This is a genomic window from Candidatus Paceibacterota bacterium (assembly GCA_041661265.1).
GTDB lineage: Bacteria > Patescibacteriota > Minisyncoccia > JAHIHE01 > JAGLIN01 > JBAZUT01.
The window spans coordinates 1-57671 of record JBAZUT010000003.1; the positions used below are offsets into that span (position 1 = coordinate 1).

The following is a 57671-nucleotide window of genomic DNA, read 5'->3' on the forward strand; positions in this document are numbered from 1 at the left end:
CATACGCATATATCTTATTATATGCAGTCATTATACAACAGTATTGGCGAGAATGGCATGGGCGGCAATTCATCCCTGTGTGTCTTGAAGGACAACACAGGGAGTTCTTGCCGGACTTTTAAATATAGAGACATCGGCCTGATTATCAGGAAATATGAAAAAAAGATCCAAAGTGAAAAGAACTTTCATATAATAAAGTAAAACACGTGCTGGAAACTGATCATCCGTTTCGGAATAGGATGGTTTTTTGTTGCGAAAAAAATACCATTTTGGATCTCATCGACCGGCAAGTTTGTGAAAGAACAATTCACATTGACCGGAATTGCCCGTGCAGGACTCAAGGTGGTATGGGACATGCATCTGTAATTGGTATTATGTTGTGTTGATATCTTTGTTCCCGAGATAGGCGATGCGGTGTATAATATATATGTAATCAATAAAATAACTCTATGAAAATAACAAACGCTTTTATCGGATTAACTGCAGTTGTAATTGTTCTGGGTGGTGCGTATTATTTCAGCCGGCAGTATTATGCGGCACCGGTTCCGCAGAATTACAATAATGTTCCGGTGGACGGCACTAATTCCGTTCCGGCAGGAACAAATGCTGTCAGTATGCAGAATTATTCATTTGCCCCAGCCACTCTCACGGTTAAAGCCGGAACGGCCGTGGTTTGGACGAATAATGATTCCGTTCCTCACACGATCAAGTCTGCCGGATTCAATTCGGGGACTATGTCGAAGGGGCAAACGTTCGAGTTCAAATTCGAGAATGCCGGATCGTATGACTATTTGTGCGGATTACATCCCTCGATGACAGGTAAAATAATAGTTGAATAAAATTATGTCAAAAGTTGAAAAAAACAGCGACAATTTGAAGGGATGCCTTTGCGCTAATTGTCCGACATATAATGACTGCGCAAGGGAGAAGAAAGAAATACTGTTCTGCTCGCAAGCGAACGGCAAGGGAACTTGTGCATATAAGATGCAAGGTTGCATCTGTCCCGTTTGTGTGGTTTACAAAAAAAATGGCCTGGATGCGAGCTTTTATTGCATCTATGGTTCTGCCGATGAAATTGAGAATAAGAAACCGTAAATAGGAGAAACAATTATGAAAGTTTGCGAGAATTGCAAGCTGATCTATGAGCTTCCGGCAAAGCATTGCGCGAATTGCGGAAATGAGCTTTTGATTCCTCAAAAAACGGATGAATATCTGATGAGTTTTTTGGAAATTGACGGCGCGATGCTGAACAGGTTCAGGGATATACAAAAAACGGCCATTGAGGAGACCGGAATGATCGGCAATGAAAGCGGAGAAATGATAGCTATCGGGATTTCAGGAAGCGGGCGGGACAAGTTCGATATGGCTGCAGAAGAAAGCAATTCGGAGTTTTTGCTGAAAGAATGCCTGAAAGAGCTGGAACATCTTGGAGCGCAAACCGAACTAATCCCGCTTAGGAAGTATAATATCAAACCGTGCAAGGCCTGTTATTCGACGGTGAATACCCAGTGCCATTTCTATTGCTCATGCTACCCCAGAGGCACTGATGCATCGGACGATATGACGAATATCCTTTATGACAAAGTGCTTGGTGCGGATATTATCATATTCGCGACGCCTGTGAATAATTTCAAAATATCATCACATATGGCGCTTTTCGTTGATCGCTGCATCAGTCTTGATGGAAGCCTTGAGCCGGCGGATCCGGGCAATCCGAAGAATAAGGATCTGAATGTCAAGCATATGAAATTCATATTGCTTACAGCGGATGACAATATCTCCGGCAGCGGTTTTGTGCGGCGCTTTATCGGAAAAACGGCAGGGATCATCGCGACCGGCCATGAAGAGGGAACGTCAATGGCGATCTCGTCGCTTTTTATGACGCTGAATCATTTCGGGATGATCTTCCCGCCATGGTCGAATATGTACGCCATGTCGTCGATCGCATATCCCACATTCAAAGACAAGGGAATTGTAACCGACGAAGCTTTTCTGGAAGATGCGAGAAAGATTGCGCGCAACACGATGACTTGCGCGAAGAATCTCAAAAATTTCAACGAATTCGGCTGGAAATACGATAATTCATCAAATTAAGCATATGTTCAATGAAATTTCTTATTACATGATATTCGGGCGGCCGCTTCTGGCGTATATGGGAATTGTCACGCTTTCGTCATTCCTATTCACGGCGTATATCGGATATTCAAATCTTCACGGAAATGTAAAGATACCTCTGAAATATCATTTTATGATGGCGAAAATATCGCTGTCGCTCGCGATCATCCACGGAACTTTTGCGGCTTTGGCATATTTCTAGAGATCGTTTAAAAAAGCCGCTCCATATTTGAGGCACGCGGGAGTATTCATCGTTTATCGTGCTTTATAATGCAAGAGGCGTAAAACCTCTTTTTAAATTGAATCTTGGTTAACTCGTGCATATTTGATATAATTACGTCAAGATAAGCTATATCATAAATAAATGAACAAAAAAATATCGGAAGATTATGCGAAAACGGATATTGAAAAGCTTGCAAAGACGCTGAAAGCCGATCTTAAAAAAGGCCTTACGACCGATGAGGCGATCCGAAGGACGAATATATACGGGAAAAACGAAATAAGCAAAAAGAAGAAAGTTTCGCCGGTCATCAAATTCTTGAGCTATTTCAATAATCCGATGGTGATAATCCTGATCATTGCGGCGCTCCTGTCGGGACTCACGGGAGAGATCGAAAATCTCATTATTATATTTTTGATGGTGTTTCTCAGTGTTATTATGAATTTTTATCAGGAATATAAATCAAACAAGGCCGCTGATGAGATCGCAAAGAAGCTTGCGGTCAGGGCGACCGTGATGAGAAACGGAGTTAAGGTCGATGTTCTTACGAAACATATCGTACCGGGGGATGTCGTGCTTCTTTCGGCCGGAGACATAGTTCCTGCTGATGGCAGGATCGTTCAGTCTGACGATTTTTTCATCAATGAATCGGTATTGACCGGAGAGAGTTTCCCGCAGGAAAAAACGGCGAACGATGCCGGAGAAAATAATATTGTGTTTTCGGGAACGAATGTGGTGTCGGGATATTCTCAGGTCTTGATCGTGAATACGGGTGCGAATACTGAGTATGGAAAGATCGCGGATAAGCTCGCGGACACGAATGAAGTGAATGCATTCGAATTGGGAATAAGGGATTTCGGTTATTTTATCATAAAGATAATAGTCGTAATCGTACTTATCATTTTTTTGATAAATGCCATTGAGAAAAAAGATCTTCTCGATTCATTCATATTTTCCATTGCTGTCGCGGTCGGCATAACGCCGGAGCTGTTGCCGATGATAATGAGCGTGAACATGGCCAAGGGTTCGATCAATATGGCCAAAAAGGGCGTTATTGTGAAAAGGCTCAGCGCCATTCCCGATTTCGGAAGCATGGACATCCTGTGTACGGATAAGACCGGAACGCTCACCGAGGACAAGATAACTCTCGTAAAATATATTGATCTTTCGGGAGGGGAGGACAAAAGCGTGCTGAGGCTCGCTTATATCAATGGATATTATGAAACCGGAATAAAAAGCCTTCTGGACAAGGCCATACTTGATTTTAAGAGTGTTGCCATGGATGACTTGAACAAGGTTGATGAGATCCCCTATGATTTCATGAGAAAAAGATCTTCGATCATTTATGCGGAAGCCGGCAACAGGCAGATGGTGACAAAGGGCGCTCCGGAAGAAGTTTTCAAGATCTGTTCAACATGTCTTGATGGAGGGAAGGCTGTTGAGCTTTCGCAGGCTGAGTTTGTAAAAATAAACAAGGTGTATGAAGATCTGAGCAAGCAGGGATTCAGGGTTCTTGCGATCGCCACGAAGGATGTGCAGGATGACAAGAAGATCTATCCGAAGAGCGAAGAGAGCGGAATGACGCTCGTCGGATTTACGGTTTTTTATGATCCTCCGAAGAAGGGCGTTGCCGAAACGCTGGATTTCATGAAGAAGCACGGAATTGAGATCAAGATCCTGACAGGAGACGGACTGCTTATTACAAAAAAAATATGTGAAGATATCGGATTTCAGATCAAGGGATCCATTTCGGGGGAAAATCTTGATCTCAATAAAATGAGCGTTTCGAGCATTTCTGCGATCGCTGAAAAAACAAATGTCTTTGCAAGACTCTCTCCGATCCAGAAAGAAAGGATAATATCCGTACTGAGAAAAAAGGGCTATGTTGTCGGCTATCTCGGTGACGGCATAAATGACGCGCCATCGCTTCGAAGCGCGGATGTCGGAATATCCGTCGATAATGCCGTTGATGTTGCGAAAGAAACGGCAGATATAATACTTCTGAAAAAGGGGCTTAAGGAGCTTATGGATGGAGTGCTCGAAGGGAGAAAAACCTTTGGAAATACGATGAAATATCTGATGATGGGATTAAGCTCCAATTTCGGAAATATGTTCAGCATGATCGGCGCGGCACTGTATCTTCCGTTCTTTCCGATGATGCCCGGACAGATCCTTCTGAACAATTTCATATATGATACGTCGCAGCTTTCTATACCTCTCGACAATGTCGATGATGAATATTTGAAGAAGCCGAAGCATTGGGATATGAATTTCATTAAACTTTTCATGTATGTGTTTGGTCCCATAAGCTCGCTCTTCGATTTCATAACCTTCTATGTTCTGTTCCATGTGTTCGGACTTGCGGATGGCGCTTTCCAGACAGGATGGTTCATTGAATCGCTTGCGACCCAAACTTTTGTGATCTACGTGATTCGAACAAGAAAAATCCCGTTTTTGGAATCAACGCCAAGCAAATATCTGCTGGCTTCCACCATAGGTGCGATGTGCCTGGGCATCATTCTGACAATGCCGTTTATCGGGAAAGTCTTCGGATTTATTTTTCCCTCATCCGGCGTTTTTATTTCGTTATTCGCAATCGTGTCTGCTTATCTCGTTGTTGTGGAAATAGTGAAGCAGATCTTTTACAGAAAATTATACAGGGCAAGCAGGAATTAAATAAAATAAAAAAGATGCGGATTCGGACATTCAGTATGTGAAAATGACGATTTTCATGGGAAGTTCGAACATGATCCATTTGAGGCTGAGGCGAACATGATCCAAGAAGCGATAATAAGGGTTCACGAAGAAGCCGAGCTCGGATTTCAAGGATCATCTTGCGATAATTGCGCGTTATACAATATCAGGAAGCTGACCAATGAGAGGGGAATGAAACATCTGCAGTCGCAATAATCAGGCATATATGCCAGGTTTTTTGGTTTTGTAAATATTTTATAGAATCGAATATTGATTTATTTGATATGCCGTGCTATTCTGAATCTCGAGAATAAATATTCTCACAAAGAGGAGATGAATATATGAGCATATTCGACAGGTTCTTTAAAAAAGAAGAGGAACATTGCGATATATTGGAGCAAGCCAGAAAAGATATCGCATCAAAGGCATTATGGGATCTGCACGTCCTAAGATCAACCGCATATGAAGAGGCTGTGAAAATAATCGAGTGGTGCACAGTTGCGCAAAAGAAAAACGATCCGTCGGATCACGTCGATGCTGCGGTCATGCTTATGAGTTATTGTGCCGCATCTTCATCAGCTATTTTGAAGGAGATAAAAAAACTATCAGGATCGCAAGCCGGCAATTTCGAGCAGAATCTTTATGGGGCACTCGGAAAGATCGATATTCTTTATGATGAAAATGATCACATAAAAAGACTTAAAGCAAAAAGAGCGGAAGTTTATTACTTATTCGGGAATAAGCCATCATATAGAATAAAGAAATCAGCGCAATTGCTTGCAGCTTGCATTGTATCCAGCGAAAATTTGGATGCAGCCAGGGCGCTCTACCGAAACGAAAATTTCACCGAAGAAGTGAAAAAACAGCTGAAGGAGGAAATGAGCGTTTACGATGAAAACATCGTAAAAGAAATAATTGAAGAGAAATAGAGGCCTATGAGAGGTCTTTTTTATTTGGATCTGTGCTATAATCAATTTATGAAATATGATATCGCGATAATCGGCGGAGGGCCTGCGGGGATGATGGCTGCAGGGCGTGCAGGCGAGCTTGGCGCTCGCGTTGTTTTGGTCGAAAAAAACGTAAACTTGGGTACAAAGCTTCTTATGACCGGGAACGGAAGGTGCAATATAACCAATCTTTCCGACGATCCGAAGGGAATAGCCGCCAAATTCGGAAAGAACGGAAGATTCCTTTTTTCAGCGCTGAACTTGTTTTCTGCCGGTGATGCTGTGGCTTTTTTCAGATCAAGAGGACTTGAAATAAAAGTTGAAGAACAAAATAAGGCATATCCTGCGAGCGACAAGGCCCATGACGTTCTGGATGCACTTCAGGGATATATGGAAGATGGCGGTGTTGAGATCAGATCGGGTTCTAATGTGGCAGACCTCGAGGCAAGCTCGAATGCGGTTGAATATATAAAGCTTGAAAACGGTGAAAAGATAGAAGCCGATAAATTCATAATTGCAACGGGTGGGCTTTCATATCCGCAAAGCGGCTCAACCGGCGACGGATTCAATTGGGCGAAGAAACTCGGCCATAGCGTGAGCGGACTCTACCCTGCGCTGACGCCTATTATTATTGAGGAAGGTGCTGTTGCGGACCTTGAAGGATTGAGCCTGAGAAATGCCGATATCTCTATTTATAAAAACAGCAAAAAAATAGATTCAAGGCGCGGCGAAGCTATTTTTACAAAAAATGGGATGAGCGGACCGGCAATAATAGATCTTTCAAAGAGGATCGGAAAGGAATTGCCGGGAGTTATTTTGAAGATCGACCTTAAGCCTGAGCTTGATTTTGATAAGTTGGATAAATTAATGCAGCAGGATTTTTATGTGAAGAAGAACAAGCTTTTCAGGAACAGTTTTGACAGGATGCTTCCGAAAAAAATGATCCCCGTGGTGATCAGGCTTTCGGGCATAGATCCGGTGAAAAAAGTCAACAGCATAAGTAAAGATGAACGCAAGAAGATCCTCCATCTTATAAAAGAATTTACTCTCACAGTTAAGAGTCTCGCGGGATTTGAAAAAGCTGTTGTTACTTCCGGAGGCGTTAAGCTGAGGGAGATCGATCCCAGAACCATGAGGTCGAAGATCATGAGCAATCTATTTTTTGCGGGGGAGATCCTTGATCTGGACGGTCCGACCGGAGGATTCAATTTGCAGATGTGCTGGAGCACGGGCAGGGTTGCGGGCGAGAACGCCGCAAAGAAACGGGTTGACCTGACAGATCGACCTGAAAGGTAACATAATCATGGTAACATAATCATCGCCTTGACGTTATATATAATATATACTATAATAAGTTTTTTAAGTAAAATTTCGTTCAAAATCTCAGGCGTATTGCCGGGGGATTGATTTATTGGTATTAAAATGGAAAATAATACGAAAAAAACGCTGGGTATATTCTTGAAATATTCGCTCAGATATAAACTGCTGATGTTCCTGATCCCGCTTTCAATAACGGGAGCGGTCGTAACAAATGTCATAATACCTCTTTATTACAAGGCTTTTTTTGATGTGCTTGCGAGCGGGCAAAGCAAGGAAGTTATTTACGAAAGCTTGAGGCAGAATTTGTATTTGATTTTGATAACAGTTTTGGTCGGCTGGGTTTTCTGGAGAATTACGACATTTTCAAGCATATATTTCCAGACGAAGGTGATCGCGGATCTGTCGAACATGTGTTTTGCATATCTGCATAAGCATTCATTTTCCTATTTCAACAACAACTTTACCGGATCATTGGTGAAAAGGGTGGGATATTTTTCTAGAGCATATGAAGATATTGTGGACAGGATCACATGGGACATTGTTCCGATCTTCATTGAAATGACGGTTATAGCGATAGTTCTTTATTCAAGAAGCCCGATCTTGGGCATAGCTTTGACCATATGGGTGGTTGTATTTCTGATCATAAACTGGTTTTTGACGAAATATAAACTGAAATATGATATTCTGAGAAGCGCAGCGCAGACGGAAGCCACGGGGTTTTTGGCCGATACGATCACAAATAACGGCAACGTGAAGCTTTTTTGCGGTTACGACAGAGAGGTTAAAAGATATTTCGATCTAAATGAGAGAGTGAAGAAGCTGAAGCAGTTTGCCTGGAATTTGGACAGTGCATTTGAAGCTTTTCAGGGTCTTCTTATGATCTCTCTCGAAATCGGAATATTATATCTGGCCATAGATCTTTGGAAGGACGGCAAGCTGACGGCCGGAGATTTTGTTCTCCTGCAGACATATGTCTTCATTATATTCCATAAGCTTTGGAATATTGGAAAAATTATCAGGAATATATATCAGAATCTTGCCGATGCGGAAGAGATGACCGTTGTCCTGAATACGCCTCATGAAATAGTCAATGTTCCCGGGGCGAAAGATCTTGCAATGAAGGGCGGAGAAATTGAATTCAGGAATGTCCGCTTCTATTATCACAAAACTCGAAAGATCCTGGACAAGTTCAATCTTAGGATAAAGGCTAGAGAGAGGATCGCGCTGATAGGCCCGTCAGGCGCGGGAAAAACCACGGTTGTGAAGCTGCTCCTCAGGAATCATGATGTGGACGGCGGAAATATCCTTATCGACGGCCAGGACATATCAAAAGCGAAATTGGAAAGCCTCTGGACGAATATAAGCCTTGTTCCGCAGGACCCAATTCTGTTCCATAGGACTTTGATGGAGAACATAAGATACGGAAAGCCCGATGCGACGGACGAAGAGGTTTTCGAAGCTTCGAAGATCGCACACTGCAGCGAATTCATCGACATTCTTCCGAATAAGTATGATACGCATGTCGGAGAAAGGGGCGTAAAGCTTTCCGGAGGGGAGAGGCAAAGAGTCGCGATCGCAAGGGCAATACTCCGGAATGCGCCGATCCTTATTTTGGACGAAGCAACCTCGAGCCTTGATTCCGGTTCAGAACGGTTGATCCAGGACGCATTGAACAAGCTCATGGAAAATAAGACCGTGATCGTGATCGCACACAGACTCTCGACGATCGTGAAAATGGACAGGATAATTTTCATCGGATGCGGAGAGATCATCGAGGAAGGCACGCACAAGGAGCTTCTGGAAAAAGAGAACGGGAACTATAAGAAGCTGTGGGAATTGCAGGCCGGAGGATTCATCACGGAAGAATAAAACAACCCTTTCACGGGGGTTGTTTTAATAAAAAAAGACCTTTTATTTTAAGATCTCTTATTTTATATTCCACCAGCAGTCAAAAGTTTTCAGAACATTTTCGTAGTCTTCTTTTTTTACATTTCTTTCTTCGATGACCGTTATATCATAATGCTGATATTCATCAAATTCTCTTTTTTGGACCGTAAATTTAACATTTGGAAGATGGATAACGTCTCCGACTGTTGGGGCCACTTTTCGTTTGATATTCGCTTCTAGTTTAACGACGGGAAGGCCGTCGACGATTATTATTGTTCTGCATAATATCGATATTGTATCAGAACATTGCCGAAGCAAGTTCTTTTCAAGCTCATTTATTTTTCTGCAAAGTTCGCACAAATTATATCACCTGTTCCAAGCGGAACAATTCAGTATATGAATAAAATCATCGATTGTCAATATATATCAATTTGATATTACGGAGCGGTGATGTAAAAATTTGACATTTCCGAAGAATCTGCTAATATTCAAACATACAGTTCACTTTGAAAATTCTATCCTATGTGCGGGGTTAATCGCACCATTCATAGCTTCCGCCTTGGGCGGATAGGCGACCGGGGAGATCTGTCGGGAGCCAAATGCAATGATTGACTGATCGCTTGAGCGGTTGGAAGGTCTCACTTAACAAGAAGTATAATTCTTGTCTATCGTGAGATGTTCTGACCGCTTTTTTTATTCTTCATTTCTGAATAATTCAAGAAATATTTTGAAACAGAAAAAATGAAGAATAATCATGCGTAGCTTCAGTGAAGCAAGGTAAACGCAGGAAGAATTACTTCCGGAAAAGCGGGAAAAAACAAAAGGAGGAAAAAAAATGTTTTACTGCGAGAAATGCAGAGAAGAGAATAAATGGCCCAAAAGCTTGTTCAAGAGCTATGGTCCATGTGAAATGTGCGGAAAGGTACGGGAATGCAATGATGTGCCATCAAGGTGCCTGCCGCCATAATAGAAAAGGAGGAATAAAAATGACCTTTACCAAAAGAATACAGAAAGCGATAGAAATATCGGCAACGATACATGAAGGACAATACAGGAAGGGAACCAGTGTTCCGTATGCGACGCATCCGTTTGCGGCGTTTCTCATCGGAAGCAAATATACCGATGACGAAGATACGCTTATTTCGATCCTCATGCATGACGGTCCCGAAGATACCGATATGACTTTCGACCGGATCAAAAATGAATTCGGTCCGGATGTCAGCGAGATCGTGCGGGGAGTCACCAAGGAAAAGAGGTTCGCAAGGCTTCCCTGGAAAGAAAAGGAGGAAAAATATCTGGCGAATCTGCGAAGCGCCAGGATCGAATCAATGATCGTGTGCGCGTCCGATAAGATCCACAATATGATGTCGACCATCAATGAGTATGACGGGGAAGGATTCTGGAAGCGGTTCGCTGCGACAAAAGAACAGAAAATAAAATACTATGAAAATGTGCTCGAGGTCCTGAAAGAAAGGATCTCCGGCGGGATCATAGACGAATATGAAGAGACCCTTTCAAGAATGAAAGAAGTCGTGAGCTAAGGCCAAAGTGGACTATAAAACCCACTTTTTTTATGTAAATTTTTGTTGATTATGCCGTAATACGGCATAGGGTTGACATGTGCTGAAAAAGTTGTATTATTGAGGTGAATTTTGCATTAACATGCAGAAATTCGAAAAAAACAATGATCGGAGGTTAGATATAATGGAAGCATCACAGGCAATCCAGTGTCAGATTGTGAGAATGCCGAATTTGAAAAGAAACATGACAGATCTTGTGCAAGCGGTGAGCATAGGCGTAATGGAAAAAGGCCTGCCCGGATCAAGGGCTGTGGAATATCAATACGGAGTATATAGGGTGGCTGCAAAATATGAAAATGTCACCGGCCCTCCGCACAGAGCGGATGTCGAGACCAAGCACCGGGTGTTTTGGGACGAAGAATCTCTGAACAGGCTGGAGATCCTACTCGAGGGATTGATCGAGGAAGGCAAGCCATTCGTCACCAGGACGGGCGACGGAAGCGGAGAAAACCCCTTCATTACATTGAGGTGGGAGAGAGAAATAATAGCATACGCGCGCCAATGATCGACGCGCAATTTTTATTGTACCTGTTTGCATGGATTTTTTGCTATAATTTGATATACTGAGATCATGAATATAAATATCCATCATGGGAATATTTGAAGATCGGTATCGAAAATTGAATAATGAGCAGAAAGAGGCCGTCGATAATATCGAGGGGCCTATGCTTGTGGTTGCGGGACCCGGAAGCGGAAAGACAGAACTTCTCAGCCTTCGCGTGGCCAATATTCTGAAAAAGACAGATGTATATCCGAGCAATATCCTTTGCCTCACTTTCACCGAGAGCGCTGCGATCAACATGCGGGAGAGATTATCCGACCTTATCGGTAGCGATGCTTATAGGGTTGCGATACACACCTTTCACAGTTTCGGAGTTGAGATCATGAACATGCATCAGGAGTATTTTCACGAAGGAGCGTCGTTTTCGGCGGCGGATGAACTTATGCAACTGGAATTTCTTGATGGAATATTCGACGGTCTTCCATATGATAATCCACTCAAGAAAGAGCATCCTAAAGAGGGTTACATATATCTGAAGGCGTCAAAACGCGCGATCGAGCAACTCAAGAAAGCCGGAATTTCTCCGAAGGAGCTGCATGAGATCCTCAAGCATAATGAGGCCTTTTGTTCGGCCATGAAGAAAGATATTGCCGATGTGTTTGACAGGAGGATCTCAAAAAAGGAGATCGGGAGCATTGAAAAATTATTGCAAAAAGCCTTAGAGCTGCAGGAGGCGGAATTTCCTGTGAAACAGTTCGGATCACTGAGGAATAGTTTCTGCAATTCACTTTCCGGCGCACTGAATGGCGTCAAGGATTCCGGAAAGATGGCCGAGCTTACGAAATGGAAGTCGGAGTGGACGAAGAAAGACATTGACGGAATGCGCGCTCTGAAGACGGAATTAAATCAGAAAAAAATGGAAGCGCTCGCGGACGTTTATGGCAAATATCAGAAGACCATGTTTGATAACGGATATTATGATTTTGACGATATGATATTGAAGGTTATCGGCGAGATCGAACGGAATGAATCCCTCCGATATGAGATAAGGGAGAAATATCAGTATATTCTGGTGGATGAGTTTCAGGACACCAATGACGCGCAAATGAGGCTGGTTGATGCGCTGCTGGATGCGAAGGAGAATGAGGGACGTCCGAATATAATGGCGGTAGGGGACGACGACCAGGCCATATTCAAGTTCCAAGGCGCCGAGATATCAAATATTATGGGATTTCGGAAAAAATACAGAGACGTCCGAATGGTGGTACTGAAAAGCAATTACAGATCGACGCAGGAGATCCTTGATTCGGCGAGGGTCGTCATCAAGAACGGAAATAACCGGCTGGAAAATCTGATCCCTGAGATCGAAAAGGAACTTGTTGCAGGGAATCAGAGCGTGCCGAAGGGAAAAGTCGTTCATGCAGAATTTGAAACACGCGAGGAAGAGGATTATTGGGTTGCGCGGGAAGTGAAAAGGTTCATTGATGAGGGAAGCAGCCCGAGCGCCATTGCAGTCATTGCGCGCCGCCATGAGGATCTTGAGAGGATCGTGCCGTTCTTTCTCAAGTTGAAAATGCCTATACGTTATGAGCGCCAGCAGAACGTATTGAACGAGATACATATAAGGCAGGTCATACAGATGTCGCGATTCGTCGTTTCTCTGTCGCAAAAGAACAGGCAGGAAGCGGATGAATATCTTCCTGAAATATTGAGCTATTCTTTCTGGAACATTGAAAGAAAGACGATCTGGAAATTGTCGCTCAATCAGAGAAAGCTCTGGATAGAATCCATGCTTGAAGGCGAGAACGCGAAGCTGAAGGAAATCGCAGAATTTTTTCTTGAAATGGCGGCAAGGGCCTCATATGAACCGCTGGAATATGTCCTGAGCGCGATCATAGGCGCAAATGAGGTTCTACTGGAGGAGGAATCCGAGGACGAGGCAAAAGAGAGTGCAATGGCTGTGAATACAAAAACAAGAAGTCCTTTTAAAGAGTATTATTTTTCGCGTGATAAACTGAAGGATAACAGGGATGAGTATGTCAGGTATCTTTCCAGCCTGAAGATCTTTATTCAGGCGCTTCGCGAATATAAGAGCGGGAAGCCGGTTTTTCTGAAAGACCTGGTTGAGTTCGTTGATGTGCACGAAAAGAACGGTATCAAGCTTACGGACAAAAGCTCTTTTGTGAATGCAAGCGAAGCAGTCGAGCTTATGACAGTGCACAAGGCGAAGGGGCTTGAATATGACACTGTGTTCATAATAAATTGCCAGGAAGGCATTTGGGCGAAGGGATCAAATGCTAATAAGCTGCGCTTTCCGGAAAATTTGAAAATTGCTCCAATGGGAGACGATATCGATGATCAGCTGAGGCTTTTTTATGTGGCAATGACCAGGGCAAGGTCGAATCTTTTCGCGACCGCCTACCAAAGGGATGGAAACGGAAAAGAGTCGGAAAAACTTCATTTTATGGAATTGGATTCCAAAAAGAACGAAATGATATCTATAAAAAAGGATTCTTCCGACTGGGATCTGGAGTGTCTGGCTCTCGGAATGGAAGCGGTGAATGCGGCGCCATTTACGGGCGATGAAAAAGCGGTTTTGCTTCCGATCATCGAAAAATATAAGATGAGCGTAACTCATCTTAATAATTTTCTTAATGTGAAAGATGCAGGCCCGCAAGCATTCTTTGAACAGAATCTCCTGAGATTTCCCCAGCCGAAATCAGTTGCGGGCGTGTTTGGAACTGCAATACACAGCACTATGAATTTTGTTCTTGCAAGAACGTCAAAAACTAAAAAAGTTCCGGATCTTCAAGGCGTACTGAGCGAATTTGAAAGATATCTTGAAAAAGAGAGGCTTAGCAAAGAGGATTTTGAACATTACTTGAAACGAGGCAAAGATGCCCTGTCGTTTTTTTACGACACGAAAAAATCAAAGTTTGATCCAAGTCACAGGGCGGAAATGGATTTTTCGAACCAAGGGGTCGTGATTAACGGCGTTCCGATCTCCGGAAAAATAGACAAGATCATAATGGAGGGCGATGCTGAGATGGTCGTGAGCGACTATAAGACCGGGAGCGCGTCACTGGACTGGAATGGAACTTCTCCCGATGAAAAGATCAAATTATATAACTACAGAAAACAGCTGATCTTTTATAAACTGCTGGTGGAGAATTCGAGAGAATATAAAAACAAATTTTCAGTTAAAAGAGGTGTTTTGGAATATATTGAGTCCAAGAACGGAAAGATCGTCGATCTGGATCTTTTAATCGATCCGAAGGAAGCCGAGAGGCTCGAAAAGCTAATTGCGGCAGTATACGCAAAGATCCAAAAGCTTGAATTTCCGGACGTATCAAAATACTCGAAGGACAAAAGCGGTATAATTGAATTCGAAGGAGACCTGATCAGTGGGAGAATATAAGTAAATAATTTCTAATTTCTAATTTCTAATTTTTAATCAATTTCTAATGATGCAATGACAAATGACCAGAATGGTACATTAGAAATTAAATATTTCACCAGTGATTTTAGAAAGATTTATGTTTATGACATTCTAAGTTAGATCATTTATTAGAAATTAAGAATTAAAAATTAGATATTTGAGAAATTATCTTATTTGAGAAGCATTGTAGTATTGGTAAAATATCAGTGACCATATATAAACAATAATCAATGAACTATGTATCTATTTTTTGACACGGAAACAACGGGGCTTCCAAAAAAATGGAGCGCTCCTGCGTCAGATTTTGAGAATTGGCCCAGGCTGGTGCAGATCGCCTGGCTTGTCTATGACAGAGAAGGCAAAAAGATGAAGGGAAAAAATTATATAATAAAACCTGAAGGATTTGAGATCCCCGAAGAAGCGTCGAAAATCCATGGAATTACGACGGAGCTTGCGATCAAAAAGGGAAAGAGGCTGAAAACTGTACTTGGAGAATTTTCAAAAACAATGGTCGAGTCCGATTTTATCATCGCTCACAACATCAGTTTTGATGAAAAGATCATTGAGGCGGAATTCCTCAGGACCGGAACGCAAAAAAGCCTTTTTTCACCGAAAAAAATGTGCACCAAGGACCTGTCCACGGAATTTTGCGCCATAGCCGGTACGTGCGGCTATAAATGGCCGTCTTTGAAGGAGTTGCACATAAAGCTGTTTGGAGAGGATTTTGAAGATGCGCACGACGCTATGGTCGATGTGAAGGCTTGCGCGAGATGTTTCTTTGAGTTGAAAAAACTTGGCGTTGTTTCCTGTTGAAGATCAAATATCAAAATAATGAAAAAAACGAAAATAAAGATTCTCCGTGCGGTTGCTGTCATGTTTGTATTTGCGGCAATCGCGATCATTTCGATAAATTATATTGAAATAAAAAGCAGTGAAAGATCTGTATATAGGGATATAGGTGGTATTGAAACTAATCGGACGGCGATCGTGTTTGGGGCGAAGGTCCGCGGTGAAAATATGAGTTCGATGTTCGAGGACAGGGTTGTGTCGGCATTGGAACTATATCGTGCCCGGAAAATCGAAAAAATACTGGTGAGCGGTGACCATGGAAGGCCGGAATATGACGAAGTTAATGCGGCAAAAGATTATCTTGTGTCCAATGGAGCGGATGCGGATGATATTTTCACTGATTATGCGGGTTTTGACACATATGACACGCTGTATCGCGCAAAAGAGATCTTCGGTGTTGAAGGCGCAATTTTGGTAACACAGGAATTCCATTTGTATAGAGCGTTATTTATCGCGAAAAGCATAAATATGAATGTAGTCGGATATGCCTCAGACAGGCATGATTATCCAGGAAAAGAGATATATAGCGGAAGAGAACTGTTTGCCAGAGTCAAGGCGTATTTTGATGTAATATTGAAATCCAAGCCAAAGTTTCTGGGAGATAAAATTCCCATTGAGGGAGATGGAAGAGAAAGCTGGGATAATTGATTTACAAATATGCATAATTATATTATAATTTTCATATAAATAAATAAGAAAAATTATGGAAAAGAAATATCTGACTTTCTTGGGTCTTGCAGCTGTAATAATTATAATAATATCAATAACATTTATGAGCAACAAAGGTGATAAAAATGACAGCGAAAACGCTGAAAAGAGCGGAAATGAAACTGTCGAGAAGGCGAAGGATGATAAAACGGCAAGGGTGACGAAAGCCGGAGATGTAATTTCCGTTCATTATACCGGAAAATTGGCTGATGGCACGAAGTTCGATTCAAGCTTGGACAGGGGCGAGCCGTTCACATTCACTCTTGGCGCCGGCCAGGTCATTAAGGGGTGGGATCAGGGACTTGCGGGGATGAAGGTCGGAGAAAAGAAAACGCTCGTTCTGCCTCCGGAACTTGCATATGGCAAAAACGGATATCCTCCGGTGATCCCGCCGAATGCAACATTGACATTCGATGTCGAGCTGATATCCATAAAATAGAACAGCTGACGAGATGCATTAATCCGGAAAATTACAAGCAATGATGGAAAATAATAAATTTGAAAATAAGAATGAGTATGCTTTTGAGAATTTGCTTGAAAAGTATAGGGAAGGCGGAGTCGAACTTCTGAAAGAGAGAAAATTCATCACCAAGGAAGAAATAGAGAATGGATTTAAAGACGAAAAAGTTCTTGTATGCGATGTTTATGTTAAGGATATAGAGAATCATAGGGAGGGCGATCATTTCAGAGACGGCAATATCTATAGTATAGATCATCATGCTCCATTGAAGGAATTCCAGCAAAAGATATCAAGCGCCAATATCGCCATAGAATATGTCAGAAATAACGGTCCGATCGGAAAAGATTTTAAAGTCATAACGAATCATACCGATGCCGACAGTGTTCTGGCGTGCCTTATAATGCGCGGGGTTTTGCCGCCGGATGACAGATTTGCGAAAGCGGCCATTGCGGCAGACCATACGGGCGAGAAAAACGAAATTGCTGATCTTCTGCAGGCGATCCAATATGAGAGAGATATCGAACTTGCAGTCAGAAATCTGCAATTATTGCTTGACGGTGAGCCGCTTGAGAAAAGAGCCGCGGACCTTTTGAAAGAGAGGGATGAGGACCGCATTAAGGCGGAGAAAATGGTTGAAGAAGGAAATATCCAAGAGATCGGAGGCGTGAGCTATGTTGAACTTGAAAAAAAGATAGATCCGAATTTTTTCATCCCGATGATCCCGGGTGCCATGATCATTGTGACTTTCAGCAAGCATGGGGATTTTCCCGAACGGCTCGAGACGAGGGTGAGATTGGGGGAGGCCGGCCTGGAAAAGGGCGTGAGTCTGCTCGAACTCGGGATAGAAGACATTGATCCGAATTGGGGAGGCCGGTGGAATGCCGGTTCTGACAAAAGAGGCGGCGGGACTGACTTGCTGCCGGATGAATATGTCCGAAAGCTGAATGACAGATTGCAGGATCATTTGGACAAAGAGGGTCAGTGACCGCCCCGTTGTGGATAAAGGGTATTGACACGAATTTATTATGTGCTAGACTGGTATTGTAATTAAAAATATGAACTATTCAGCAGCACAATCAAATGAAGTAAGGATGACCAAAAAAGTTGGTCATGTTGTGGTTGTGGCAATTAAAAACCTACTAGTAAGGTAATTTGCTTTTGGCTTGATTAAGAGGAAACTACGTTAAGAATAAGGCTAAAAGCAAACTACTCGAAGTAGGTTTTTTGTTTAATTATATATTTTCCCTGACTGATTGTATTGCTGCGAAGAATGCAGTTGTTAGTGAAAATATAGCTGCACATTGAGATCGCGATGATTTCCCATAAAGAGATCGTTAAAAAATGGCGTCAATCAAGCCGGAGGTTTTGAGCGAAATGCTACTACAATTGCGTTTTGCGGCAGGAAATATCTTTCAAGAAAGAAGCTTTGAATTTTCAGAGCAACACCATGGATCCCGCAACAACCGAATCAATCTCAATTGTTTTCAGCCGTCACTAATCAATGCGGGATATGAAGAATAAAAAAAATATCTTCATATCCCAATCTCTCCCTTGTTTTTTTAAAACAGATTTCTGAACAGTGGGATCAGAAATTTGCGTTAAAAAGATCAAAACGCGGTAAATTAAAAAAAAGGAGGATAAAAAATGGTGTATTTTGCACAGGACGAGTCCGTAATAAACGGAATAGTGGACTCAAAAAAGAGCGAAGCCGACAAAGACAAGTATGGATTGCGCGATGAGCAATTCGATGTCGCAAGAAACACTGGCAAGGCACAAGAGTTTGGGGAATAGGACTAAATATTCCCCGCTCGTATTTTAGAAAGTTTGTTTTTGTCCGCATGAAGCGAGCAGAAATAAGCTCTATAAAAGACGGGCTTAAACAGGATGATAAGCATGCCATCACGGCGCTTATACTTTCACGACTTGGAAAAAAAGCCAAGCACGGCAAGATCCTTGAAAATAATAGAAAAGAGGGAAAAATATGGTAAGTTTTGCAAAAGAAGGTTCAAAAATAACCGCGTTTGAAATAGAAAAAGAAAGCAGAGAGCGTTTTGGAAGAAAGGATGAGCAGAACATAAACGGTAATTTTGAAAGAGGAAATTAAATAAACCATATAAACAATAAGGGAAGCGGAAACTTGACCGCTTCCCGGCCATTTTTCATATGATCCCGTCCATGCTTATAAGGTTTACAGGCACTGACGGGCTTAAAATGAAAAGCCCTTACACAAATAAGAGAGGTTAAACAACTAAAAAAAGTTGGGTGCTATCCGACCAACATTCGGAAAAAGTTCCTGCCTCTCTTATACCAATCATCTGCGTGATAATTGCGAACCTATCCCTGTTTTAATGATTTAAACCGGAGATAGGCTCACAAAGCCGAGAGTTGCGGGGCATGGCCAAACATGCCATGAAGAAGTGAAAGCACTTTATTTCTTAAGGGAATTATTTTCCGACCCCAGCTCTAAACACTGATAACATTCCGTTATCGAACAAAATAAACAGAAAGAGGAGATAAACGTGGCAAATAAAGACAAAGCAAATGAAGACACCGGTAATACCGATGAGAGAAAAAATAAGATCGAACACAACAATGAGGTTCATGAGAAAATGAAAAATAAAGATGCCGCCGGAATAATCGGCGACAAGTTCGTGGATGATCACTATGTACCGAGGTGCTATTGAGGACAAAATGTCCTCATTTTTTTATGCTTGACATTATTATAAAATGTATTATACTGAAACAAGTTAATAAAAAATATGACCGGAAATCATAATACAATCATCAGCATTATCATTAACCGCGGGGCTTTGTCCTGTCGGCTATTTTGATGCAAAAAAAATAGCACACAAGATAAAGTCCCGGGAAAGCGCCCGGGATTTTAAATTATCAAGAAATAAAAATAAATATCAGAACAAAAAAAGGAGGAATAGAACATTGACATTTAGAAAAGAAATAAAAATTCTGGACACAACGCTTAGAGACGGAGAACAGACTCCGGGAATATCATTCAGCAAGGAAAGCAAGATGGCCATTGCTGAAAATCTTGATCTGTTGGGAGTCGATGTCATCGAGGTCGGATCTGTTATAACCTCGGAAGGCGAGCGGGAATTCGCGAAAGAGATCACTAAAAAGAAACGCGAAGGAAAAATAAAAGCCGAGCTTTGCACATATTCCAGGATAAGGAAAGAAGATATCGACTATGCCAAAGAATGCGGTCTTGATTCCGTTCATCTTGTGGTTCCGGTTTCCGATCTGCATATAACTGAAAAGTTGAAGCAGGACAGGAAAACGGTCATGAATACGGCAATTGAAATGGTGAAGTACGCCAAATCTCTCGGGCTGACAGTCGAACTCAGCGGAGAAGACGCTTCGCGCGCGGATATGGTATTCCTGAAGGAATTATATAATGCGGGAATAGACGCAGGCGCAGACAGGCTGTGTTTCTGCGATACTGTCGGTATTCTGACTCCGGAAAGGACATACGAGATATTTCTTGAGCTTTCAAAGCTTCGCGCCCCGATCAGTATACATTGCCATAATGATTTCGGAATGGCAACGGCTAATACTGTCGCGGCACTCCGGGCTGGAGCCGCACAGGCCCACGTAACGATCAACGGGATCGGAGAGCGCGCAGGAAACACTTCTCTTGAAGAGGTTGTAATGACTCTCTATTCTTTATATAAGAAAGAGACGAATATAAAGACGAGAAACCTGTATAAATCCTCAAGGCTTGTCAGCAGGCTTAGCGGGATACCCGTTGCTCTCAATAAGGCGATAGTCGGCGGAAATTCGTTCACGCATGAAGCGGGAATACACGTGCATGGCCTGAAGGCGAACACTGCGACATACGAGCCGATCACGCCGGAGCTTGTCGGACGCGAAAGAAGGATCCTTCTTGGAAAGCATGCTGGCAGAGCATCTGTCGAACTCGCAATGAGGGAACTTGGACTTACCGCGGATGACAAGCAGATAAATGAGATAACAAAGCGGGTAAAGGAGGTTGGAGACAAAGGCAAGCGCGTAACTGATGCCGATTTCGAAAAGATCGCCGAAGTGGTGCTCGGCATATACAAAGAAGCAAAAGTCAAGCTCGAAGAACTGACGGTCGTTTCCGGGAATACAGTGATGCCGACGGCGTCGATCAAGATCCGCGTGAACGGAAAGCAGATCGTCGAGGCCGGAGTCGGCACAGGTCCCGTAGATGCGGCAAGAAATGCATTGGAAAAGGCTCTGAGTGCGATCGGAGACATCCGGCTTGAGGAATATCATGTGGATGCCATCGAAGGCGGCACTAATGCGTTGGTCGAGGTCTGGGTGAAACTCAGCAAAGACGGAAAAACCATAACGGCGAAAGGCGCCAGGACGGATATTATCATGGCTTCAGTCGAAGCGATGCTGGAAGGCATAAACCGCCTTTTGAACGGCAAGAATAAAGAATAATAAAGAAATAGAGAGCTTAAACGTAAGCTCCTTTTTTATTTTCTCAAAAAGTGATATTCTTAGTGTGTGAATAATTAATCATAAAAATATGGAATTTTCCGATAGGGCGAAACAGATGAAGGGTTCGGCAACTTTGTTTTGGGATATGAAGGTGAAAGAGGCGATGAAGCTGGATGCAAGCGTCATAAATCTTACTATCGGCCAGCCCGATTTCGATACTCCGGAATTTCTTTCGCAGGCGATAAGGGCGGTTTCAGGCAAGACAGGCGTGAACCGATATGCGAATACGCAGGGAGAGCCGGAGCTGAGAAAGATATTAGCCGATATATTGAAACAAAAGAAGGACGTGGAATACGATGAAAGCGAGATTATCTGGACGAGCTCCAAGGAGGCCATATTTCTGGCTGTCTCGGTTCTTGTCGGAAAAGGCGATGAGGTGATCTTGCTGAGTCCATGCTGGCCGACCTATGGCGAAGTTGTGAATTATTGCGACGGCAAGGCTGTGTACGTCGGGACTGACCGGAATTTTCATCCTGTTGCGGAAGAAATAGAAAAAGCCGTGAACGAAAGAACGAAAGTGATAATCATCAACAGTCCGAATAATCCGTCGGGCGCGGTATATGGGGAACAAGAGATCGCCAAGATCGCCAAGATCGCGAAGGATCACGATCTTATTGTGATCTCTGATGAAGTTTACAGCAGCATTTTGTTTGATGGCGGGAAGCATATTTCGATCGCAAGACTTGAGGGAATGAAGGAGAGAACGATAATCATCGAGGGATTCAGCAAAGGCCTTTCGGTTCCGGGTTTCAGGGCGGGCTATGCGGCGGGAGCAAAGGAAATTATCGGGAAAATAAGGGACCTTAAGAGCAATATCTCCGGCAACAGCGATTCGCTTATGCAGTATGCCATAATTGATTCGCTTTCAAACGGCCTGGAAGCTTATTTTGAATTTGAAAAAAAGCTCAAGGAGTCTTTTGAGAAGAGAAGGAATTTTTTCATTTCACATCTCAGCATACCGGGATCGATCGCGGCGCAGGGAGCATTCTATCTGTTCGCTCCGATCCCATCGAAAGTGTCGGGTTCAATGGAGTTTTGCGGTACAATGCTGGAGAAGAAGATCGGCATCACGCCGGGCATATTCTTTCAGAAAGAAGGATATGCCAGAATCTCGTTCGCCGTTAAAGAGGAAAAACTTAAAATTGCGGCTGATATATTGCAAAATGAGTACAGATAGAGCAGTTTTGCCGGGTGCTATTGACACGCGATTTCAGTCATGGTAATCTGAACTCAGTAAATAATAATCGTTATATGATAACACTGAAAAACCAAGCAATCTGTTGTTGTTGCGCTTTCTAAGAAGGCTGGTTTTATAGTGTTATGTAAATTATAATAAGATTTAGATGATACTGTGAAGCTGGTCTTTTTGGACCGGTTTTTTAGTTGTGTACATTGAAAAAGAGGTGAACATACATGCAGGAAGATAATGATAAGATCAATAAAAACAAAAATAAACAGGAGAATGAAGACGGATCAAAAAAAGATCTGAGAAAAAGAAAAAGGGGTTCGATCGCAGGTCCCGGCGGATGCTAGGACCGCTGAATCCGTCGAAAGAAACGTTTGCCGAGGTGGCCGAGAAGGATAGGCGGACTTCGTCTTGCTGAAAAGCCAGACTATGTCCCGCCAAAGGCAGAAGACAGCAGATCTTCAAAACACAGGTTCGAATCCTGTCCTTGGCTTTCGAATTATTATTCAGAAAAAATAAAAAACAAAGGAGAAGATAAAAGTGGACGAAAATAAAAACAAGATCATATCTGTTCTCAACAGCCGCGGTGTAAGAAGAGAACAGCTCGACAGTGAAACGTTAAAAGACATCGAAAACATAATTTCCGCATGCGGAACAGAACCGATCAAGCTGGTCGGATATTGGGGGGTCGGTGAAAAGCAAGAACCGACCGAGATAGACCGCAAAGCCCTAGATAAATTATCCGATATAATGAAGATGACCGACGATCGGATCAAAGTGCATCTGATATTGGCGGATAAGCATGGCGAGTTCAATGGCTATGAAAATGATATTTATCTCAATAAGATATCTTCAATAGCCGGAGAAAGGAATATCAGTACCGCATTTCTGAGCGCGATATATCATGAAGTGGGCCTGGATGCCGCGGATCTTACAAATGTAAGCGATGACATCTGGAATAAATTTCCGGAATGTTACAGGTGTATTATCGAGAAAAGAGCGGGAATACATCAAAAGAAATGCGAAGCATCCGAAGATGCGAAAAGATATCTGCACATGACGCAGGTTGAAAAACAGAAAATCGGAGCAGTTTATCCGAACTGCATATGGTTCACATATGGAGACATCAAGAACCTGAAGGATCTTTTTCCCAGGCCGGTAATTTCGATCTGGCCGATCAAAAGAGGGAAATCGGTACTGCCATGGTTCAGCTAGCGGGTGAGATATAAACCAAACTCACCCTTTTTTATTTTAAATTATCTGATATAATTAACGTAATGCATGAACGAGAATGCTTATAAATCAACTAATTCAATTTTATGGAAACTGCAGTAAGCAAATCTGTCTGGTTAAATGAACTTACCTGGCAGGACGTCGCGGAATATTTAAAACGGGACGATATTCTTATTATTCCGGTAGGTTCGACCGAACAGCATGGTCCAGCCGCTCCGCTGGGTCTTGATACATACGCCGCGATCGCATTGGCCGATGATGCGGCCAAGAGAGCGAATGTCCTCTCTGCGCCGCCTTTGTGGTTCGGAGATTCATCTCATCATTCTAAATTTCCCGGCACAATATCCATAAGGAGCGAAACATTGACTGAACTTATGAAAGATATTCTCAGGAACGTCATAAAAAATGGATTTAAGAAAGTGTTGATCATCAATGGCCACAAGAGCGCCAATCTGCCGGGCTTGATCAGCGCTGCGAAATATGTCCATGAGTATGATCATCCGAAAAGTTTTATTGCGGTGATCGATCCGATGAAGATCGCAAAAGGGATCGCAGCAAAAACTAAGGAAGAACCGGAGCATCATGCAGGGGAGCTGGAAACATCGCATCTTATGTATAAGTATCCGAATCTTATAGATAAGGAAAAGCTTTCCAAGAATAATATCGATGCGGAAAAGATTTTTTCCAAGTTTTTCAGTTTCGATCTGTTTGGCGGAGGAAAGGATGTCATAGATATCGTATGGAATTCCAGCGAGCAGCGCGAGTTCACGCCTTCGGGCGCATTTTCCGCTTCAAATAGGGCCTCTGCCGAAAAAGGAAAAGCGTATCATGATTACATGGTCGATAATATCGTTGAATTTATTGGATGGCTTAGAAAGTATAATGGGCCTATCGGCAGATAGCAGTTTTATATGGATCAGGATTAATGAAACACAATGAAATCAATAGAGATCGTACGAAAACTCGCGAGTCTTTCTCCGAGGCAGTTCGCCGGAGAGAAGCTAGCGAAAAATTATATAATCAAGATGCTCAAAGGGAATTCTGTGGATTACAGTCTGCAGAACTTTGAAGTTGCCGTTCCGTCGTATGCGAAATATCATCTGAAGGCGGACGGGAAGAGCATAAAATGCATACCGACATCATTGGTCGGAGGAACGGTAGGGGAAGGATGCGATATAATAAGCTCATTGGATGCTTCATATGAAGGCGGTACATGCGGTAATATAAATTATAATCCTCATTCAGACGGCATCTCACTGGCTAATTTCTATGATTCGCCGTCCTTTGCGGTTTCGAGGAGGGATGTGAAATTTATCAAAAATGCCGCAAAGATCGAGGGGCTGATAAAGATCAAAAAGCGAAAATATACATCATGCAATATTCTTGCGGGAAACAGGATCGATTCCAAAAATATATTTTTCGCCCACTACGACTGCTTTTTTGAAGGAGCGGTCGACAATGCCAGCGGCGTGGCAGTTTGTATGAGCTTGGTTAAAAATAATAAAAATATACTGAAAGATAATCTTATTGTTTTTTGCGGTGCGGAAGAGCTTTCGTACGATAGGCCTTTCTATTGGGGAAAGTGTTTCAGAGCTTTTGAGTCTAGGAACAGGAGGATAATGAAAAACGCAAAGAAGGTTATAATCGTAGATTGCGTCGGAACGGATAATGCCGAGGTTAGGAACGACGAGGAAGCGGTGTCTTTGTACTTTGCAAAGAAAAATAATGATAAAAAGAAGGTACTCGTGGTAACGTCGGTAGAAAGAAGACCTGAAAAATTTATGAGCGTGTATCATAGCAAGGCGGATCGTGCGAGCTGCGTTCGTGAGAAATATCTGCAGAACGCTTTCGAAAAATGTTTAAGCATAATCGAATAATATGATCGGGGAACTGCAAAAATTGATAAGATTTAAGACGGTTGTCGGAAATCACAAAGAGAACGGCAAGGCTTTGAAGTGGGTCAGATCCGAATTAGCCGGTCTGGATGTCGATGTGAGGGAATTCGAGTCGGATGGATATCGATCGATCGTCATTACGACGCAAAAGACTATGAAGCCTAAAGTTTTTCTGGCGGCTCACATGGATGTTGCCAAGGCATCAAATGATCTGTTTATTCCCAGGATATCCGGCGATAAATTGTTTGGACGAGGCGCATATGATATGAAATTCGCGATCGCTTGTTATTTGAGGTTATTGAAGGAGTTGAAGAAAGATCTTTTGAAATATGATCTGGGAATCATGATCACATCAGATGAAGAGTGTGGAGGGAAGAACGGGGCCGGATATCTTCTTGGTAAAGGATACGGATGCGACGCTGTTGTGCTTCCCGATGGAAGCGAGAATTGGAAAATTGAAAAAGCTTCGAAAGGCGTGTGGTGTTTTGTCGTAAAAAGCTATGGAAAGTCGGCTCATCCGTCTATGCCGTGGAAAGGTATAAATGCGATCGAAGCATTGCTGGATTATTTCAGCGAGCTGCAGAAACCGTTCAAAACGGAACCGTGCGGAGATCCGCTGCATATCCATTCAACGATCGATATAAATGAATTCAATACGGGCCGTACGGGGGATAATCTTCCGGATTATGCGGAAGCAATGGCCGATATCTTCTTCATAAGCGGGAAAGAATATGAAAAGATCGTCAGAATGGAAAAAAGCATCAGAAAGAAATATTCCGGAATAAAGCTCATGACGACTATTTATAATCCGAGCGTAAGGATAAATATAAAAAACAGATTTGCGGATGAATTTTACCGGATCGCGCGGAATCTGTATGGCATAAGGAAAGAGGCGATGTTTACCCATGGAACATCCGACGCTCATTATTTTGTGGAAAAGAATATATCGGTTATTGAAACGCGGCCAAAGGGCGGTGATTTTCATGGCGATGGAGAATGGATAGATCTTGTTGATCTGGAAAGGTTCTATCAGGTCCTGAAAGAATTTACGGTAAGAATGTCCGCGGTGGATAATGAGAAGATTTGACAATATATTAAAATAGATATAAATTGACAATATAGAACTATATATATGAAAATACATTCAATAAACAGCTATTTCTTTTATTTTAGCCTTCCAATAAGATAGGTCGTTTTGTGATGAGGATAAAATAAAGAAAAAAGCAAAATGGCCTATCGGGGGCTGTTTTTTGTTATGACATTGAAAACATATTATCGGTTTTAATACGGCATAAAACCGATAAAGTGGGTTCAAATGGACCTTGATAATCAAATAATACAAAAAAGGAGGAAAGAAGATGATAGCGGGAAAGCCCAAAGATGAGATCGATGAGATGATCTATGCACTTCGCGAGATCTGCCCGGACGTCGGAATAATAAGAAAAAATGGAAAAATTATTATGACGGGAAATGGGATCATGCGCGTAAAAAAAACAGTGAAGATATTATCCGGAATAGAGAGGATCGAATCCATCAATAAATATGGCACACGGTGCATACTTGAGATGAAGGGCGACGAGGCGATCATAATGAATGTTGCCAGCAATGAACGAAGTGAGGAATTATGCGTTATAGCGTAATGGATATTGAAGACGAAACATCTGAGCTGGTGGCCATGAAGAGGTCTGGAAGCGATGATTCGGCAGACATTCTCTGCTGGAGGATCGGCCAGATGCTGCCGGAAATCGCTATCGGCCCAATGACAAGAAATGACAGGATAATGTCGGTGTTACAGAAAGTTGAAACGGCGATATGCTTCTTGTCGGACTCAAAAAACAAAAAAAATCTTGAGATCGTGATCCGGAATAAAAAAGAAGAAATAAAAAAATCGGAGAGCCAAAGGGAAAATTTGGCTCTCCCCAACTTTTAATTTGATATGTTCAGCCATGGACACGGTTTTGCATCAGACGAAAGCTTTTAAAAAAGTTTCTGCCTGCGGCAAAAGCGGCTTGCGGGATAAGGCGATTGTCTTATTGAATTGAAAAAATAAAAGGAGGAAGAAAATTGAAGGAAAAATGGAGCATAAGCGAAGAAGAAAAGATGATAATAGGTATGATAAGTGTTTATCGAAAGCGGATGAAGAAGTCAAAAACGACCGCTAAAATGCTTTATTGCAGAGACCAGATGGATCGAAAAAAGGCTGAACTTGGCAGGCTGAGATCAAGGATCAGAGCGGCCGACTCGGAGAATGAGAACAGAAAAAGAAACAGGAATTATCCTCCGATGACGGATACGCCGGACCACTGTTCGACCTGCGACCAGAAGCTGAATGATACGTGGAATTGTCTCGGCTATCCCTCTGCATAATGAATGTGACGATCGAAGAAGGTGAGTCAAAATGGACAATATGGAATTAATGCCGCAATGGGCGAAAAATAGAGCTCCGTATTGGATAAATGGCGATGAATGTCCCGCGTGCAACGGAGCGAACTATAAGATCGAGGTGATCGAGTGCAATGAATACCTGAAAACAGTCGAGATTCGCGCATTGTGCGGCGATTGTGGGCACCGGGAAAATAAATGTATATCGGAATGTTGGACGGAATGGGAGATCTGCCCCAGATGCAAAAAGAAAAGCGATGTAGCGGAAAACAGTATTCCCGGAGGAGGGAATATCGTGCTGGCAGTGTCTTTCATATCCCGATGTTCCCATTGCGGATTTGAAGAATCATTCGGCTATTGAAAACAAAGACGTGGTACAAAAGGCAGGCTTCAGGCTTGCCTTATTTATTATAACAAAAACCACCGGCGTTAGCCGGTGTGTGCGTTTAGAGCGATAGCTCTTGTGTAACTGTAATATAGTAATTGCCATATTATCATTCTAGGTCGTGTCATCCTGAACTTGTTTCAGGATCTTCGTTACATTTCGTAAGAGTGATGTAGTAAAGCAATAACGAAATAAAACGAGGATTCCGGATCCCTCCGGAGGCGGGCAGGCAAGTCCGGAATGACAAACAGGCAGATAATCGATTAAGACAGATCAGAAACTACATAAAAAACCAAGATGTAAACAGAGTTGAATTAGCACAACAGACGTTATGGAAAAAACAGGCATAGCCTGCCAAGCAGATACCCTCGGCGTCAAGCCGGGGGTATGTTCATTATTTTCGACATTGACACATGCCTGCATTGTGCTATAATGGCAAAGTAAGCTCAAATATCATGAAATACGGTATAAATAACAATTTCTTCTTTTTTAGCTATAACTTCCTTAAAAGATAGGTTATTTTGTGATAATTCAGATGAAAATAGCCTGTCGAAGAGGCTGTTTTTTAATGATATAAAGAACCATTCAGTTTTCCACGCGATGGAAGATTGAATGGTAAGTTAAATCTTGCCAATGTGCGCCTCGGTGGCTGAAAAGAGCGCCGGCATGAAACACCGGAATATGCGGATCAAAATTCCGCCCGAGGCAAAAAAATTAAAAAAATACAGGAGGAACCGAATTGATACAAGGTTTGAAGATTTTCAATGACCCGGAAAAGCTTCCTCAGGGCCCTAACGAGCAAGGATTGGCATTGCGGTCGGAACTCGTAAAGAAAATAACATGTTTTGTTTTGGGTCCCATGGGAACCAATATGGAACAGGCCTGCGAGCAATGGATTCGGGAGATGGGAATCGAAAACAAAACAGAAATTGTTCTTTGTTCGACCCCGGAAGAGTCGATCGAAAAAGCAAGAAGTGTTACCAGTGAGGGGCATGTTGCAACATTTTGGACATGCGCAGTCTATAATTGCCTGTGCAATGTTTTTTTCCAAAACCCGGATACGCTCACGTTCTTTGCGGAGAAGGTGATGATGCTGGATGAAATGCAGCTTGCGACGCGGCGTGAAAAGATACATGAGATCAGAGACGGGATCCTTCCCGATTCGTGGATCATTGCATCGCACCCCTCTCCGGCGCCCCTGCTCAATGAAGTAAAGTGCAGCGTCAAGCTGACTACAAGCAATGCCAAGGCGGCAGAATTGTGCAGTGCGCTCGAGGCGGATGCGTGCATTACGACAGAAAGCGCAAGAAAGCTGAATGGACTCGAAACACTCCATGTTTTTGGAAGCCCGAAAATGGTTTTTTTTGCGGGGATCACGACTCACGGAGTGAGGGTTGTTTCAAAGGCATATAATGAGGCGAAATAACGCCTTATAAAAACAGGCATCGTGTGTTAGAATATAAACTATGAGCATGATGCCTTCAATTTTATTTTAAACGACTTTATAATAATTTAAACAATATAATATGAAAATTGCTATTATCGGCGCGAACGGAGATATGGGAAAATTCCTGACCAGATTTCTGTCGCTACTGGGAGAGGTCAAGCCCATATCCAGGAATGTCTCGACTAAAGAAGACTGGCGCGAGGCATGGACTGCGGACGTGATCTGGCTTAGCATTCCGCGGGATGCGATCGATGGCCTGCTCGAGGGGAAGAAATTAGACAAGAGGCAGCTTATGGTCGATATCTGTTCGATCAAGAGAAATTTATCAGAGGTTATAAAGAAAACGGGAGCATCACATTTGTCTTTGCATCCTTTGCATGGTCCAAATATTCCCTTGAACGGTCAAAGATGGGCCGTCATAGACGGTTCAAGAAGGAGTGAACGGAATCAAAACGCCAAGAGAACTCTGGAGTTTCTGAAAGATCAGGGCATACAGCTTTTGGGCGCCAAATCCGAAGACTATCATGATTTTATGCTGGGATTAACTCTAAGTGTGCCGGAGCTGCTTACTGTCGTGATCGAGGAGCTGAAAAACGAATATATCAAAAATTGCAAAGAGATCAAGCCGACGAGGAGCGAGATGAATAAATGGTCTGTCCCGGCGTCCAATGCAATGTATGGGGCTTGTCATCATGTGATAAACAGCACGGCTTACTGGCTCAGGAAGGAGATTCTTTGTAATGCGCACAAGGACCTCTTGAAAAGCTCCAGGAAGGCTTTCTTAAGGCTTTCAAAATTAACCGATCAGGATATAAAGAAAAAATTCAAAGAACAGGAAAGAGATATAAAAACATTGTCGCCGGAAGAAAGGATCAAGATCAGATTGTGGATCGAGAATTGGTTCTCGGATGCGACGAAGTCCATATTTATGGAAAAGGACTATTATAAGACAAAACCGGAGATCGCCATACAGTTCCAGGAGAACATTTCGGAAATATTTCCGGCTTCGACCGTGAAGCTTAGGGTCGGGATCCATGGCATAAAGGGGTGCTTTACGCATGAATCTATTCTTCGTTTTTGCGAAGAGGCCAAGGTCGATGAGACAAAACTGGATCTCAAGTTTCTTGTAACTGCCGAGAATGTTCTGCGCGAGCTGGATGAAGGCAAGATCGACAGGGGAATATTTGCGATGGCAAATTCCGGATCGGGGGCCTATGTTACAAGCATGGATCCCATGGGAAAATACACGTATAAGGTCATGGCTGTCTATGGGATGAAGATCATGCAGTGTCTTCTCTCGTATCCAAGCGAAAAAATAGAAAATATAAATGAAGTTTTCGGCCATCCGCAGGCCGTCAGCCAGTGCAAAAGAACCCTTGCAGAAAAATACCCATATCTGAAAATAACCTACGGAAAAGACGACGACGATACCGCTTTATGCGCAAAGAGGATAGCGGAAGGCGAGCTTCCGAGAACGACAGCGACACTTGCGTCTCAGGTTGCGGCTAAGCTTTATAATTTGAACATATTGTCTTACAATATGCACCATGATCCTTTCAATACGACAACTTTCTTGATTGTAAAAAAGCGGTAATAGAAGGCCTGTATTCATATTTGAGCATAATAAAAATAGCATTTAGAGATGCTATTTTTATATAGCATTATTTTTCGACAGCGAGAAAACTCGTGAAATTGAATTTCAGGTCCTGAACGCCCTTTTCCATGATCATGAGCCCAAAAAGGGTGGCGCAGCTTTCGGGAGCAAGTATTGCAGTTTCATTGCCAAGCTTTCCTTCCGAAAGATCCCTTGCCGCCTTGGCCGTATCTTCCGTTTCTTTGAGATCTGCTTTTGACCATTGTTTTTTCAGATACATTTTGCATTGTTTCAGCGCCTGATCGTGAGACGCGATGCTTTTGATGTCATCCTTGGAAACGCCTTTTTTTGTCAGCAGGCAATGTATCACCGGGATCTCGAATATGTCCTTGATCTTGAAAATATATCTGCTCATTGCATATATGCTTTCGATAACTACTCCACCATTCGAATTCTCGATTGGAAAAATGCCAAGGTCGATCTTCTTGTTCTCGAGCGAATTAAGGACTTTCTCGACCGAAATCAGATACACCAGTTCGTACTCGGTTATTTGATTCTTGCGGCAATATTCCACTGCGGCTTGCTCCGAAAAACTGCCTTCATCTCCCGAAATGCCGATCTTTATTTTTTCCATATATATTTATCAAATTAATTATGCCTCAAACATATTATGAATATTATAAAAGGATAAAATAGGTCTTTAAAATAAGCATACTTATCCTTATGTTATTTTAACAAATATCCCTGATTCTGTTAATAAACCGCGGATAGTTACCAAAAATATATTTTCATGACATCATAATCGGCGAAAAAAGCCGAGATCGAAGCATTGATCGAAAAATTGAAGAGAATAAGAGAAGATGCAACGTCATAACAAAAAATCGTGAAATGATCACGACTTTTTTATGTATCTAAATATCTATTTGCATTCTTTATTCGAACACGCAACAGTGTCATTTTTTGCATAAAGCATTAGACTATTGCATTTGGGGCACAGCTCTCCCGTGGGTTTGGACCAAAGCGCGAATTTGCAATCCGGGTATCCGTTGCAGGCATAGAAGATCCTTCCTTGCTTCGATTTTTTTTCAACTATGTCATTTTTTTTGCATTGAGGGCATTTGACGCCGGTAGATTTTACGATCGGTTTTATGTTCTTGCAGTCGGGATAGCCGCTGCATCCCAGAAAAGTGCCATATCTTCCGCGCTTTACTTTCATGGGTTTTCCGCATTTATCGCAAATTTCACCTGAAAATTCATCCTGCAGCGCTTTCTCGTCGCCGAACGGTTTTGTGGTTTTGCATTCGGGATAGTTCGTACATGCAAGGAACTTTCCAAATCTTCCAAGTTTAATGACCATGGGGGATCCGCATTTTTCGCATTTCTCGTCGGTTTTTTCTTCGGTGAGCTCCTTCTTGTCGATCGTTTTTTCCTTCTCTTTGAGATTTTTCGAGAATGGCTTATAGAATGCGCTGATCACCGGTACCCATTCTTTTTTATTCTCGGCTATCTCATCAAGTTCCGCTTCCATTTTTGCCGTGAATTGAACATCGACGATCTCCGGAAAATTATCCACGAGAAGTCCATTCACAAGAACGCCGATCTCTTTCGGATGGAATCGTTTTTCGATCTTTTCGACATAGCCTCTTTCCTGGATCGTACTGATCGTCGGCGCATATGTCGAAGGTCTTCCAATGCCCAGCTGTTCAAGGGTCTTTACAAGACTTGCCTCGTTGAATCGAGCGGGCGGTTCAGTGAAATGTTGTTCATTTAAAATATCTTTCAGATCCAATATTTCGCCATTATCGATGACCGGGAGGATCGTATCTTCGGATTTGACCGGATAAACTTTCAGGAATCCTTCGAATTTCAACACTGATCCGTTTGCCCTTAGTGCATATTTTTCACTGGCGCTGATGTCGATGCCTGTCTGGTCATATATGGCACTGGACATTTGGGAGGCGATCATTCTTTGCCAGATGAGGTTGTAAACTTTGAATTGCTTGGGATCAAGGTGTTCCTTTATGGACTCAGGCGAAAGCGACGGGTTTGCCGGCCTGATGGCTTCATGCGCTTCCTGTGCGCCTTTCGATTTGGTCTTATAAAGCCGCTTCTCGTAATATTCATTGCCGAAATTTTCTTTTATGTATTTTTCCGCGTTCAGAAGCGAATCGTTGCTCAAATTCAATGAATCGGTTCTCATGTAGGTGATGAGTCCGGTAGCACCGCCTGAACCAAGTTCAATTCCTTCATAGAGCTGCTGGGCGATCATCATGGTCTGTTTCGAGCTATATCCCAGTCTGTTGTTTGCGGCCTGTTGAAGAGTACTGGTCGTGAAAGGCGGAAGGGGATTCTTTTTTGATTCCTTTTTTGTAATTGAAGAAACTTTATATTCGGAATTTTTCAGATCATTTTTGATCCTTTCGGATTCTTCTTTTGTCTTTATGCCGAGTTTTGGAATGCTTTTTCCGTTTTCCTTCATCAATTTTGCCCTGAAGAGTGCGCTTGGATCGTTCTTTCTGGAAAGATCTGTTTCGATCGTCCAATATTCTTCGCGTTTGAATTTATTGATCTCGTCTTCGCGTTCGACAATGAGCCTCACTGCGACCGATTGCACTCTTCCGGCAGAAAGTCCATATCTGATCTTTCGCCACAAAAGAGGAGACAGCTTGTAGCCCACGAGCCGGTCGAGTATCCTTCTCGCTTGCTGTGAATCGACAAGGTCCATGTCAATTTTTCTCGGATTTTCCAGCGCATCCTCTATCGCCTTTTTGGTTATTTCGTGAAAGACTATGCGTTTATAATCCTTGGCACCTTTTTTCTTTCCGAAATCACCCAAATTCAGCATCTGTGCGATATGCCAAGCTATGGCTTCTCCTTCGCGGTCTTCGTCCGATGCGATTATAACCTCATCGCATTTTGTCGCGGCTTCTTTCAGTTCTGCGGCATGTTTCTTGCTTTTCGGGCTGATAATGTATTCGGGTTCGAAGTTATTTTCAACGTCAACACCGAGCTTGCTCTTGGGAAGGTCGCGCAAGTGCCCGAAAGATGACTTTACTATATAATCCTTGCTAAGGAATCTTGAGATGGTTTTGGCCTTGGTGGGCGACTCAACGATAATAAGTTTTTTGCTTGGCATAGAAAAAAAATTAAAATGAAAAAATAAAAGTGAAAAATGTTAATGATTTTCATGAAACAGAAATTCAATTGACATTTTTCATTTTGATTTTTAAAATTTTAATTTGCAATAATATATCTCATCCCGCCAATATTTTTGACTTTACCTTTAATTTCCATCAGTGTCAATAAACTTGAAAGCGAGTTCATATTCATTTTAATGTTTTTTGAGAGCTGGTCAATGTGAGTGGCATTATCACGAGCCAGATTTTCCAGTATCAGTTTCTCGTCATCATTATCGGGAATTATATCTTTCAATTTCGATGCGTCAAGCGAAGTTTCAATGTCGAGCTCCTCAAGTATATCGCGGGGACGAGAAGCCAGTTTCGCTCCGAGCTTGATCAAATTGTTCGTACCGATCGAATTGCCGGAAAAAATACTGCCCGGAACCGCAAAAACATCTCTATTCTGTTCAAGTGAAAATTTGGCCGTTATAAGAGATCCGGAAGATTCAGATGCTTCGATAACAAGCACTCCTTTCGAGAGTCCGCTTATGATCCTGTTCCTTGCGGGAAAATGCTGTTTAAGCGGCGGGGTACCTATTGGGTATTCACTGATGAGGGCTCCAGAGCCGGAAATATCGCGCGCCAGCTTGCGATTGCTCAGGGGGTATATGCTTTTTTCGTCCAAGCCTCCTCCGAGAACTGCGATCGTACGTTTTTTTTGCTTCACGCATTCAAGGTGAGCAACAGTATCTGCGCCGAAAGCAAGTCCGCTCACCAGAGTCAATCCGGATGCTGAAAGTTCCTTTGAGAGAAATGATGCGGCCTGAGTTCCATATGGCGAAAGCTTTCTTGATCCGACAACGGCAAGGCAGATGTCGCTATTGCTCAGAGAACCTTTTAGATATATCATGGCCGGACTGCTTGATATTTCCAAAAGAAGATTTGGAAAGCGTTCATCCTTAAACGTCACCAGTTCTATGTTCTCTTCGGCAAGTTTTTCGTATTCTTTTTCCGGAGAGATATTCTTTTTGAAATCGATCATCCTCAGAACCGTTTTATTTTCGATGCCCGACGCCAGAAGATCATCAATGCCGGATCTCCAAGCATTTTCAAGAGATTTAAAATGCGCCAGAAGCATTTTTAGTTTGGCCGGACCCATGAACGGCATGAGATTAAATGCGTTGTAATATTGACGCTCAGATATTGACATATAAAATATAATATGCTATACTGGGATGTTAATAAAAATCTGGAGGTTTTTTATTTTGCTGCATTTACAATCGGAAGCAACTAGGATTTTATGGGCGGCATTCTGTCTATGAGCTGTGAAAGCACAATAATCCCTCCTAATATTGTGCGAGTAGCTTAAGTCTAGGCATGTATTTCTTGTAAATACAGGCCTTACGCTTATAGGCAGTATGCCGGATGTAAAAGATGGCAATGCCATGCACTTTTCTGTCTATGAGCGGCTATGATGCAACAATACCTCCTATAGTTGCATAACGGCCTAATGTTCAGGTCTTTATTTCTTGTAAATACAGATCTTACGCTTATAGGCAGTAAAGTTTATGGCAGAAAACAGAAAAAGAAAGGGTCTCAGATCCTTTCTTTTATATTGTCACGGATCTTATCCGTAATTCCGTTTAAGATATCCGATTCGGCGGCCGATAAATTTGCGAGAACAAAATCTTCTGATGCCATATTGCCGCGGTCGGATTCTATGCCTATTCTGTATCGGGTGAAATCTTTTGTTCCAAGAGTATCGATTATCGATTGTATCCCTTTGTGACCTGCCGAGCTCCTGTCTTTTGTTACCTTAAATTCTCCGATCGCGATATCGAGCTCATCCTGGATCACCAACAGATCATTGTTCGATATTTTATAATAATCCATTGCCGATCTCACGGACGCGCCTGAACTGTTCATAAATGTTTGCGGTTTCAGAAGCAACACCTTTTCGCCGCTTATGTTCCCGAAAGAAAGAAGCGCATTAAATTTTTTTTCGAATGCAAAGGGTTCAAAATTGAAAGATCCGGCTATTTTGTCGATCGCAATAAATCCCACGTTGTGCCTTGTTCGCTCGTATTCCTTTCCCGGATTGCCGAGGCCGACTATCAGTTTCATAAATTGTAATAATTATTGATAAAGATAAAATACAAAATGAAAATTAATTACGGATATTTTGCATTGTTAATACCATTCCAATGCTTAGGTTTTAATTTTCAGAATCCTTTACCGAGGAGTATGACAAAATCCGCTTTACTATCCGAGATATCCGCTCCATCTTCAAGCATCGCGAGAAACTTGCTTTTGAGGATGGAAAGGGTCAGCGGCTTGAGGCCATTGGAATTGTTCAATATTTTTACTCCCGAAGCCGTCTCATCCGCTGTGTTTGTCGAATTGATTATCCTGAATCCGTAAGATTCAAGGTCCCTTGCAACCGTATTTGCAACATCAGGCGTTCCGGTGGCATTTTTAATTTCAATGGTGGCACTTTCTTTTTTTATGGAATCTCGTTCCTCATCGCTCATGGAAAGAGTGAAAATGTCTTCGCTGAATTTTTTGATGTTCTCATAATCTTTTGATTTTGTATCGAGGGTGTATCCCAGTCCGACATACGACCGCGCAAGATAGTTGCTCGTGTCTATGGATTCCGTTGTGATCTTGTGATTTCCGATATCTTTCGCTATTTTGTAGAATCTCGGGATCTCTTTCGGTTCGATGTCCGTTTGCAGATGGTCTCCCAGGTCGGTCAATATGTTTTTGAATGCCATGATGTCGACACTGGAATATTTTTCAAATATTTTCTGCCTGAACGCCTTGAGAATATTCTGCTGTCTTTTTATTCTGTCGAAATCTCCCATTTTGCTGTGCCTCGATCTTGCGACTTTGAGAGCGAGTGCTCCGTCAAGGTGATGCAAGCCCTTTTTTATATAGAATGGGTCGTATCCATTGGAAAAATTGGGATATGTCGGATCATTAATGTCGTTTTCAAGCTCAATGTCTATTCCGCCCACATCATCAATGATCTTCGTGAACCCGCTAAAATCCAGTTGCAGATAATAATTGATCTTTTGGCCGGATATTTCCTCGATCGTATTCTTCAGAAGGAGCATGCCATCTTTGCCATTTTTGTCGCCGAGCGCCTTGACAGCATTGATCTTTGTTCCGATGTTCAATTCCGTAACATGGACGAAAAGATCCCTGGGTATCGAAATAAATGCGGCTTCTTTTTTTTGCGGCTTTATTCTTGCGATCATGATTGTATCTGTGAGATCTCCTCCATTGTGGTGTTTTCCTCCGATCCCAAGAAGGAGTATGTTGATGCTGTCTTCATTTTCACCATCAAGGGATTGCGCCGGACTGAAGATCATTTCTGAAAATTGCTTGATTATGGAATCAGAACCTTCTTTCTTCGAAAATATCTTATTTCCGGTCTGAAAAAATTCATATGAAAAACCAACGAGCGGTATGAGTGCAAGTAAAAGCATCAGAAAAAAGAATTTTACGGCAATCTTCAGCATATGGAATTCAGTTCAATTTTATTCTACAATAATGCGGTGGAAGTGTCTAATGAAAAGCGGCATTGCGCGGCGAGGTGCGATAAATTAGGCAAAAAAAGAAGCAGGAGAATATTTGACTCGCGGGTCTAAAAGTTGTATTCTGTAGTTATCATGTAAAAATTAATTCATAATGAAATTGGAAAATATCGTATGGATCAAGGGGAAAAAAAATCGAGCGGATTAAGATTGATCATTGAAGATATATTGGGATTATCAGCTGAAACTGCAAAGATCGTGATAATAAGTCTTGTTGTCATAATAGGCATCAGAACTTATGTAATGCAGCCTTTTTTTGTGAGCGGAAGCAGCATGGAGCCTAATTTCCATGATGGCGATTATTTGATAGTCGACGAGCTAAGCTATGAGATCGGTGAGCCAAAAAGAGGAGATGTCATAATATTCAAATATCCGAAAAATCCTAACGAATATTTTATTAAGAGGATAATTGGATTGCCGGGTGAAAAAATTGAAATATCAAACAACACTATACGGATCTATAATAATGCAAGGCCGGAGGGGTTTGTTGTCGGTGAAGATAAATACATACCGCAGACAACCGTCACTACGGGTAATTATATTGCCGAGCTTAAGAATGACGAATATTACGTTCTGGGAGATAACAGAGTTGCGAGCGCGGATTCAAGATGGTGGGGCGTTTTGGATAGACATTTTATTGTCGGAAAGGCACTGATCAGAGCGTGGCCGTATAATGATCTTGCGATATTCGAAGGGGCACAATACGAGAATCCGTAATCGCTTTAATAAAATAATTTCGTGAATATGAAAATAATTGCTTTTTGCGGCAGTGCGAGAAAGGGAAATACCGAATATATTCTGAATAAAGTGCTGACAAAGGCGGACAGGATGGGGCATCAAACGGACCTGATTCTTCTCCGCGAGAAAAGGATCGAGCTTTGCGACGGATGCTTTGAATGCGATGCTACCAATAAATGCAAGATCAAAGACGGCATGCAGGACATATATGACAGGATGGAGAGAAGCGATCTCGTGATATTCGCGAGTCCGAATTATTTCGACAGCTATACGGGCCTTATGAAAAATTTCATTGACAGATTGAGGCCATATTGCACAAGCGGGAAGATGAATGGAAAAAAAATGGTAGTGATCTCTGTCGGCGGAGGCGGTCCTATTTCAACTAAACGCCTAAATTCGAATTTTGATGTCGTTGCGGATAAGCTTGGAATGATCCTGGTGGGTGATCTGGATTTTATCGCAAAGGGACCGAACGATGTTGAGAATGATCCTGAAAATATCAGCAAAATAGAGAATTTCATTCAAGGCGTATTGTCTTAATTTTATAAAGTAAATTTCAAATAAATGCCAAGAGTTAAAAAGATCGAAAAAAAAGAAGAAAAGAAACCGCGAAAGAAGACAAATCCTATACAAACCGTAAGGGGAATGAAGGATGTTTTGCCGCCGGAACAGATGCTCTGGGATTATGTGATCAGTGAGAGCAGGAGGCTGTGCCAGAATTTCGGTTTTGGAAGAATTGAAACGCCCGTTGTTGAATTCGCAGATTTGTTCGAACGCGGAGTTGGCGAGCTGACGGATATAGTTGAGAAGGAAATGTTCGTTTTTGAGACCAAGGGTGATGAAAAAGTTGCATTAAGGCCCGAAGGGACTGCCGGCATAGTGAGGTCGTATATAGAGAATGGCATGAGCAAGTGGTCACAGCCCGTGAGGCTTTATTATGAGGGTCCGATGTTCAGATATGACAGGCCTCAGACGGGAAGATACAGAGAGTTCCATCAATTCGGGTTTGAGGTGTTCGGAGATGCCTGTCCTGCAGTTGATGCGCAGGTTATCTATCTGGCATGGAAGATTTTCCAGAGAATCGGTTTGAAAAATGTGACGATTCAGATCAATAGCATAGGATGCAAGGAATGCAGATCGAACTACAAGAATGTTCTGACGGATTATTATGAAATGAAAATCAATAAATTATGCACCGACTGCAAAAGGAGATTGCTTAAAAACCCGCTAAGGCTTTTGGATTGCAAAGAAGAAAAATGCATGCAAGTCGCATCATCAGCGCCTCAAATAATCGACAGTTTATGTACGGGATGTCATGATCACTTCAAGAACGTACTTGAATTCCTTGATGAGTTGGAGCTTCCCTATGTATTGAATTCCAGTCTGGTGAGGGGCCTTGATTATTACACAAAAACAGTGTTTGAGATCTGGGCGGCGGATCCGGAGGGCGGTTCAAGGCAGCTGTCTCTCGGGGGCGGCGGCAGGTATGATAATCTCGTACAGTCGCTGGGCGGCGAACCTACGGCTGCTGTGGGATATTCATTCGGCCTCGAGAGGGTGATCGAGCAGCTTATCAGAGCAAAGATAAGTATTGATATGAAAATCAAAAAGGAAGTATTTCTGGTGCAGCTCGGAGATAAAGCCAGAAAAAAAATATTAAAGCTATTCGACAAGCTAATAGATGCGAATATATCCGTTGGTGAATCTGTGGGGCGGGGCAGCATAAAGTCGCAGCTTCGGATCGCAAACAGGTATAGCAGCAAGCTAGCTCTTATAATCGGTCAGAAGGAAGCATTGGACAATACGGTTATAATAAGGGATATGGAAAGCGGGATGCAGGAGGTTGTGACATTGGAAGACGCGGTTACTGAAGTCAAAAGAAGACTCGCATAAATTTATCAAATAAAAACAAAAATGGATTGCATATTCTGCAAAATATCAAAAAAAGAAATACCTGCAAACGTGGTATTTGAGAATGAAGACATAATAGCCTTTAAGGACATCAATCCCGTTGCGCCGGTGCACGTTCTGGTCATTCCCAAAAAACATATTGAATCTGTCGTTGACGTAAAAGATAGCGACGAGGCTCTGATGGGCAAGATGATAATAGCAGCAAAGAAAATAGCCGAGCAGATGAAGATATCCGAAAGTGGATACAAGCTTCTGGTAAGGGTCGGAAAAAATGGCGGACAGGAGATCGGGCATATTCATATGCATTTGCTGGGCGGAGCGCGGCTTTATGAAAATATCAGACCGGCATAGTCCCGAATAGCATTTTCGGGTGAGGGTATTGCCAAGCTAAGTTAATGTGTTATAATCAACTCAGTCGATTTTTATTATAAATATTAATTTTTTAGGGGTGTAAAATGATTGAAGTTAAAAGAAAAGACAATGAAAGCGTCGGAAGCCTGCTGAGAAGATTTTCCAAAAAAGTACAGCAGAGCGGTCTTCTTATCCAAGCGCGAAATTCAAGGTTCAAGGAAAAGACAAAGAGCCGGACCGAGAGAAGAAAAAGCGCACTCAGGAGAAATGAGATCGTGAGCGAAAAGGAAAGATTGAGAAAATTGGGCAAGCTTGAAGAAGAATACAGCAAGTATTAATTTATTTCCGCAATAAATTAAATAAATGGGCTTAAAAGATAAAATTAGGAGTGATCTCAAGGCTTCCATGAAAAATCAAGACAAGATATCTTTGTCAGTTTTGAGGTTGCTGAATTCGGATATACGGAACAAGGAGATTGAGCTCATAAAGGAGATCGGTGACGACGATGTTGTAAAGATAATTAAAAGCAATGTAAAAAAAAGAAAAGATTCTGTGGAAATGTATAAACAGGGAAAACGAGAAGATCTTGTTAAGCAGGAAGAAAGTGAAATCGTAATTTTACAGAAGTATCTTCCGGAGGAAATGGGCGAAGAGGCGATAAGAACTATCGTAAAGAATGTTATATCAAAAACCGGCCTCGGCAAATCTTCCGATTTCGGCGGACTCATGAAAGAAGTTATGAAAGAAACGGGAGGCAATGCGGATGGCAAAACCGTAAGCTCTATTGTCAGAGATGAGCTTGGAAAAATCCAATAAGGACATTTATATATGCCGTTTCATATAAGATATTTATCAAGAAAAACTGTCAATGAGGCATACATTAAACATATAGTTGAAAGCAGTTTGAGATCGATGCATAAAGATGATGCGGAATTCGACTTGGTGTTCATCGGAAAAAAAAGAATGAGAGATCTCAATAGAATTTACAGAGGAAAGGACAAGGTAACTGACGTGCTGTCTTTCGGAAATACTTACGGAAGCAAGAAAGATCCGTTTGTCAGCCCCCGCGATATTCCTGAAAATTTAGGTGAAATATTCATTTGCACTGAGCGTGCCAAAGAGCAAGCGAAACAGAAGGGGCATAGCTTAAAAAAGGAGCTGTCAATACTTTTAATTCACGGAATATTGCATCTCGCGGGATTCGATCATGAGGATGATAAAGATGCGCGCATTATGCAACGGACTGAAAACAGGTTGCTTTCGGAACTGTAATATCTTAAGGATCAAAATACGATGCCATTCAGTATAAAAAATTTTTACAGGAGCTTAATAAACGCTTCAAGGGGGATTAAATATGCGGCAAAAGAGCAAAATTTCAGGATACAGATAATAATTTCGACGATTGTTATTTTTTTTGCTCAATATTTTGATGTTCGGGCGTGGGAAAAATTGACTTTGGTCCTTATAATAGTGCTGATCCTGGTGCTAGAAATTCTGAATAGTGTATTTGAAAGGGTTGTGGATATTCTTGAGCCCAGAGTTCATCCATACGCGAAGATCATAAAGGACATGATGGCTGCAGCGGTTCTTATTTCGGCCATTGGCGCTGTGATCATTGGTTTGATAATTTTTGGTCCTCGTATCGGAGTATAAAAGCTTTTTATTTTTTTTGTTTTGTATTATAATGTAATGTATAACTCGATAGAATTCGAAGTTAATTGTTTTTAGTTAAAACGATAATTGCAGCGGAGGTAAAAAACAAATATTATGTCAAAAGACGATATCATAGTCGGGCTGGATATAGGGACAAGTTCGGTCAGGACCGTAATTGCCCAAAAACAAAGCGATACTTCAAAGCTTATGGTGCTGGGCGTTGGAGTTGCACCGTCGAACGGGTTGAACGGGGGTATTGTTGTTGACGTGGAAGAAGTAATAAGGTCAATCGTCGAGTCGAAGGAACTGGCCGAGAGAACGGCGGGAATTCCGGTTGAGCATGCTATAGTAAGCATTAACGGAAGTCATATTTTTTCGCAATTTTCAAAAGGTGTTGTTGCCGTATCCAGGGCGGATGGCGAGATAAGCGAGGACGACGTGGCGCGCGTCATAAATGCGGCTCAGGCCATATCGATCCCCAATAACAAAGAGATAATTAATCTTTTTCCCTGCAATTATACAATAGACGGGCAGGAAAAAATAAAGGATCCTGTGGGAATGAATGGCGTCAGGCTGGAGGTCAATGCTCTGGTTGTTGAAGGAACGACGCCGTTTATAAAGAATCTGAATAAATGCGTAGAACGGTCGGGAATAGATGTTGAATGTATTGTGTTCTCAAATCTTGCAGCAGCTAAGGCGGTTTTGACAAAAAGGCAGAAAGAATTGGGTGTTGTAGTTGTTGATATTGGAAAGGGAATTACAGGGATATCGGTATATGAGGATGGAAACATATTGCTATCGTGCGTCATACCGGTGGGTGCGGGGCACATTACGAATGATGTTGCGATCGGACTCAGGACGTCGATCGACGTTGCAGAGAAGATCAAACTTGAATATGGAACAGTGCAGTCGTCGGATGTCGGTAAGAATGAAAAGATCGTACTTTCTGAATTCGATGAAAATGAAGAAGGGGAGTTCAGTCGCAAGTATCTTGCGGAAATAGTCGAGGCGAGGGTGGATGAAATCTTTTCAATGGTTGACGACGAGTTGAAAAAGATCGATAAAAGCGGGATGCTTCCTTCGGGGGTCGTTATAACCGGAGGCGGAGCAAAGCTTCCGGGAATCGTGAATCTTGCGAAAAAAGCGTTAAGGCTTCCGGCGCAGATCGGATATCCGAAGGAGATGGATGGCATCATTGATCGCGTCGATGATCCTTCGTTTGCGACCTCTATCGGATTGATTTTGTGGGAGTCTGATGAGAACGGTTATTTTCAGTCAAGTTCGAGCGGTATGATGGATAAGATATCCATCGATAAAATAGGAAAAAAGATCAGGAAATTATTCAAAACATTGCTGCCTTGAAAACGAAAAAATATGGATTTGCGTGAAAATAAAAAAAAATGTAATATGAAATTAGAATATAATAATTTATGAATATATTATGAAAGAAATTAAGCCGGAACTTGAAACATTTGCGAGGATCAAGGTTATTGGGGTGGGCGGAGGCGGAAATCATGCGATAAGCCGCATGGCTGAGGCGAATCTGAAAGGCATAGATTTTATTGCAGTCAATACTGATGCTCAGGATCTGCATCATTGCAGGGTGACTGAAAAAATTCATATAGGAAAGAACTTAACTAGAGGTCTGGGAGCAGGAATGAATCCTGACATGGGACGGCAAGCTGCGGAAGAAAATAAAGACGAGATTCAGGATGCTCTGAAAAATTCAGATATGGTTTTTGTTACATGCGGACTTGGCGGAGGAACAGGCACGGGAGCTGCTCCGATAATTGCTGAAGTTGCAAAGGAAAGCGGTGCATTGACCGTTGCAGTGGTCACGAGGCCTTTTTTGTTCGAGGGGATACAGCGAAGAAGGATAGCTGACGAAGGGCTTGAAATATTAAGAAGACAGGTTGATGCGATCATTACGATCCCCAATGACAAATTGTTGCAGATAATAGACAAAAAAACATTGCTTCTTGATTCATTTAAGATAGTAGATGATGTACTCAGGCAAGCCGTACAGGGAATTTCGGATCTTATAACAATTCCCGGCATCGTTAATGTGGATTTCGCGGATGTGAAGGCTGTCATGGAAAACACGGGAACGTCGCTGATGGGGATCGGGCGGGCAAGCGGTGAAAATAGAGCAAGTGAAGCGGCAAAACAGGCGATAAACAGCCCTCTTTTGGATATTTCGATACATGGAGCAAAGGGTGTGTTGTTCAACATAAGCGGAGGGTTGGACCTTACTATGATGGAAGTGAATGAAGCGGCAAACGTGATCGTTGAATCCATAGACCCTGATGCAAAAGTCATATTCGGAGCCATTACCGACGAAACATTGAAGAAGGGAGAGATAAAGGTTACGGTTATCGCCACCGGATTCGGAGACGAGGTCCATAAAAAAATTATCTCGCGAAGCAGTTTTCGTCCGAGCTTGGGATTGAAAAAAAGCGAAAGTAGAATCGAGAAATTTTTCGAAAAAGAAGGACTAAAGCGCGAAGAAAGTGAAAATGTTCCCGAAAAGCCAGTTAATCAGGTGCCGTCGAAAAAAATGAATGTTGAAGCTCAGAACTCAGATCTTATTTCAAAGACGATCCCTGCTCAGGAAAGCAAGAAATATGATGAGCCTGTGTTTGAAAGAATTGCTGAGGAAAAAGAAGAAAAAACATTTGAATCCAAAATTAATCCTCTTAAGTATAACGACGAAATAGATATTCCGGCATTTATAAGAAGAAAAATGATCAAAAAGGATTACGAAGACGAAGATTGAAAAATTAAAAAAACAAAAACAAATTAGACATAAAATAAAAAGATCTGTCCTTTATTTTGAATAATATTGAGCAGAAATTATAAAGGCAGTTTTTTGTTGAGCATTAACGGGTATTGGATCATAGCATTTTTATTAGGTAAGCCATTAATAAAAAATAGATGAACGAGAAAAAAACAAAAGTGACCAAAATCAGGAAACGAGACGGCAGGGTTGTCAGGTTTGATAAGGCAAAGATCACAAGTGCGATACATAAAGCGCTGACTGCTACGGGCGAAGGCGGAAAGAGGAATGCGCAGGAACTGGCAAAAAAGATCGAACATGAAGTGAATAAGCGTTTCTATGTTCGGAACGGCGGCGGAAAATTCAAGGCCGAAATTCCGACCGTTGAAGAAATGCAGGATATCGTCGAGGATTATTTGATCCGCGAAAATTATTTGGATACTGTAAAGGCTTACATTATATACAGAGAACAGCACAGATTGATACGTGAAAATCATGATGTTCTGAAAAAATCCATTGATCTCGTTGATGATTACTTGAGCGAAGCTGACTGGCAAGTCAAAGAGAATAGTAATATGTCATATTCATTGCAGGGATTGAACAATTATATTTCCAATGTAATTACTTCGAAGTATTGGCTCGAGAAGATCTATCCGCCGGAAATAAGAGAGGCGTATGTGAGTGGAGATTTTCATATCCATGATCTCGGACTTTTGTCCGTGTATTGCTGCGGATGGGACCTGAAAGACCTCCTGACGAGGGGTTTTGGAGGCGTAAAGGGCAAAATTGACAGCAAGCCGCCCAAGCATTTCAGAAGCGCATTGGGGCAGGTTGTGAATTTTTTCTATACACTTCAGGGAGAAGCTGCGGGAGCGCAGGCTTTCTCGAATTTCGATACTCTTTTGGCACCATATATCAAATACGATCAGCTGACATACAGGGATGTGAAACAGGCAATGCAGGAATTTGTCTATAACATGAATGTTCCGACCAGAGTTGGTTTCCAGACGCCTTTTACGAATATAACAATGGATCTGAAGGCGCCTTCAAATCTTGCGGATGAACCTGTGATCATCGGCGGAGTCATACAAAAGGAGCAATATAAGGACTTTTCAAACGAGATAAGCCTCATAAACAAGGCATTTGCAGAAGTGATGTATGAAGGCGACGCTTCGGGACGGGTCTTTACGTTTCCGATCCCAACTTATAATATTACGAAGGATTTTGACTGGGATGACCCTAATCTTGAACCGATCTGGGAAATGACCGCTAAGTATGGAATTCCTTATTTCGCGAACTATGTTAACAGCGACATGAAGCCTGAGGATGCGAGATCAATGTGCTGCAGACTAAGGCTTGATACGAGAGAACTTTATAAAAGAGGCGGAGGGCTTTTCGGAGCTCATCCTCTTACGGGTTCCATCGGAGTTGTCACCATCAACTTGCCAAGATTGGGATATTTGTCGAAAAATAAGGCCGATTTCTTCGTCCGGCTGGAAAAAATGATGGATCTGGCCAAAGAAAGTCTTGAAATCAAGAGGAAGACGCTTGAAAATTTCACGGAGAAAGGATTGTATCCCTACTCGAAATATTATCTGTCGAATATTAAACTTCAAAGGGGCGAATTCTGGGGAAATCATTTCTCAACTATCGGAATAATAGGAATGAATGAAGCACTGTTGAACTTTATGGGAAAAAAGTCGGGCATAATCACTGAAAAGGGAAATAAATTTGCCGAGGAAGTGCTCATGTTTATGAGGGATAAAATGGTTAAATATCAGGAAGAAACAGGTAATTTATATAATCTCGAAGCGACTCCGGGAGAAGGAACATCTTACAGGCTTGCCAAGAAAGACGTGGAGAGATACCCGAATATAATAACCGCAGTAGTCGAATATTAATCCAAATCAATGGGATTTCTGTTTCAAATGGTAGCATATTCAAATGCTGTACAAAAAAGCATCTTATGATGTTTTTTTGTTTTGCCGGCAGCGGAGGCATAAAATTGAACAAAAATGATTATAGTGCTATATTGTTAACAGTGGTAAACGAATTTAACCGGGAAACGAATATAACATGATCATAGGCGGAATGCAAAAATTTACCCTGCTTGATTATCCGGGCAAAATATCGGCAATTGTTTTTACGAAAGGCTGCAATTTGAGGTGCCCTTATTGCCATAATCCCGAAATAGTCGATCCCAAAAAGATAGATTATGAAAATAATATAAGCGAACAAGACGTTATTAAGTTCCTCGAAACAAGAAAGGGTGATCTTGACGGGGTTTGCATAACGGGAGGGGAGCCTACCCTGCAGATAGGATTAAGCGGTTTCATCAGGAAAATAAAAGATATGGGTTTTTTGGTCAAGCTCGATACGAATGCGACTCAGTTGGGAACCGTCAAGAATCTGGTAAAGGACGACATTGTCGACTATTGGGCGGTGGATATAAAAACGGTACCGAAAAAATATATAATTCTGGGCGGCGGCGATGGCGTTGTAAAAAATATTGAAAAAAGCCTGGGTCTGATGATCAATAGCGGCAAAAAACTTGAACTCAGGACAACGGTTGTCAGGGGGCTGGTGAATGAGGGTGATATAGATGTAATGATGGCGTGGCTGAATGGCATTAATAAGGAGATACTCAAAAAGATAGACAGATATTCACTCCAGGGATTCAGGCCGGAGAAGACTCTGCTTGCCGGATATGCAGCAGTCGTGCCCTATCCCAGGGAAATGCTTGAAATAATGGCTGAAAAAATAAAGCCATTTTGCAGGAATGTAATAATTATGTCTGATTAAAACATGAAATTTAGATGCAAGGTCATCACCAGGTCATCAAGGAATGAGGTGGTGGGTATCGACAATTTATATCGGCTTGATCTTGGTTTTAAGGGAAGGGCGAAAGATGACGAACTTCCGATGCTGAGAATATATCTGACGGCCGTTCCGGAAAATGGAAAAGCGAATAAGAAGCTGGTTGAGGTTTTGTCCGAAGCAATGGATATCAGTAGGAGCAGGATCAGTATCATTAAAGGTGAAAAAAGCCATGAGAAGGTCATAGAGATCGATGACTAGGTCGGAATTATTTTTAGTTCTTTGCGGAGCATTCATATCCGGAGTGCTGCTTGGATCGTATTGTTTTGTTGAGATCTGGCTATTGATATTTTATTCAGGCATCGCGGCGATGCTGTTTTTTATTTTCAGAAAAGGCAATGCCGCGAAATTATCGCTTGTAATACTGATCATTCTGGCAGGAGCAGTCAGCATAGAAATGCGCGTGAAAAATGATGAGGCTGCAGTAAAATTAAATGGATTTGAGGAGGGGCGAAAAATTAAAATCGAGGGCAGAATGGCGCATATTGGAACTGCAAAGAACAGTGATCAGGAAATAGTGCTTGATAGTCTGAAGAACTCGGCAAGCGGAAGTGCAATTCCTGGAAAAATCATCGTATATCTTCCCCACTATCCCGCCTATAAGGCATGCAGCGCTATTGTTATTGAGGGGAAGATCAATATGCCAAGTAATTTCAGCGGCTTTGACTACAGGATGTATCTTGCGTCAAAAGGTATATATTATACAATGTATTATCCCAAAATAGAATCCGTAAAGAATACCACAGATCTTTTGTGCGGGTATTCCGCAGGAATCAGAGATTTTGCATCCGAGCTCAATAAAAAGATATATCCCCAGCCGCAATCCGCCATTATGAATGCTCTGATATTGGGCATCGAATCGGATATAAGCGAAGAAGTGATAAACGCTTTCAATAAAACGGGAACGCGTCATCTTCTCGCAATATCCGGCTTTAATATTTCCATAATTGCGATCATTCTGATGAGTCTTCTGCTGTCGTTGGGAATAAGGAGGGACAGAGCATTTTATTTTTCATCGATCGGGATCATACTTTATGTTATGATCATAGAAAGTTCGTCTTCGTCGATCAGAGCCGGTATAATGGGCGAATTAGTGCTTGTAGCGTTCAAGCTTGGCAGGCTTCCTTCGGCTCTGAACGCCATTGTTTTTGCGGCCAGCGCAATGCTTCTTGAAAATCCTTATCTGCTCCGATATGACGTGGGATTTCAGCTTTCATTTCTTGCGGTGATGGGTCTGATGTTCATCTATCCGAAATTTGATAAACATCTGTCCGGCATCAGGGACATATTCGGCATGAAGACGATATTTATGGCAACGATTTCCGCACAGATCGCGGCTTTGCCGATACTGTTGTATAATTTCGGGAACGTATCGGTCCTTTCTGTTGTTTCGAATATGCTTGTATTGCCGTTTGCCATAGCTGTCATGATCGGAGGATTTGCCATAATATTCATAGGGACGTTCAGCTTGTATCTTGCAAGGGTTCTGTCATGGCCCATCTGGCTTCTGATCGAATATCAAGTGGAGACGATCAAATATATCTCAAAAATAGATTTGTTCGCTATAAGATATGACGATCCGAATTATTTATTCGTGCCCGCATATTATATGATTTTGATAGGATTACTTCGGGGTAAAACATTTTTGAATAGCATAATGTCCGGAAACGCAAACAATAAAAAAATCCCGAAGCCTTGAGCTTGGGATGCTTTGAAGATCAACTGAACATCGGCATTCCTGTCTCCAGTTTTTTCTTAGATGTCTTTTTTATCGGATTAAGCGGGTCCATTGCGCTTTCATCGCACTCTTCCATGTCTTTATCATATTCTGCGATCTCGCTGCGTATAGAGCGTAATTTGCTCGCTGAAACGTTTTTGTGTTTCGTTATGCTGCCCGATCCGGGATGAAATTCATGAAGTATTTTTTTTCCTTTATTTTCGCGAAGATAAACAAACGTATCGCCATATCGCTCATCGAACCTGATCCCGAGAAATGTCGTGAAAGGCACATTTATCACTACTCCATTTATCGGAATTATCTCGATTTTCTCGTCAATCGTCTTTCTTTTTGTTTTTTTGGGAATATCAACACCTCCATATGATAAATCATAATCTTTAAGGATATTTTGTCAACGAAATATGATGGCATTGTTCAAAAATATAAGGACTGTATTGATTATATTTCTTGGAATTGTAAACTTCTTTATTTTGATGGTTTTTGGAAGCGATATGCAAAGCGTTCGTGCGAAGATCGTATTTCTGGATGTGGGCCAGGGCGATGCGACTCTGATTCTGGCGGAAAACGATGACCAGGTGCTGATAGACGGCGGCGATGGAAAGAGGATAATGGATGAATTGGGAAAAAATATGCCTTTTTATGATCATACGATCGAATTAGTTGTTATAACGCATCCGGACAGCGATCACGCAGGAGGATTGATCGAGGTGCTGAAATATTATGAGGTTGACGAGATTCTTCAGACGAGATATTCCTGCGATACTCAGATCTGCAAAGAGCTTGACGCGGTCATATCGGAAAAAGGAATTAAAAGACGTTATGCCCAATTCGGCCAAATGATCCATGCAGGCGATCAAAGTGCCGAGATTTTGCATTTCGGAGATGCCGGCACGGGTGCCAGCGATGACAATAACGATTCTATCGTCTTAAAGGCGTCGATCAATGGAAAAACCATATTGCTCATGGGTGATGCGGGATCGCTTGTTGAAAGCGATCTGATAAGACGCGGCATTGATATCGACTCGGATATATTGAAAGTGTCGCATCATGGAAGCAAGTCTGCCACATCCGCAGAATTCATTGAAAAAGTATCTCCTCAAAAAGCCATTATATCCGTCGGAAAGAACAAATACGGGCATCCATCGGATGATGTTCTGAACAGATTGAAAAATGTGAACATTGAGGTATTAAGAACGGATATTTCGGGCGATGTTGCCGTCGAGTGAAGTATTTACTTTTGAACTATTAATTGCTATTATGAACTATGTAGGGTGCGAATAATAATTTATTTGATATGGATACTAAAAATATCGAGATCGAGATTCGCGGGCCGCTTGACGATGAATCGCATAAGCAACTTTTGAAATATATCGACAAGAACGGAAGGCTTTTGAAAAAACAGAGCCGATTTCTTGTTGATTATTCCACGTTTCTTGAGGGCATCGGGGATAGGAAGTCGGATATCCGTCTCAGGGTGACAAATGGAAAGATCGAACTGATCGTTAAGAAGGGAAAGTTCGGAGCTTTTGCCAGGGAGGAGGCATCTGTTTTTGTGGAAGGCGGCGATCTGAAAAATGCTTTTTCGTTCATGGCTCTTTTGGGATTTAGAAAAGGCGTGGCAGCGGTCAGAAAAATTCTGAGATATGACGTTGACGGTGTTGAGATCGCAATTCAGGATGTGATCAGATACGGTACAAAAGATGAGATACACTCCAGATTCTATGAAGCTGAAGTAATGACGAGCAAAACGGACGCTGAAAAGGGAAAAAACCGGATAATCGCATTGCTAGACAAGATCGGTCTGAAAAAGTTCGGCGAAGAAGACTGGAACGAGTATATAGCGAAATTGAACAAAGAGGCTAATGGAGTGTATGACTATGACAAAGACAATGCAGATTCTCTGAAAAGCATGCCGGGTCTTTAATCAATATTTAATAAATAAACGAATTACAATGGAAAAACATCCAAAAAAAGAACGAACACTGGTAATTATTAAACCTGATGGCATCCAGAGGTCGCTAGTCGGAGATATTATAGGACGATTGGAGAGAGTCGGTTTGAAGTTTGTGGCTTTTAAATTTGTCATACCGAAGGAAGATCAATGCTGGGCGCATTATAACAAGAATGATGCGTGGTTTCAGATCAAGGGCGAGAGACAGGTGAATGAAAGGAAGGAACTCGGATTGAAGGTCGAAAAGTCGGCGATAGAATATGGAAAAGATATATTGAGAGCGAATATTGACTTCTTTATGTCGGGACCCGTTCTTGTGATACTGCTAGAAGGCAATCAGGCGGTGGGGATCACCAAAAAACTTGTGGGCGGAACCGAACCGCTGACTTCTGATGTTGGAACGATAAGGGGAGATCTGACGCTGGATTCCTATAGTGTTGCCGGGATCGACGGAAGAGCTGTCAGAAATCTCATACACTGTTCAGACAGTCCGATCGAGGCTGAAAGAGAATCGAAGATCTGGTTAAAAGACGGTGATGTAATTGAATACAGGCTCGTTCAGGATCAGATCCTGTATGATGTTAATTTGGACGGCATATTAGAATAAAAAATAAACGAGAAATCAATGTATCTAAAAAGGATAGAAACATCCGGCTTCAAATCATTTGCAAACAAGACAGATCTTGATTTTCCGAAAGGAGTCACGGGGATCGTAGGCCCGAACGGATCCGGAAAATCCAATATTGCCGATGCGGTGAAGTGGGTGCTGGGAGAGCAGAGCATGAAAAGTCTCCGAAGCAAGAAAGGAGAAGATGTTATATTCACGGGAAGCAGTAAGAAGGCGAAAATGAGCGCTGCGTCAGTTTCGCTTTTTCTTGATAATAATGATAAAAAGATCCCTATAGATTATGATGAAGTTGTGCTGACGAGAAAATTATTCAGAAACGGAGACAGTGAATATCTGATAAACAAGAACAGGGTCAGGCTTTCGGACATTGTCGATCTTCTCGTGAAGTCCGGCGTAAGCCAGAGAGGTTATTGCGTAATAAATCAGGGTATGGCTGATTCCATTTTGGCGGCATCTCCGACCGAAAGGATGGTTATTTTCGAGGAAGCGACAGGGGTTCGGGCATTCCAGATCAAGAAAAACCATACGATAAAGAAACTTGATGCAACGAAAAGAAACATGGTGAGGGTAACCGATCTTCTTGTTGAGATCGAGCCAAGGCTTGCTTTTCTGAAAAGACAGGCTTCAAGAGCGCTGAAGCGCGGAGAGGTTGAAAAGGAGTTGCGTGATGAACAGAATAGGCTTTATGGCGCTATATGGAAAAAATTGAACAAAGACAATGAGATATACAGGCAGCAGAAGGATGAAGTTGAGAAGGTGCTCGGTGGAAGCGAGAAAGAGATCGAGGAACTGAAAAAGCAATTGGAGGCATGTGATGGCAAGGATGTTGATTATAGCGGCGAATTCGAGAAGCTCAGGAATGAAATTGATTCGATACAAGTCACGATGAATGACCTGAGAAAGCACCTTTCGATGACTGAAGGCAGGATAGAGATCGAGAACGAAAGAAAGGTAAAAATAGAGAATCCCGACTTTCTGCCTATAAATCTGAAATACGTGAAAGAAAAGCTTACGAATATCATGGGTATTTTCAATAAATTGGCCTCAATTCTTGAGAATTTCGATAACCCCGAGAAGATCAATGAAGCGAGAAAAGAAGGCGCGGAAATAAAAGCCTTGATAATCGATCTATATGATGAAGTTCAGTCCGGAAAGATAAGCCAGAAGAAGCACGATATTCAATTTGACGACTCGAAGCTGAAGGAGCTGGAGAAAGAAAAGGGGCATATCGGCGGAAAAATCGAGGATCACCGGAAAAAATATGAAGAGGTCAGGAAGAAGATCGGCGAACTTAGCGACGAGGAAAAGGAAAAAAGAAAAGCGTTCTATGAATATGAAAGCAGGCTTCGCATCAGACAGGAAGAGATGAACAGATTGAAGGATAATATGAACCGGATAGGGATCGAGCTGGCGAAATTCGAGGTCAGAAAAGAGGATCTTACGAATGAAGTGCGGGATGAGCTCGGGACCGCAAACCCTGTTTATGAGAGAATAGAAAAAAACATAATCAATGGAGGATCGGAGCTTGAAAATATAAATATCGATGAATCAAGGCAAAAGGTCAGAAGGTTAAAGGTCCAATTCGAGCAGATCGGAGGCATTGATCCGCTTGTAGTGGAGGAATATGAGGAAACGGAAAAACGATTCGAATTTCTGACTGCGCAATCCAAAGATCTTGATCAGGCATCAGAGTCCATGAGGAGGATCATAGGGGAGCTGGATGAAAAAATAGAAAAACGTTTTAAGAGCTCGTTTAAGAATATCAGCGATGAATTTGACAGATATTTCAAGATAATCTTTTCCGGTGGAAAGGCGAATTTGTCGATAAGATATGAAGCTGAAAGCGAGGCCGCTGCCGGCGAAGAGGGTTCCGAGGAACAAGAATCAGGCGGTGAAGCTGATGAAATGGAAAGCGCGGAAAAAAAGCAAAGGATAGCGGGTATTGAAGTGAATGTTGCGCCTCCCGGAAAAAAGATCGCAAGTCTCGATATGCTTTCGGGCGGTGAAAGGGCGCTGACATCTATAGCTATACTGTTTGCTATCATTGCCAATAATCCGCCGCCATTTTCGGTTTTGGACGAGATAGATGCTGCATTGGATGAGGCAAATTCCGCGAAGCTATCTACAATAATAAAGGAAGTTTCAAAGAGTACGCAGTTTATTCTGATAACCCACAACCGAGAAATGATGAAGCAGGCCGATATACTTTATGGAGTCACTATGCACGATGACGGCGTTTCGAAAATAATATCGATCAAACTCGAGGAAATAAAGGAAAAATAGATAAGAAAATGATACATTCGAATATCTTATTATTTGGAGTGAAACGAAAATATATAAATACAAAGAACGGCAGCAACATTTGACAATATAACTATAATGCGTTATTGTGATGTGTTTTGCGGTGATGCGTTATATTTTATCAAATACGGCGCCTCGTCAGCAGAACGAGCAGTATAATATCAAGCGGTAATGTTTTTTAAGTCCGTAATATTTTCTCTAATCCGATAAAATGTTATTGATTTTAAAAATTTCTGAATAAATCGATTCAGAAAGGATCCCGTTCTTTGATACAATACATCAGAAGAAAAACGATTCATGTTGACCGAAGTCGGTTTTGGGAGGTGAATTGGCATGAAAATTATTCTCGATTTTGATGATGCGATATTTAATATGTATGCGATGATGGCTGAATTCAAAATGATATTCCATAGATCAGGATTTACATGTGACGAGTTCGATAAACTCTATAAAATTTGCAAAGAGATGACCGGCGGAAGTTTTGATTCCGAATTGATGGTTGATCTGTTTGAAAGAATCAGGCCGTACAACAAAAGATCAGCTCTGGATGAGATAAATTCGATCATACACAGATCAAGGGATTTCGTTTATGCGGATTTCTATGAGTTTATTAATTATTTCAGGCAAAACGAACTTATTTTGCTTTCATTCGGCACTACCAGGTTTCAGTACGAAAAGATCAATAATTCCGGTATTGCTGATAATTTCGGGAAAAGGATAATAACTGCAAAAGATAAATCCGAGGAAATTGAATTGCTGATGAGCGATCCGCGCGATGATATTGCGTTTTTCATAGACGATAAAGCGATCGTGATCGATAAGGTAAAAAGACGATTTCCCGAAATTATTGCTATGAAAATAGAGCGACCCCAGGGCGGTCATATCAGCAAAAAATCAATGTGCGCCGATTACAGGATCCGTGATCTGTATGAAGCGAGGCAAATAATAAATGCAACCATAAGAATAAGCGTTAGTGCAGGTTAAAGACCGATGCGGTCGGGGGAAACGGCCTTAACGGATTGTTTTTCTTCTTCTTTTTTAACAAGTATTATAGATTGATTTATATATCTGGAAAAATCGAATCAGATGTCGAAATGCTATGATAGTTTGACATTATCGTAGAAATGAATTAGTATATAATATGTTAATAAATAACGGTATAATATGCTGAAAATAAGATTAAACAGGATAGGGAAAAAGAACAGGGCTAGCTTCCGGGTTACAGTATCTGATTCGAGAAGGGCTCCGGGAGGAAAATTTATTGAAATTCTGGGTTATTACGATCCGCTCACAAAAGAAAAGTCATTTAATAAAGAGAGAATACTCTATTGGATGTCAAAAGGCGCTCAAACATCGGCAACCATGAATAATTTTTTTGTAGATGCGGGAATAATAAAAGGCGAAAAGGTTGTTGTATGGAGGCCAAAAAAGAAAGAGGAAGACAAGGGTAAGACATCGCCGGCGGCTACGGCAGCTCCTGCAGCAAAGCCGAAAGAAGAGGCCAAGAAATAAACAAAAAAAGCAACAATAAAAGTGCAATATTGACAAAATCCCGAAATTTGATATAATTATATTACAAAATGTGCAGTTTAATTATAATAAGCACATATTTCGTCTTTACGAAGCGAATAAAAGGTCGTAAGTTATAAAAAAGCTGCTGTGATTTACAGAAAGAATAATCAGTTAAACAGTGATTCCAAGCAATTTTGGCTGGAAGCTAATGAAGGAAAAAACAGAATGGAAAAAGATAAAGAGTTTGTTGAATTTGTAGTAAAATCAATCGTCGATCATCCGGAAGATGTTAGGATCGAAAGATCAGTCGATGAAATGGGAGTGCTGATCACTCTCAATATCAACCCTGAGGATATGGGCCAAGTCATTGGCAGGCAGGGTACTACCGCTAAGTCAATCAGGAACCTCTTGAGAGTTATCGGAGCAAAGAACAATGCCCGAGTAAATTTCAAGATCGTGGAACCGGAAGGTTCATTGAGATCAAGAGCTCCAAGAGAGAGAGAAACGAATGTTGACGACGTGGTAAACGATCTCAAATTGTAATTTCTCTGGATTTACAATAAGGAAAAACCGTGCTATTTTCTAAATAGACGGTTTTTTGTGTGTATAATGTTTGTAATGAAATATTACAAATCTATTATGAATTGATAATATGAGTATTTATAAGAGAAAAATTTGGAGAAAATGTGAATTATTCTGATAAAAAACCAGATATAGATCATGTGAATAATTTCCTGCACAATGATGATAAAAAAGAAAAGCCTGGATTCAGACGTGAAAAGTTTTATTTTGCAGAAAAATCAACAACAAAATTGCCATCATTGCTTTCTCGGGAAACCATCAAGGAGGAAGTTGATAAAATTGTTAATGAAAAAATAAAATTAACAAAACAAGATCTTAAAGAAGAATTTGGAATGGAAGAAACACCAGAAATGATCGAGAACAGAAATAATCTGAAAGATAGGTTGAAGATCAGGCTGATTAAATTTGCGCAAGAAAGAGGTCTTAATGTAAAAGACCGCTTAGCTGAAAACGATGATATATATTTTCTCAATAAAAAAGGATATGAAGATATCGGCGGAGATATAAATGAGCATGGCTGTAATATAGGCAATGATATTTTTGTTCGAGGTGAAAACAATGCAGATGAGAATACGATGCTACAGCACGA

Annotated in this window: 61 protein-coding genes, 2 tRNA genes and 2 pseudogenes (1 of these 65 running past the window's edge); 58 read left to right on the plus strand and 7 right to left on the minus strand. The window is 41.9% G+C overall.

Translation table 11 applies throughout. The annotated features are described in order from the left end of the window. From WC788_02720 to WC788_02765, 10 genes are all read left to right on the plus strand, one after another. Positions 1 to 201, plus strand: a 201-nt coding sequence (locus tag WC788_02720) for a hypothetical protein (GenBank protein ID MFA6096518.1), incomplete at its 5' end; no start/stop codon positions are given. Positions 202 to 449: 248 nt separating this feature from the next. Next, positions 450 to 839: a cupredoxin family copper-binding protein gene (locus tag WC788_02725; GenBank protein ID MFA6096519.1), complete on the plus strand. Its 390-nt coding sequence runs from the start codon at positions 450 to 452 to the stop codon at positions 837 to 839. A 4-nt stretch (positions 840 to 843) separates the two neighbouring features. Next, complete coding sequence (locus tag WC788_02730) at positions 844 to 1095, plus strand: DUF2769 domain-containing protein (protein MFA6096520.1); 252 nt, start codon at positions 844 to 846, stop codon at positions 1093 to 1095. A gap of 15 nt (positions 1096 to 1110) precedes the next feature. Then, complete coding sequence (locus WC788_02735; GenBank protein ID MFA6096521.1) at positions 1111 to 2094, plus strand: flavodoxin family protein; 984 nt, start codon at positions 1111 to 1113, stop codon at positions 2092 to 2094. A 4-nt stretch (positions 2095 to 2098) separates the two neighbouring features. Next, positions 2099 to 2317, plus strand: a complete 219-nt coding sequence (locus WC788_02740) for a hypothetical protein (GenBank protein MFA6096522.1) — start codon at positions 2099 to 2101, stop codon at positions 2315 to 2317. Between the two features lie 162 nt (positions 2318 to 2479). Then, entirely contained in the window at positions 2480 to 5011 is a 2532-nt protein-coding gene (gene mgtA, locus WC788_02745) for a magnesium-translocating P-type ATPase (GenBank protein ID MFA6096523.1), read from the plus strand. Between the two features lie 96 nt (positions 5012 to 5107). Then, a complete protein-coding gene (locus WC788_02750) occupies positions 5108 to 5245 on the plus strand; it encodes a hypothetical protein (protein MFA6096524.1) in 138 nt (45 codons plus the stop codon). 125 nt (positions 5246 to 5370) lie between these two features. Beyond that, on the plus strand, positions 5371 to 5958 hold the full coding sequence (locus WC788_02755) for a hypothetical protein (protein MFA6096525.1): 588 nt from the start codon (positions 5371 to 5373) through the stop codon (positions 5956 to 5958). A 48-nt stretch (positions 5959 to 6006) separates the two neighbouring features. Further along, complete coding sequence (locus WC788_02760; protein ID MFA6096526.1) at positions 6007 to 7272, plus strand: NAD(P)/FAD-dependent oxidoreductase; 1266 nt, start codon at positions 6007 to 6009, stop codon at positions 7270 to 7272. Positions 7273 to 7398: 126 nt separating this feature from the next. Next, positions 7399 to 9165: an ABC transporter ATP-binding protein gene (locus WC788_02765; protein ID MFA6096527.1), complete on the plus strand. Its 1767-nt coding sequence runs from the start codon at positions 7399 to 7401 to the stop codon at positions 9163 to 9165. A gap of 57 nt (positions 9166 to 9222) precedes the next feature. On the opposite strand, the gene WC788_02770 is transcribed toward WC788_02765, so the two are convergent. Next, on the minus strand, positions 9223 to 9543 hold the full coding sequence (locus WC788_02770; protein MFA6096528.1) for a hypothetical protein: 321 nt from the start codon (positions 9541 to 9543) through the stop codon (positions 9223 to 9225). Between the two features lie 475 nt (positions 9544 to 10018). Here WC788_02770 and WC788_02775 point away from each other — a divergent pair, with 475 nt between their 5' ends. The 26 genes from WC788_02775 (at position 10019) to WC788_02900 (ending at position 31346) form a co-directional block, all read left to right on the plus strand. Further along, the gene (locus WC788_02775) at positions 10019 to 10150 is read left to right on the plus strand and encodes a hypothetical protein (GenBank protein ID MFA6096529.1); all 132 of its coding nucleotides are present in this window, start codon (positions 10019 to 10021) and stop codon (positions 10148 to 10150) included. 19 nt (positions 10151 to 10169) lie between these two features. Beyond that, on the plus strand, positions 10170 to 10724 hold the full coding sequence (locus tag WC788_02780; GenBank protein MFA6096530.1) for an HD domain-containing protein: 555 nt from the start codon (positions 10170 to 10172) through the stop codon (positions 10722 to 10724). A gap of 163 nt (positions 10725 to 10887) precedes the next feature. Further along, positions 10888 to 11268 (plus strand): hypothetical protein, encoded by a 381-nt coding sequence (locus WC788_02785; GenBank protein ID MFA6096531.1) that lies wholly within the window; start codon positions 10888 to 10890, stop codon positions 11266 to 11268. An 85-nt stretch (positions 11269 to 11353) separates the two neighbouring features. Beyond that, positions 11354 to 14683, plus strand: coding sequence for an ATP-dependent DNA helicase (locus tag WC788_02790; protein MFA6096532.1), 3330 nt, complete (start codon positions 11354 to 11356; stop codon positions 14681 to 14683). A 258-nt stretch (positions 14684 to 14941) separates the two neighbouring features. Continuing rightward, a complete protein-coding gene (locus WC788_02795; GenBank protein MFA6096533.1) occupies positions 14942 to 15517 on the plus strand; it encodes a 3'-5' exonuclease in 576 nt (191 codons plus the stop codon). An 18-nt stretch (positions 15518 to 15535) separates the two neighbouring features. After that, positions 15536 to 16201, plus strand: coding sequence for an ElyC/SanA/YdcF family protein (locus WC788_02800; GenBank protein ID MFA6096534.1), 666 nt, complete (start codon positions 15536 to 15538; stop codon positions 16199 to 16201). 55 nt (positions 16202 to 16256) lie between these two features. Next, the gene (locus tag WC788_02805; GenBank protein MFA6096535.1) at positions 16257 to 16700 is read left to right on the plus strand and encodes an FKBP-type peptidyl-prolyl cis-trans isomerase; all 444 of its coding nucleotides are present in this window, start codon (positions 16257 to 16259) and stop codon (positions 16698 to 16700) included. Between the two features lie 40 nt (positions 16701 to 16740). Further along, a complete protein-coding gene (locus WC788_02810) occupies positions 16741 to 17706 on the plus strand; it encodes a hypothetical protein (protein MFA6096536.1) in 966 nt (321 codons plus the stop codon). Between the two features lie 659 nt (positions 17707 to 18365). After that, positions 18366 to 18512, plus strand: a complete 147-nt coding sequence (locus WC788_02815; GenBank protein ID MFA6096537.1) for a hypothetical protein — start codon at positions 18366 to 18368, stop codon at positions 18510 to 18512. Positions 18513 to 18559: 47 nt separating this feature from the next. After that, entirely contained in the window at positions 18560 to 18709 is a 150-nt protein-coding gene (locus tag WC788_02820; protein MFA6096538.1) for a hypothetical protein, read from the plus strand. Then, positions 18703 to 18825 carry a hypothetical protein gene (locus WC788_02825; GenBank protein MFA6096539.1) on the plus strand — a complete coding sequence of 41 codons (123 nt, stop codon included), beginning with the start codon at positions 18703 to 18705 and terminating at the stop codon, positions 18823 to 18825. The genes WC788_02820 and WC788_02825 overlap by 7 nt, the downstream gene beginning before the upstream one ends. A gap of 415 nt (positions 18826 to 19240) precedes the next feature. Beyond that, positions 19241 to 19405 carry a hypothetical protein gene (locus WC788_02830; protein MFA6096540.1) on the plus strand — a complete coding sequence of 55 codons (165 nt, stop codon included), beginning with the start codon at positions 19241 to 19243 and terminating at the stop codon, positions 19403 to 19405. 253 nt (positions 19406 to 19658) lie between these two features. After that, positions 19659 to 21164, plus strand: coding sequence for a 2-isopropylmalate synthase (locus tag WC788_02835; GenBank protein ID MFA6096541.1), 1506 nt, complete (start codon positions 19659 to 19661; stop codon positions 21162 to 21164). A gap of 88 nt (positions 21165 to 21252) precedes the next feature. After that, positions 21253 to 22401 carry an aminotransferase class I/II-fold pyridoxal phosphate-dependent enzyme gene (locus WC788_02840; protein MFA6096542.1) on the plus strand — a complete coding sequence of 383 codons (1149 nt, stop codon included), beginning with the start codon at positions 21253 to 21255 and terminating at the stop codon, positions 22399 to 22401. A gap of 385 nt (positions 22402 to 22786) precedes the next feature. After that, positions 22787 to 22903: transfer RNA gene (locus tag WC788_02845), tRNA-Cys, on the plus strand. A 47-nt stretch (positions 22904 to 22950) separates the two neighbouring features. Beyond that, positions 22951 to 23625 carry a hypothetical protein gene (locus tag WC788_02850; GenBank protein ID MFA6096543.1) on the plus strand — a complete coding sequence of 225 codons (675 nt, stop codon included), beginning with the start codon at positions 22951 to 22953 and terminating at the stop codon, positions 23623 to 23625. Between the two features lie 104 nt (positions 23626 to 23729). Continuing rightward, positions 23730 to 24545, plus strand: coding sequence for a creatininase family protein (locus WC788_02855; protein ID MFA6096544.1), 816 nt, complete (start codon positions 23730 to 23732; stop codon positions 24543 to 24545). Between the two features lie 33 nt (positions 24546 to 24578). Then, positions 24579 to 25520, plus strand: a complete 942-nt coding sequence (locus WC788_02860; protein ID MFA6096545.1) for a M28 family peptidase — start codon at positions 24579 to 24581, stop codon at positions 25518 to 25520. A 1-nt stretch (position 25521) separates the two neighbouring features. After that, complete coding sequence (locus tag WC788_02865; GenBank protein MFA6096546.1) at positions 25522 to 26625, plus strand: M20/M25/M40 family metallo-hydrolase; 1104 nt, start codon at positions 25522 to 25524, stop codon at positions 26623 to 26625. A gap of 271 nt (positions 26626 to 26896) precedes the next feature. Then, on the plus strand, positions 26897 to 27178 hold the full coding sequence (locus WC788_02870) for a hypothetical protein (GenBank protein ID MFA6096547.1): 282 nt from the start codon (positions 26897 to 26899) through the stop codon (positions 27176 to 27178). Further along, positions 27163 to 27468 (plus strand): hypothetical protein, encoded by a 306-nt coding sequence (locus WC788_02875; protein MFA6096548.1) that lies wholly within the window; start codon positions 27163 to 27165, stop codon positions 27466 to 27468. Before WC788_02870 ends, WC788_02875 begins: the two co-directional genes overlap by 16 nt. Before the next feature lie 134 nt (positions 27469 to 27602). Continuing rightward, the gene (locus WC788_02880) at positions 27603 to 27905 is read left to right on the plus strand and encodes a hypothetical protein (protein ID MFA6096549.1); all 303 of its coding nucleotides are present in this window, start codon (positions 27603 to 27605) and stop codon (positions 27903 to 27905) included. A gap of 31 nt (positions 27906 to 27936) precedes the next feature. Then, a complete protein-coding gene (locus WC788_02885) occupies positions 27937 to 28281 on the plus strand; it encodes a hypothetical protein (protein ID MFA6096550.1) in 345 nt (114 codons plus the stop codon). Between the two features lie 663 nt (positions 28282 to 28944). After that, positions 28945 to 29013: transfer RNA gene (locus WC788_02890), tRNA-Phe, on the plus strand. Positions 29014 to 29044: 31 nt separating this feature from the next. After that, the gene (locus WC788_02895) at positions 29045 to 29731 is read left to right on the plus strand and encodes a hypothetical protein (GenBank protein MFA6096551.1); all 687 of its coding nucleotides are present in this window, start codon (positions 29045 to 29047) and stop codon (positions 29729 to 29731) included. A 100-nt stretch (positions 29732 to 29831) separates the two neighbouring features. After that, positions 29832 to 31346, plus strand: a complete 1515-nt coding sequence (locus WC788_02900) for a prephenate dehydratase domain-containing protein (protein MFA6096552.1) — start codon at positions 29832 to 29834, stop codon at positions 31344 to 31346. A 67-nt stretch (positions 31347 to 31413) separates the two neighbouring features. Here the strand turns inward: WC788_02900 and WC788_02905 are convergent, their stop codons facing one another. The 5 genes from WC788_02905 to WC788_02925 all read right to left on the minus strand — a co-directional run bounded on the left by WC788_02905 (position 31414) and on the right by WC788_02925 (position 37989). Continuing rightward, a complete protein-coding gene (locus WC788_02905; protein ID MFA6096553.1) occupies positions 31414 to 31980 on the minus strand; it encodes a prephenate dehydratase domain-containing protein in 567 nt (188 codons plus the stop codon). 285 nt (positions 31981 to 32265) lie between these two features. Beyond that, the gene (gene topA / locus WC788_02910; GenBank protein MFA6096554.1) at positions 32266 to 34482 is read right to left on the minus strand and encodes a type I DNA topoisomerase; all 2217 of its coding nucleotides are present in this window, start codon (positions 34480 to 34482) and stop codon (positions 32266 to 32268) included. A 98-nt stretch (positions 34483 to 34580) separates the two neighbouring features. Continuing rightward, complete coding sequence (gene dprA, locus WC788_02915) at positions 34581 to 35675, minus strand: DNA-processing protein DprA (GenBank protein MFA6096555.1); 1095 nt, start codon at positions 35673 to 35675, stop codon at positions 34581 to 34583. A gap of 386 nt (positions 35676 to 36061) precedes the next feature. Next, complete coding sequence (gene pth / locus WC788_02920; protein ID MFA6096556.1) at positions 36062 to 36589, minus strand: aminoacyl-tRNA hydrolase; 528 nt, start codon at positions 36587 to 36589, stop codon at positions 36062 to 36064. 98 nt (positions 36590 to 36687) lie between these two features. After that, the gene (locus tag WC788_02925; protein MFA6096557.1) at positions 36688 to 37989 is read right to left on the minus strand and encodes an LCP family protein; all 1302 of its coding nucleotides are present in this window, start codon (positions 37987 to 37989) and stop codon (positions 36688 to 36690) included. A gap of 189 nt (positions 37990 to 38178) precedes the next feature. Here WC788_02925 and lepB point away from each other — a divergent pair, with 189 nt between their 5' ends. The 14 genes and pseudogenes from lepB (at position 38179) to WC788_02995 (ending at position 50069) form a co-directional block, all read left to right on the plus strand. Continuing rightward, positions 38179 to 38781, plus strand: a complete 603-nt coding sequence (gene lepB / locus WC788_02930; GenBank protein ID MFA6096558.1) for a signal peptidase I — start codon at positions 38179 to 38181, stop codon at positions 38779 to 38781. A 27-nt stretch (positions 38782 to 38808) separates the two neighbouring features. After that, positions 38809 to 39342: a flavodoxin family protein gene (locus WC788_02935; GenBank protein ID MFA6096559.1), complete on the plus strand. Its 534-nt coding sequence runs from the start codon at positions 38809 to 38811 to the stop codon at positions 39340 to 39342. A gap of 24 nt (positions 39343 to 39366) precedes the next feature. Further along, complete coding sequence (gene hisS, locus WC788_02940; protein MFA6096560.1) at positions 39367 to 40695, plus strand: histidine--tRNA ligase; 1329 nt, start codon at positions 39367 to 39369, stop codon at positions 40693 to 40695. 21 nt (positions 40696 to 40716) lie between these two features. Beyond that, positions 40717 to 41064, plus strand: a complete 348-nt coding sequence (locus tag WC788_02945) for a histidine triad nucleotide-binding protein (protein MFA6096561.1) — start codon at positions 40717 to 40719, stop codon at positions 41062 to 41064. Between the two features lie 104 nt (positions 41065 to 41168). After that, a complete protein-coding gene (locus WC788_02950) occupies positions 41169 to 41402 on the plus strand; it encodes a 30S ribosomal protein S21 (protein ID MFA6096562.1) in 234 nt (77 codons plus the stop codon). A 25-nt stretch (positions 41403 to 41427) separates the two neighbouring features. Continuing rightward, positions 41428 to 41880, plus strand: coding sequence for a GatB/YqeY domain-containing protein (locus WC788_02955; protein ID MFA6096563.1), 453 nt, complete (start codon positions 41428 to 41430; stop codon positions 41878 to 41880). Positions 41881 to 41892: 12 nt separating this feature from the next. Continuing rightward, the gene (gene ybeY, locus WC788_02960) at positions 41893 to 42336 is read left to right on the plus strand and encodes an rRNA maturation RNase YbeY (protein MFA6096564.1); all 444 of its coding nucleotides are present in this window, start codon (positions 41893 to 41895) and stop codon (positions 42334 to 42336) included. A gap of 21 nt (positions 42337 to 42357) precedes the next feature. Beyond that, a complete protein-coding gene (locus WC788_02965) occupies positions 42358 to 42717 on the plus strand; it encodes a diacylglycerol kinase (protein ID MFA6096565.1) in 360 nt (119 codons plus the stop codon). 114 nt (positions 42718 to 42831) lie between these two features. Further along, on the plus strand, positions 42832 to 44079 hold the full coding sequence (gene ftsA / locus WC788_02970; protein ID MFA6096566.1) for a cell division protein FtsA: 1248 nt from the start codon (positions 42832 to 42834) through the stop codon (positions 44077 to 44079). Positions 44080 to 44158: 79 nt separating this feature from the next. Continuing rightward, a pseudogene (ftsZ, locus tag WC788_02975) lies at positions 44159 to 45214 on the plus strand (cell division protein FtsZ). A 437-nt stretch (positions 45215 to 45651) separates the two neighbouring features. Beyond that, positions 45652 to 47379: pseudogene (locus WC788_02980) on the plus strand (ribonucleoside triphosphate reductase). 190 nt (positions 47380 to 47569) lie between these two features. Next, positions 47570 to 48295, plus strand: coding sequence for an anaerobic ribonucleoside-triphosphate reductase activating protein (locus tag WC788_02985; GenBank protein ID MFA6096567.1), 726 nt, complete (start codon positions 47570 to 47572; stop codon positions 48293 to 48295). A 3-nt stretch (positions 48296 to 48298) separates the two neighbouring features. Next, positions 48299 to 48571, plus strand: a complete 273-nt coding sequence (locus WC788_02990) for a DUF167 domain-containing protein (GenBank protein MFA6096568.1) — start codon at positions 48299 to 48301, stop codon at positions 48569 to 48571. Continuing rightward, positions 48564 to 50069, plus strand: a complete 1506-nt coding sequence (locus WC788_02995) for a ComEC/Rec2 family competence protein (protein ID MFA6096569.1) — start codon at positions 48564 to 48566, stop codon at positions 50067 to 50069. The genes WC788_02990 and WC788_02995 overlap by 8 nt, the downstream gene beginning before the upstream one ends. A gap of 19 nt (positions 50070 to 50088) precedes the next feature. On the opposite strand, the gene WC788_03000 is transcribed toward WC788_02995, so the two are convergent. After that, positions 50089 to 50388 carry a hypothetical protein gene (locus WC788_03000; GenBank protein MFA6096570.1) on the minus strand — a complete coding sequence of 100 codons (300 nt, stop codon included), beginning with the start codon at positions 50386 to 50388 and terminating at the stop codon, positions 50089 to 50091. A 211-nt stretch (positions 50389 to 50599) separates the two neighbouring features. Here WC788_03000 and WC788_03005 point away from each other — a divergent pair, with 211 nt between their 5' ends. The 8 genes from WC788_03005 to WC788_03040 all read left to right on the plus strand — a co-directional run. Further along, positions 50600 to 51334: an MBL fold metallo-hydrolase gene (locus tag WC788_03005; protein ID MFA6096571.1), complete on the plus strand. Its 735-nt coding sequence runs from the start codon at positions 50600 to 50602 to the stop codon at positions 51332 to 51334. A gap of 68 nt (positions 51335 to 51402) precedes the next feature. After that, positions 51403 to 52032 (plus strand): hypothetical protein, encoded by a 630-nt coding sequence (locus WC788_03010; GenBank protein MFA6096572.1) that lies wholly within the window; start codon positions 51403 to 51405, stop codon positions 52030 to 52032. 28 nt (positions 52033 to 52060) lie between these two features. Continuing rightward, the gene (locus WC788_03015; GenBank protein MFA6096573.1) at positions 52061 to 52666 is read left to right on the plus strand and encodes a nucleoside-diphosphate kinase; all 606 of its coding nucleotides are present in this window, start codon (positions 52061 to 52063) and stop codon (positions 52664 to 52666) included. A gap of 18 nt (positions 52667 to 52684) precedes the next feature. Continuing rightward, positions 52685 to 54970, plus strand: a complete 2286-nt coding sequence (locus WC788_03020; GenBank protein ID MFA6096574.1) for an AAA family ATPase — start codon at positions 52685 to 52687, stop codon at positions 54968 to 54970. A 351-nt stretch (positions 54971 to 55321) separates the two neighbouring features. After that, positions 55322 to 55972, plus strand: coding sequence for a hypothetical protein (locus WC788_03025; protein MFA6096575.1), 651 nt, complete (start codon positions 55322 to 55324; stop codon positions 55970 to 55972). 180 nt (positions 55973 to 56152) lie between these two features. Next, the gene (rpsP, locus tag WC788_03030; GenBank protein MFA6096576.1) at positions 56153 to 56500 is read left to right on the plus strand and encodes a 30S ribosomal protein S16; all 348 of its coding nucleotides are present in this window, start codon (positions 56153 to 56155) and stop codon (positions 56498 to 56500) included. 225 nt (positions 56501 to 56725) lie between these two features. Continuing rightward, the gene (locus tag WC788_03035) at positions 56726 to 57043 is read left to right on the plus strand and encodes a KH domain-containing protein (GenBank protein MFA6096577.1); all 318 of its coding nucleotides are present in this window, start codon (positions 56726 to 56728) and stop codon (positions 57041 to 57043) included. A gap of 143 nt (positions 57044 to 57186) precedes the next feature. Next, positions 57187 to 57671, plus strand: partial view of a hypothetical protein gene (locus WC788_03040; GenBank protein ID MFA6096578.1) — the beginning only. 544 nt of this gene lie beyond the right edge of the window; only the first 485 of its 1029 coding nucleotides appear in the window; the start codon lies at positions 57187 to 57189; the stop codon falls past the right edge of the window.

Excerpts from the sequence above, each read along its gene's own strand:
- hisS (MFA6096560.1), top strand. The coding sequence starts at position 39,367 with ATGCCAAGAGTTAAAAAGATCGAAAAAAAAGAAGAAAAGAAACCGCGA.
- WC788_02805 (MFA6096535.1), top strand. The coding sequence starts at position 16,257 with ATGGAAAAGAAATATCTGACTTTCTTGGGTCTTGCAGCTGTAATAATT.
- WC788_02795 (MFA6096533.1), top strand. The coding sequence starts at position 14,942 with ATGTATCTATTTTTTGACACGGAAACAACGGGGCTTCCAAAAAAATGG.
- WC788_02875 (MFA6096548.1), top strand. The coding sequence starts at position 27,163 with ATGCGTTATAGCGTAATGGATATTGAAGACGAAACATCTGAGCTGGTG.
- WC788_03035 (MFA6096577.1), top strand. The coding sequence starts at position 56,726 with ATGGAAAAAGATAAAGAGTTTGTTGAATTTGTAGTAAAATCAATCGTC.
- rpsP (MFA6096576.1), top strand. The coding sequence starts at position 56,153 with ATGCTGAAAATAAGATTAAACAGGATAGGGAAAAAGAACAGGGCTAGC.
- WC788_03020 (MFA6096574.1), top strand. The coding sequence starts at position 52,685 with ATGTATCTAAAAAGGATAGAAACATCCGGCTTCAAATCATTTGCAAAC.
- WC788_02755 (MFA6096525.1), top strand. The coding sequence starts at position 5,371 with ATGAGCATATTCGACAGGTTCTTTAAAAAAGAAGAGGAACATTGCGAT.
- WC788_02955 (MFA6096563.1), top strand. The coding sequence starts at position 41,428 with ATGGGCTTAAAAGATAAAATTAGGAGTGATCTCAAGGCTTCCATGAAA.
- WC788_02740 (MFA6096522.1), top strand. The coding sequence starts at position 2,099 with ATGTTCAATGAAATTTCTTATTACATGATATTCGGGCGGCCGCTTCTG.
- WC788_02790 (MFA6096532.1), top strand. The coding sequence starts at position 11,354 with ATGGGAATATTTGAAGATCGGTATCGAAAATTGAATAATGAGCAGAAA.
- topA (MFA6096554.1), bottom strand. The coding sequence starts at position 34,482 with ATGCCAAGCAAAAAACTTATTATCGTTGAGTCGCCCACCAAGGCCAAA.
- WC788_02810 (MFA6096536.1), top strand. The coding sequence starts at position 16,741 with ATGATGGAAAATAATAAATTTGAAAATAAGAATGAGTATGCTTTTGAG.
- WC788_02860 (MFA6096545.1), top strand. The coding sequence starts at position 24,579 with ATGAAATCAATAGAGATCGTACGAAAACTCGCGAGTCTTTCTCCGAGG.
- WC788_02885 (MFA6096550.1), top strand. The coding sequence starts at position 27,937 with ATGGACAATATGGAATTAATGCCGCAATGGGCGAAAAATAGAGCTCCG.
- WC788_03015 (MFA6096573.1), top strand. The coding sequence starts at position 52,061 with ATGGAAAAACATCCAAAAAAAGAACGAACACTGGTAATTATTAAACCT.
- WC788_02995 (MFA6096569.1), top strand. The coding sequence starts at position 48,564 with ATGACTAGGTCGGAATTATTTTTAGTTCTTTGCGGAGCATTCATATCC.
- WC788_02840 (MFA6096542.1), top strand. The coding sequence starts at position 21,253 with ATGGAATTTTCCGATAGGGCGAAACAGATGAAGGGTTCGGCAACTTTG.
- lepB (MFA6096558.1), top strand. The coding sequence starts at position 38,179 with ATGGATCAAGGGGAAAAAAAATCGAGCGGATTAAGATTGATCATTGAA.
- WC788_03025 (MFA6096575.1), top strand. The coding sequence starts at position 55,322 with ATGAAAATTATTCTCGATTTTGATGATGCGATATTTAATATGTATGCG.
- WC788_02780 (MFA6096530.1), top strand. The coding sequence starts at position 10,170 with ATGACCTTTACCAAAAGAATACAGAAAGCGATAGAAATATCGGCAACG.
- WC788_02815 (MFA6096537.1), top strand. The coding sequence starts at position 18,366 with ATGGTGTATTTTGCACAGGACGAGTCCGTAATAAACGGAATAGTGGAC.
- WC788_03010 (MFA6096572.1), top strand. The coding sequence starts at position 51,403 with ATGGATACTAAAAATATCGAGATCGAGATTCGCGGGCCGCTTGACGAT.
- WC788_02760 (MFA6096526.1), top strand. The coding sequence starts at position 6,007 with ATGAAATATGATATCGCGATAATCGGCGGAGGGCCTGCGGGGATGATG.
- WC788_02990 (MFA6096568.1), top strand. The coding sequence starts at position 48,299 with ATGAAATTTAGATGCAAGGTCATCACCAGGTCATCAAGGAATGAGGTG.
- WC788_02855 (MFA6096544.1), top strand. The coding sequence starts at position 23,730 with ATGGAAACTGCAGTAAGCAAATCTGTCTGGTTAAATGAACTTACCTGG.
- ftsA (MFA6096566.1), top strand. The coding sequence starts at position 42,832 with ATGTCAAAAGACGATATCATAGTCGGGCTGGATATAGGGACAAGTTCG.
- WC788_02935 (MFA6096559.1), top strand. The coding sequence starts at position 38,809 with ATGAAAATAATTGCTTTTTGCGGCAGTGCGAGAAAGGGAAATACCGAA.
- WC788_03005 (MFA6096571.1), top strand. The coding sequence starts at position 50,600 with ATGCAAAGCGTTCGTGCGAAGATCGTATTTCTGGATGTGGGCCAGGGC.
- pth (MFA6096556.1), bottom strand. The coding sequence starts at position 36,589 with ATGAAACTGATAGTCGGCCTCGGCAATCCGGGAAAGGAATACGAGCGA.
- WC788_02870 (MFA6096547.1), top strand. The coding sequence starts at position 26,897 with ATGATAGCGGGAAAGCCCAAAGATGAGATCGATGAGATGATCTATGCA.
- WC788_02750 (MFA6096524.1), top strand. The coding sequence starts at position 5,108 with ATGATCCAAGAAGCGATAATAAGGGTTCACGAAGAAGCCGAGCTCGGA.
- WC788_02825 (MFA6096539.1), top strand. The coding sequence starts at position 18,703 with ATGGTAAGTTTTGCAAAAGAAGGTTCAAAAATAACCGCGTTTGAAATA.
- WC788_02985 (MFA6096567.1), top strand. The coding sequence starts at position 47,570 with ATGATCATAGGCGGAATGCAAAAATTTACCCTGCTTGATTATCCGGGC.
- WC788_02865 (MFA6096546.1), top strand. The coding sequence starts at position 25,522 with ATGATCGGGGAACTGCAAAAATTGATAAGATTTAAGACGGTTGTCGGA.
- dprA (MFA6096555.1), bottom strand. The coding sequence starts at position 35,675 with ATGTCAATATCTGAGCGTCAATATTACAACGCATTTAATCTCATGCCG.
- WC788_02785 (MFA6096531.1), top strand. The coding sequence starts at position 10,888 with ATGGAAGCATCACAGGCAATCCAGTGTCAGATTGTGAGAATGCCGAAT.
- WC788_02945 (MFA6096561.1), top strand. The coding sequence starts at position 40,717 with ATGGATTGCATATTCTGCAAAATATCAAAAAAAGAAATACCTGCAAAC.
- WC788_02820 (MFA6096538.1), top strand. The coding sequence starts at position 18,560 with ATGAAGCGAGCAGAAATAAGCTCTATAAAAGACGGGCTTAAACAGGAT.
- WC788_02900 (MFA6096552.1), top strand. The coding sequence starts at position 29,832 with ATGAAAATTGCTATTATCGGCGCGAACGGAGATATGGGAAAATTCCTG.
- WC788_02800 (MFA6096534.1), top strand. The coding sequence starts at position 15,536 with ATGAAAAAAACGAAAATAAAGATTCTCCGTGCGGTTGCTGTCATGTTT.
- WC788_02965 (MFA6096565.1), top strand. The coding sequence starts at position 42,358 with ATGCCATTCAGTATAAAAAATTTTTACAGGAGCTTAATAAACGCTTCA.
- WC788_02730 (MFA6096520.1), top strand. The coding sequence starts at position 844 with ATGTCAAAAGTTGAAAAAAACAGCGACAATTTGAAGGGATGCCTTTGC.
- WC788_02765 (MFA6096527.1), top strand. The coding sequence starts at position 7,399 with ATGGAAAATAATACGAAAAAAACGCTGGGTATATTCTTGAAATATTCG.
- mgtA (MFA6096523.1), top strand. The coding sequence starts at position 2,480 with ATGAACAAAAAAATATCGGAAGATTATGCGAAAACGGATATTGAAAAG.
- WC788_02905 (MFA6096553.1), bottom strand. The coding sequence starts at position 31,980 with ATGGAAAAAATAAAGATCGGCATTTCGGGAGATGAAGGCAGTTTTTCG.
- WC788_02925 (MFA6096557.1), bottom strand. The coding sequence starts at position 37,989 with ATGCTGAAGATTGCCGTAAAATTCTTTTTTCTGATGCTTTTACTTGCA.
- WC788_02775 (MFA6096529.1), top strand. The coding sequence starts at position 10,019 with ATGTTTTACTGCGAGAAATGCAGAGAAGAGAATAAATGGCCCAAAAGC.
- WC788_02735 (MFA6096521.1), top strand. The coding sequence starts at position 1,111 with ATGAAAGTTTGCGAGAATTGCAAGCTGATCTATGAGCTTCCGGCAAAG.
- WC788_02725 (MFA6096519.1), top strand. The coding sequence starts at position 450 with ATGAAAATAACAAACGCTTTTATCGGATTAACTGCAGTTGTAATTGTT.
- ybeY (MFA6096564.1), top strand. The coding sequence starts at position 41,893 with ATGCCGTTTCATATAAGATATTTATCAAGAAAAACTGTCAATGAGGCA.
- WC788_02950 (MFA6096562.1), top strand. The coding sequence starts at position 41,169 with ATGATTGAAGTTAAAAGAAAAGACAATGAAAGCGTCGGAAGCCTGCTG.